Genomic DNA, 57,427 nt, shown 5'->3' on the forward strand with positions numbered 1-57,427 from the left:
ATAACGCGCCCTGATTTATGGGGGGGCAGATTGATTGCAGGAGTTGGAGCGSACAATGACGGTCATTCGCACGGTTGAGGWATTGAAGGCCATTTACGATGGCACAAGCGAGGCATCTATCGCGAAGGTGACAGCCACGCTGACCGCCGAATACCGGCAGATGATCGAGGCTTCGCCATTTCTGGCGCTGGCGACTGTCGGGCCGGAAGGCATGGACTGTTCGCCGCGCGGCGACAAGGGCGGTGTGGTAAGGGTGGCCGACGACAGGACGGTGCTTTTGCCCGACTGGCGCGGCAACAACCGCGTCGATTCGCTTTTGAACATCGTCCGCGATCCACGCGTGGCGCTGATGTTCCTGATCCCGGGCTCGAATACAACGATGCGCATCAACGGCCGCGCTGTCGTTTCGGTCGCACCCGATCTGCTGCAAAGCTTCGAAATGGACGGWAAACACCCGCGCACCGTCATTGTGGTCGAAATCGATGAGGTCTATTTCCAGTGCGCGAGGGCCTTGATGCGTTCGGAACTGTGGAACCCCGACAACTTCGTGGAACCCGCGTCACTGCCCACACCAGGCAGCCTGCTCAAAGCCGCCAAGGCGGAGTTCGATCAGGAGACTTATGACCGCGAATGGGCGGTKCGGGCGGCGAAGACCATGTGGTGACGTGTCTTTTGCCGCAGCAACAGGTGCTCACGTAACAGGGCGTGGGGGCGGAGGGAGCACTGCATTCACTATGCTCCCTAACCGGCGCCATCCTTCTCACGTCCGATAAATCAGCCAGTTCTTGCCGATATAGTTCTTCTGCATGCCGTCCTCGTAAATAACGGAACGGTTCCTGCCGGTTTCCTTGGCGTGGTAAAGTGCCATATCGGCATGTCCGTAAAGTTCGCCCGGATTGTTTGCCTGCGAGGCGGAGGCGAAGCCTATCGAGATCGTCACCGTACCGTAGTCGGCGCCCGATCTTGAATTGCGGAACGGTGTGCTTTCCAGCGACAGGCGGATGCGCTCACAGATCACCATGACTTCTTCCGGCGTGTTGCCATCAAGAATGATGGCGAATTCCTCGCCGCCGCTTCTGGCGACGAAGCCGTCCTTGCGGACATTGGCGCGGATGACGGAGGCGACTGTGGCCAGTATCTTGTCGCCGACCGGGTGGCCGAACGTATCGTTGATCCGCTTGAAATGGTCGATGTCGAGCAGGATGAGCGTCGTATATTGCAGGCCGATGGAGCTGTTGTAGACGGAGGCCAGCCTGTCATCGAAAGCGCGACGGTTGGAAAGGCGCGTCAGCGAATCGGTATTGGCGATGCGCTTGTATTCATCCAGCTCCAGACGCACCTGTTGCATTTCCTCGGCATGGCGGTTGACGTCGTTGAACGCCTTTTCGCCATCGATGATTTTCGAGCCGGTGGCCTCGGCCAGCAGCGAGACCGCATTTTTCAGGATATTGGTGCTCGATACGGTCTTGTCGTCAATGCGCTGACGGGTCTCGCCGAGAATTCTGTTGTAGTTCTCGATGGAGGACTGTTCGCGCCTCAGCGTTCCGAGAAGYGCCTCCAGTTCACGCCGCAGCTTCTCGTGCGCGTCGTCGATCGAGGCRATGGGATTGCCTTCCCCGTACCGCGCGGACARTTCGTCCAGATCCTCCTGCGTCACCCGGTTTCCCAGTGCCGCCAGATCYCTCGTCAGCGCCGGGTTCGAGCCRATATAGGCTTCGTAAAAAAGGCTATAGTTGCGCGGGATCGGCGACACACCCATGCTCCGCATGGCRTAGGCAATCTGCCCGGCGATGTCGGGCCCCGTGGATTTGGGCGTGGATGCCGTGTTCATCAAGAAACTCCAGTGAGTCTGCTTATCGACTATGATTATTATTATGTAGGCCGTTTTGAAAAGCTTAATTTATGGGAAACTAATTTTTGTTCCCTGAAATTTGATCTTCGGCAATTTTTATCTTATTTAGCTGATAATTATAAGTAATTCTCATTTCGAGGAAGTTCCGGAGTTTTTTGATTTCTACTGCTCGTCTTGGTGCCAGCTTCGTATTTATTCTGTCAATCCCGATAGTGATTTTAGGGTGATTTATTTCGGCACAACAACGTAGGGTGATARTCGGGAGATGGTTGAGGCRCGGAGTTTTTCATCTGGCGAGACGCCGCTTATAAGTAACGAACTTCTTCGCGCATGTCCGGATACAGCAACGTTACAGTTTTTATTACGTCGTCTCAACAGGAGTGGCTGCAGTTCGTCTCATTTCTGTGACTACTTGCGGTGGAAATTGCGCAAGATTTTGAAACAATGCGTTGTTTTGTGCGCCGCCGGAATATGTCCCGTCAGGCTCTAAGCCGTATCACCGAGCATTCCGCACCTGCGTCAACTGCCGGCGCATTTGGCGGGCGCACGATCAGGCCGTCTGAATGTGCCAGTATGTTCATCATGGATGAATCCTGTTTGGCATAGGCTTGCGCCACCAGAGCGCCGTTGYCATCGGYGCTGAAACGSGMGCGAAGATAATCCTGCCGGTGATCGTTCGCCTTCAGCGGTGTGGCGGTTCGGGCTGTGGTGACGCGTTGCGGCGGAATGCGGCGGGCGATTCTGTGGAGCAGTGGCTCGAGGAACAGCAGGCCGCAGACGAGGCTCGCGACTGGATTTCCTGGCAGGCCCAGAACCTGCATGGCATCGATGGYGCCCACCATCAGCGGTTTTCCAGGRCGCATGGCAATGCGCCAGAAATCGAGCTGCATGCCTTCGGCCTTAAGCGCCGCCTGAACGAGATCATGGTCGCCGACAGAGGCGCCGCCGAGCGTCACGAGCACATCGGCCTTTGCCGCGACAGCCTTGCCGATGGTGGCGCGGATCAGCGTGTCGTTGTCGGGTATAATCCCGAGATCGAGAACCTCCGCACCGGCTGCCCGCGCAAGTGCGGCGACACCGAAGGTGTTCGAGGCGATGATCTGGGCGGGAAGGGGCGTGCTTCCGGGCGGTAGCAATTCGTCGCCGGTGGCAAGGATGGCGACCAGTGGCTTGCGATAGACGGCAAGCGTTGCGTGATTCATCGCCGCCGCAACGGTGAGATCGGTGAAGCCGAGTTCGCGCCCGGACTTCAAAACCGTGTCGCCCTCGGCAAAATCCTGTCCGCGCGGGCGAATGTGTCGCCCGGCGGTGATGTCGAAAGCGGTGCGGATTTTGCCCTCGCCGAAAAGCTCGGCATCTTCCTGAATGAGAATGGCATCCGCACCCGCTGGCACCGGTGCGCCGGTAAAGATACGCACGGCCTCGCCTTTACCCACCGTGCCCGCGAAAGCGTGGCCTGCGGCAGCCTGGCCTATRACGGTGAGGACTGACCCGATTTGTGGCGCATCGGYACTGCGCAGCGCATAGCCGTCCATGGCCGAGGCATCGAAAGGCGGCTGGGTCAGACGCGCCGCAAGGTCAGCCGCAAGGACGCGGCCATCGCATTCGGCGAGCGGAAGGGTTTCGCTGTCAACCACAGGAACCGCCGCCTCCAGAAGGCGCGTTACGGCCTCATCCACGGGCAGCAGTGGCTTCATTCATGTCTCCTGTCGCCGGAAATCGCCCGACTTGCCGCCGCTCTTTTCGAGAAGGCGGATATTGACGATCTCCATCGCCTTGTCGGCGGCTTTGGCCATGTCGTAAATGGTCAGGCAGGCGATGGACACGGCGGTCAGCGCCTCCATCTCCACGCCSGTCTTKCCGGAGAGCTTCACCATGGCCTCCACCCGCAGGCCGGGCAGGGCAGCGTCTTCGGTAATGTCCACCGCAACCTTGGTCAGCATCAGCGGGTGGCAGAGCGGAATGAGGTTTGCCGTCTGCTTGGCTGCCATGATGCCCGCGAGCCGGGCTGTGCCGATGACGTCACCCTTCTTGGCATTGCCATCGCGGATGAGCGCCAGCGTTTCCGGCTTCATCTTCACAAAGCCTTCGGCAACGGCGATACGGACGGTCTCGGCTTTGTCGCCGACATCGACCATATGTGCCTCGCCGCTCGCATCGATATGGGTGAGCTTTGTCGCCTCGCTCATCGGCGCATCATTCCGCCGCCAGAACGCCGGATTGGCCGGTTAGCAGGGTTTTGGTAGCTGCCGTCACATCGTCCTTGCGCATCAGGCTTTCGCCGACGAGGAAGGTGCTGATGCCGCTCTTTTCGAGGCGCTGGCAATCCTCATAGGTGAAGATGCCACTTTCGCCGACAAGCAGCTTATCGGCGGGCACGAGGCCAGCCAGTTTCTCGCTGGTTTCGAGGCTGACCTCGAAAGTGCGCAGATTGCGGTTATTGATGCCGAGAAGCGGCGAGGCGAGCTTCAGCGCCCGTTCGGTTTCTTCCGCATCATGCACCTCGACCAGCACGTCCATGCCGAGTGAAAAAGCCTCGTCTTCAAGGCGTTTCGCCTCATCGTCGGAAAGAGACGCCATGATGAGCAGGATGCAGTCCGCGCCCCAGGCGCGGGCCTCATGCACCTGATAGGTATCGAACATGAAATCCTTGCGCAGCGCAGGCAGCGTGCAGGCATTGCGGGCAGCCGTCAGAAATTCCGGCGCACCCTGAAAGCTCGGCGTGTCCGTCAGCACGGAAAGACAGGCGGCGCCACCAGCCTCATAGGCGGCGGCCAGTGCCGGCGGATCGAAATCCGGGCGGATCAGCCCCTTGGAGGGGCTGGCCTTCTTGATTTCGGCAATCAGACCGAATTTGCCCTCAGCCTGCTTTGTTCGCAGCGCTTTGTAAAAACCGCGCGGCGCAGTCTGGCCTGCGGCCATCGCCTTGAGATCGGCAAGTGAAACCCTGGCCTTGGCGGCGGCAATTTCCTCGCGCTTGTAGATCTCGATATTTTTCAGAATGTCGCTCATGGTTTCGCTCTCATTCCTTTTAGTGGTCGGCCTGCCCGGAGACTGTTTCATTGGAGACGGCGACCAGGCGGTCGAGCGCTGCTGCCGCCGCGCCGCTGTCGAGCGCTTGGCTCACGGTCGTCATCGCCTCGCCAAGCGTTTCGGCCTTGCCGGCAATGACGAGGGCTGCCGCGGCGTTGCATAGCGATACGTCGCGATAGGCGTTGCGCTTGCCGGACAGAACCTCGCGAAGTGCCGCTGCATTGGCAATGCCGTCGCCACCCTTGAGGTCTGCCATGGAAGCGGGTTCAACACCGAAATCCTTCGGCGTCAGGTCGAAGGTGCGGATCTTGCCGTTTTCAAGCGCSGCCACATGGGTGACGCCTGTCGTCGTGACTTCATCCATGCCGTCGCCATGTACGACCCAGATGCTTTCCGAGCCGAGATCGCGCAGCACTTCGGCAAGCGGCACCAGCCAGMGCGGCGAAAAGACGCCGAGCAATTGGCGCTTCGCGCCCGCCGGGTTGGAAAGCGGGCCGAGCAGGTTGAAGATGGTGCGCGTGCCAAGTTCGACGCGGCTCGGGCCGACATGGCGCATGGCGGAATGGTGCAGCTGCGCGAACATGAAGCCGAGTCCTGCCTCACTGATGCAGCGGGCGATAAGGTCAGGGCCGATATCCAGCTTCACGCCGAGCGCGGACAGCGCATCCGCCGTGCCGGATTTGGAGCTTAGCGCCCGGTTGCCGTGCTTGGCAACGGGAAGGCCGGTGCCGGCAACGATGATCGAGGCGAGCGTCGAGATATTGTAGGTGCCGATGCCGTCACCGCCGGTTCCGACGATGTCGATCGCGTTTTCGGGGGCCGAAACCGGCAGCATGCGCGCGCGCATGGAGGAGACGGCGCCGACAATCTCGTCCACCGTCTCGCCGCGTACGCGCAGTGCCATGAGGAAACCGCCGATCTGCGACGGGGTAGCTTCGCCCGACATCAGAATGTCGAAAGCGGCCCGCGATTCCTCACGGTTCAGGCTTTCCCCGTTTGCGACCTTTGCGATCAGCGGTTTCAGTTCGGCCATCGTTTCCGCCCCCCGGTTAGAAGCCGACCATCGCCTGATCGGCGAGGGCCTGATTGATGGTCACACCGTAGTCGTTCTGCAGGCGGTTGACCATCTGGTCGAGCATGTCATCGCCTGCCGCGCGGGCGATGGCGGCGAACTGCTGATCGTCATTGGCAAGCGCATCGGCAGGCGCGTTTGTGTCGACTGCCGTGACCTTGAAGAGGATGCGGCTGGAACCATCGGCGTCTGCCGCTGTGCCCGTCATGCCTTCAGCGCCGGAGAATACCGCCGTAATCGTCTGGCGACCGAAAATCGCGTCCTCGCTGGTGCGGCGCAGGCCGGATTTCTGCTCGACGGCAAGGCCGAGTTCGCCAGCCACCGCTGCCAGTGTCTCGCCCTTTTCAACGCGTGCCTTCAGCTCGTCGGCCTTGSTGGCAAGCGCYGTGCGCTGCTGCTCTGCCGTCCAGTCGGCCACGACATCGTCGCGCACTTCGGCAAGCGTGCGGTCGCGGGCGGGGATGATCTGATCGACGTCGAACCAGATGTAGCCTTCGCGGCCAAGATTGATCGGCAGGGCTTCGGTGCCGGGTTCGGTCTTGAAGACTTCCTGGGCAAGCTGCGGCGAGGGCAGGTCCTGAATGGCGTCGCCCTTTTCATCAAGACCGGCGGCATCGATGGCGTCGATGGTGACGGGCTTGAGGTTCAGCTGCTTTGCCGCATCGGCAAGCGAGGAGCCGCCGGCACGCAGGTCTTCGTAACGGTCATGCACATTGGTGACTTCTTCGGCTGCAGCAGCGGTGGCGAGGTCCTTGCGGATGTCCTCTTTTGCTTCTTCCAGCGTGCGGGTGGTTTCCGGCTTGATGCCGGTGATGCGCAGGATGACCGGGCCGAAGGACCCTGCCACGACCGGAGACACGCCGCCATCCTTCTGGACGGCGAAAGCAGCATCGGCAATCGACTGGTCGGGGATCGTGTCCTTGGTGAATTCGCCAAGCGTCACGTCGGAGGCGGTCTTGCCCTGATCCTTAACYACCYGATCATAGGTGGTGTTGCCGAGGCGGATCTGCTCCGCGGCGGCTTCTGCCATTTCCTTTTCCGGGAAAGTCAGCTGCTCGACGGTGCGGCGACCGGCGGTGCGGAAGCTGTCCTTGTGGCTGTTGTAATAGTCGGCGATCTGCGCATCCGTCACCGAAGCCTGATCGGCAATGTCCGATGGTTCCAGCTTCACATAGGTGAACTTGCGGAACTCGGGCGCGCGATATTTCGCCTTGTTGGTTTCAAACCAGGGTGCAAGCACGTCGTCGCCCGGCGCCTTGACCGGCGCAATGACGGCGTTGGACAGGATGACGTAATCGACCGAGCGCTGTTCGTTGCGGTATTGCTTGAGTGCGTCCACCAGTACCTGCGGTGCCTTGAAACCATCGGAAACGGCTTCAACGATCTGGCTTCTGACCGCGACCTTGCTGCGTTCCTTGATATAGTCGTCTTCGCGCAGGCCGGAGTTGCGCAGCCGTTCGGTGAACAGGGTGCGATCGAACTGGCCATTAACCGATTTGAATGCCGGGTCTTCTGCGATGAGATTGGCGAGGCGGTCTTCCGAAAGGCCGAGATTCATCTTCGACGCCAGTTCGTCCAGCGAGGCACCCGCCGCAAGCTGGCTGAACACCTGACGGTCGATGCCGAAGGCCTTGGCCTGTTCGGTGGTCAGTCTCGCACCGAACTGGCGGCTGAGATCGGAAACCTGACGCTGATAGGCGAGGCGGAATTCCTGCGGGCTGACCGTCTGGTCGCCGACGGTCATGACCGCATGCGAATTGGAGGTGACGAGTGATGCGGAGACGCCCCAGACGCCAAACGAAACAACAAGCAGGAGAAGCAGCAGCTTGGCTGCCATGGTTCGAGAAGCATTTCTCAGGGAATCGAGCATCGTTATGCAAACCTCACAGGAACGTCATTGCGGTCGCCAGCCGTCCGGCCCGCAACGTATCGGCGTTCCTTAAATCAATCCAATGGGAAATTGAAGGGAATTTGCCTTGGAAAAACGGGGTTTTGAAAACGCTTATGTGATTGGGGCTAGGTTTTTACGCCTTCATCTTCGCCATACTGGCCCTTAAGGCGGCAAAATAAAACCGCCCGGAGCGTCCAGGCGGTTGCGGAGAATCATATTCTGAAAGACGGCTAAGTCTGATGGTTGCGGTCAGAACGCGCGGTTGCGTCTTACCGAGGCCTTGAATTCCTCGTCTTCACGTCGCATCTCGGCGACTGCGGAGATCATCGACGTCACGAACATGATGCTGATCAGGGCAAGAAGCAGAGTCAGGAATGTGAACATGATATCATCTCCGTTGGTAGCGAGGAAATCCTAGTTCCTCATCAGTAATAGGTCATGGACTGGTAGCGGGCGGTCATCTGTGGATAGTCCGGTCCCTGGGCAGCAGGCTTCTGATCATAAAGGCTAAACGTTGTTGCTACCATTGCGATGACCAGTACTGTCCAGGCGGTGCTGATGACGCTGATTTTCGCCGAAGTAGACTGTTTTTCTCTTACAAACATCTGTCTGTTCCTTTGGTTTGATATTAACGCGCCACGTCCAATCATGTTCCGCGTCAACCTTAAAAATCGATTAGCATCGCGCCTGTGAAACTTCCTTGAATGGCTTGTTCATCTGGCGTTCAGGAAACCGGCGACTGGCCTCATTCGAGGAAAAGATACTCGGCTGCGAATGATGCGATGATCGAAAAGACGATCATAAAGGCCAGCATTTTCATTTCTCCGGGGGCTTAACGAGGTGAGGGGCATTTCGGTTTCCCGATGCCGTGTATTTATATAAATGAGCCCTGAAACCGCACTGAACGGCGCATTCATCCGTTGTTCAGACCGCACCGGGAGGGCGTCCGGGTTGTAAAAGTCTTGCGCCGCGCCCATCTCCRTGACAAAAGGCGGCACATAACGCCCACCACTTGAGAGCGATATGACGATTGCCTTTTATCCAGGATCCTTCGATCCGATGACCAACGGACATCTGGATGTGCTTATCCAGGCGCTGAACGTGGCGTCCAAAGTCATCGTTGCCGTCGGCATCCATCCCGGAAAAGCACCGCTGTTCAGCTTCGAGGAGCGGGCGACGCTGATAAGCCGGGCGCTTTCYGAAAGCCTGCCCGGTGAGGCGGCGCGCGTTGAGGTCGTTTCCTTCGACAATCTGGTCGTCGATGCAGCCCGCCAGCATGGCGCGCGCCTTCTTCTGCGCGGCCTGCGTGACGGCACCGATCTCGATTATGAAATGCAGATGGCCGGCATGAACCGCCAGATGGCACCTGATATACAGACCGTGTTCCTGCCGGCGGGTACGTCGTCGCGACCMATTACAGCCACATTGGTCCGGCAGATCGCCGCCATGGGCGGCAATGTGGATGCCTTCGTTCCCAAAGCCGTGCTTGAAGCCCTCAACGCCAAGCTGAAGCGCTGACTTCAGCCTCACATTCCGGAGCCAATCCAATGAAACTCGTTCGATTTGCCTTTGCCGGCGCCCTGTTTGCGGGCGCGCTTGCCGCCAGCACCTTCGCTTCGGCTGCCGAATTCCTGACCGTCCAGCTGAAGGACGGCCCCGTCGTCATCGAACTGATGCCGGAAGTCGCGCCCAAGCACGTGGTGCAGATTGAAGCGCTGGCGAAAAAGGGCGCCTATGACAACGTGGCATTCCACCGCGTCATTGACGGTTTCATGGCGCAGACCGGCGACGTGCAGTACGGCAACATGGAGAAGGGCTTCAACGCCCAGCGTGCCGGCACCGGCGGCTCTGACATGGCCGACATTCCGGCTGAGTTCTCCAAGACACCGTTCACGCGCGGCGTTGTCGGCATGGCCCGTTCCAGCGATCCGAATTCCGCCAATTCGCAGTTCTTCATCATGTTTGCCGACGGTCCGTTCCTGAACGGCCAGTACACCGTGGTCGGCAAGGTCGTGTCCGGCATGGAAGCCGTGGACAAGATCAAGCGCGGCGCCGGCGGCAACGGCGAAGTTTCCAACCCCGACCGGATGATCAAGGTCACCGTCGGCAAGAAGTAAGGTAGGGCAATAGAGCCCGAACAGAGGAGAATAATCATGGCCGAGATCAAGGATCCGGAAAACACCATCATCATGGAAACGACGACCGGCAAGGTCGTGATCCAGCTGCTTCCGGAAGTTGCTCCGGGCCACGTTGCCCGTATCAAGGAACTGGTATCGGAAGGCGCTTACGACGGCGTCGTGTTCCACCGCGTCATCGAAGACTTCATGGCCCAGACGGGCGATGTGAAGTTCGGCAAGAAGGGTTCGGAGAGCTTCAACCCGGCCCGCGCCGGCATGGGCGGCTCCGAGAAGCCTGACCTCAAGGCTGAATTCTCGGCTATTTCCCACGTACGCGGCACCTGCTCGATGGCCCGTTCGCAGAGCCCGAACTCCGCCAACTCGCAGTTCTTCATCTGCTTCACCGATTCGCCTTGGCTGAACAAGCAGTACACCGTATGGGGCCAGGTCATCGAAGGCATGGAAGCCATCGACAAGGTCAAGCGCGGCGAGCCTGTGAAGGACCCCGATTCGATCGTTTCGATGAAGCTTGCTTCGGCGGCCTGATAATAGCGTATRAAGTGTTTACCCGCTCCGCAGGAAACTGCGGGGCGTTTCACATTGATGATGGCGTCAACCTCTCAGACCTCATACTCGCGACAAGCCGAGGATGACTTCGAGTGTAGTCGGAAGCCTTGTCATCACCCACCACCCGCCCCGTGCCATGCAGGGCGGGTTTTGATATTTCGAGAGCCCTTGCAATGCGCGTAGACCTGTTCGATTTCGATCTCCCCGAGGACAATATCGCCCTTCGCCCGGCGAGCCCGCGCGATAGTGCGCGTCTTCTCGTGGTCGATCCGAATGCGAACCACATGGAAGACCGCATCGTATCCGACCTGACTTCCTTCCTGAAGCCCGGCGACGCGTTGGTATTCAACGACACCCGCGTCATTCCAGCCCAGCTTGAAGGCGTGCGGCTGCGCGAAGGTGCGCCTGAAACGGCAGTTTCAGCCACGCTGCACATGCGCGCCGACCAGTCGCGCTGGAAGGCTTTCGCGCGGCCGGGCAAGCGCATCAAGCAGGGGGACCGCATCCGTTTCGGTTACGAGCGCGACAATGCCTGCGGCCTTGCCCATCTGGAGGCCACCGTCGAGGAAAAGGGTGAGGAGGGCGAGATCACGCTGCTGTTCGACGTTTCCGGCCCTGTTCTGGACGAGGCGATCGCCTCCGTCGGCCATATTCCTTTGCCGCCCTATATTGCCGCGAAGCGCCCGGAAGATGCGCAGGACCAGACCGATTACCAGACAATTTATGCCCGCGAGAAGGGCGCCGTTGCCGCACCAACTGCCGGCCTGCATTTCACGCCCGATCTGTTTGCGGCGCTGGACGAAGCCGGCATCGAGCGACATTTCGTGACACTTCACGTTGGGGCAGGCACCTTCCTTCCAGTTAAGGCCGACGATACCGACGATCACAAGATGCATTTCGAGATCGGCCATGTTTCGCAGGAGACTGCGTCAAAGCTCAATGCCGTCAAGGCGCGCGGCGGGCGGATCGTTTCTGTCGGCACCACCTCGCTGCGGCTTATCGAAAGCGCCACTGATGAGAATGGCGTYATTCAGCCATGGTCGGGCGCGACGGGCATCTTCATCACGCCCGGATACMGTTTCCGCGCSGTCGATATTCTGATGACCAATTTCCACCTGCCGAAATCGACGCTGTTCATGCTCGTTTCGGCTTTTTGCGGTCTCGAGACGATGCGTGCCGCTTATGCGCATGCCATCGAAACCGGATACCGTTTTTATTCCTATGGCGATTCAAGCCTGTTGTTCCGGAAGAACTGATGCACGACAAATTCACCTTTACMCTGAAAGCCACGAGCGGCGGCGCCCGCCTTGGCGAAGTCGCCATGCCGCGCGGCGTCATCCGCACACCTGCCTTCATGCCTGTTGGCACTGTCGGTACTGTCAAGGCCATGTATCTCGACCAGGTGCGCGAGCTCGGGGCCGATATCATTCTCGGCAATACCTATCACCTGATGCTGCGGCCCGGCCCGGAGCGCGTGGCAAGGCTTGGCGGGTTGCATGAGCTTATCCGCTGGCCGCATCCGATCCTCACCGACAGCGGTGGCTTCCAGGTCATGTCGCTTTCAGGACTGCGCAAGCTGGACGAGAAGGGTGTGACCTTCAAGAGCCATGTGGACGGTTCGTTGCACCATATGTCGCCGGAACGCTCGATCGAAATTCAGGGCATGCTTGATTCGGACATACAGATGCAGCTCGATGAATGCATCGCGCTGCCGGCCGAGCGCAAGGAAATCGAGCGCGCCATGGAAATGTCGCTGCGCTGGGCGGAGCGTTGCCGCGTCGCCTTCGGTGAACAGCCCGGCAAGGCCATGTTCGGCATTGTGCAGGGCGGCGACCAGCCGGATCTGCGCATTCGCTCCGCCGAAGGGCTGAGGCAGCTTGATCTCAAGGGTTACGCTGTCGGCGGCCTTGCCGTCGGCGAGCCGCAGGATGTGATGCTGGGCATGCTCGACATCACGCTGCCGGTGCTGCCCACCGAAAAGCCGCGTTACCTGATGGGCGTCGGTACGCCTGACGATATTCTGAAATCGGTGGCGCGCGGCATCGACATGTTCGACTGCGTGATGCCGACCCGTTCCGGTCGTCACGGGCTTGCCTTCACCCGTCGCGGCAGGGTCAATATCCGCAATGCCCGCCATGCGGAGGATATGCGGCCGCTCGATGAGCAGTCAAACTGCCCGGCCTCGCGTGATTACTCCCGCGCCTATCTGCATCATCTCACGCGCTCCAACGAGGCGCTGGGCGGCATGCTGCTCTCCTGGCACAATCTTGCCTATTATCAGGAGCTGATGCAGGGTATCCGCAAGTCGATCGAGGAAGGCCGTTTCGCTGATTTTTATGCGGAAACCATAGAGATGTGGGCGCGGGGCGACATAGACCCGATCTGATTTTTCCCGACCCTTACTCCTGTTCGGACGCTTTCCTTGGCACATGCGCCTTACGTTCTTTTCCGGGATGACACGACCGGCACGGTGACAGCCTTCACCGAGCCGGAGGAGATCATCGTCGCGGATGAGCCAGAGGCGTTTTTCGCGGCGCTGAAACGCATGGAGCAGCTGCGCCGCGCCGGGAAATACCTTGCCGGCTATATGTCCTACGAGGCGGGTTTCCTGTTCGAGCCGAAACTTGCGGACTTTGCTGCCGAGCCTCGCAACGTGCCGTTCCTTCGCTTCGGCGTCTTTTCCGGCCCACAGCCGGATGAGGGGCGATTTGCGCGGCCCGAAAGTCTGCCGGATGCCGATGCGTTTCTGTCCGATCCCGCGCCCGCATGGGGCCTTGAAGACTATTGCCAGCGCTTCGAGCGGCTGCACGGGCATCTGCGTCGCGGCGACTGTTATCAGGGCAATCTGACGATGCCCGTTCATGCTCGCTGGAGCGGCGATCCGCTCACGGCCTTCTGGTCGCTGGTCGCGCGCCAGCCGGTTAAATATGGCGCGCTGGTCGATCTCGGTGGACCGGTGATCCTGTCGCGCTCACCGGAACTGTTTTTCTCGGTGGACGGGCAAGGTTTCATTGAAACCCATCCGATGAAGGGAACGACGCCGCGCGGTGCGAATGYGCAAGAGGACCGGGCGATCATCGCGGCRATGCTTGAGGATGAAAAGACGCTTGCCGAAAACCGCATGATCGTCGATCTCCTGCGCAACGATATTTCCCGMATCACCGARGTCGGSAGCCTCCATGTGCCGCGACTGTTCGATATCGAGACCTATCCCACCGTGCACCAGATGGTCAGCCATGTGCGCGCGAAGCTTTTGCCTGAYGTGACGGTGGAGGATATTTTCGCGGCGCTTTTTCCCTGCGGTTCGGTGACCGGCGCGCCGAAAATGTGGGCKATGAAGATYCTGCGCGAACTGGAACAGACGCCGCGCGACGCCTATTGCGGCGCGATCGGCTTCATGTCTCCAGCTGGTGARATGCGCTTTTCGGTGGCGATCCGCACGCTGACCYTGTTCGATGGCGGCCGCGCGATCTTCAATGTCGGCGGCGGCATCGTTTTCGATTCSGATGCCGAGGCGGAATATGATGAGTGTCTGCTGAAATCCAAGTTTGCGGTTGGGAACAGGCTGTTACGGGGGTGATCTCCTTTCCTGTGACAAGCACAGGAATGAGGGAGGTTGGAGGAAGCTCCAATGTCAGCAGCCGGATATGCGTCCGTAAGAAAACCGGCTACGSGTTTCRCKACCACACATCCTCAGCGCSCTATCACCTCAAACGCMCCATTCTCCACCAGCACTTCYTTCGCMGCCGGATGGCTGAGAAAACCCGAAGGGCTGGCGGTGGMGCCATAGGCGCCCGATTGCAGGATTGCCAGGAGATCACCAGCCTTCAGCTTCGGCAGGGCCGCATTGCGGGCCAGSGTGTCGAGCGGTGTGCAGAGCGGGCCGACGATGGTTGCCGTTTCCTCATWGTCTGCCTGCATCATGGCCGGTGCGACGATGGGGTAGTTRCGCTTGACGATCTGGCCGAGATTGCCGGAGGCTGCCAGATGGTGATGCATGCCACCATCCGTCACCACGAAGGTGGTGCCGCGCGAGGTCTTTACCGAATTGACTTCCGCCACATAGATGCCGCCGGGACCGGCGAGGAAGCGGCCGGGTTCGACGATGATATGAGCATTCGCAATCAGCGGATGCGCATGCATCAAGGCCTTGAGRTCGGGAATGGCGGCACTGACCGCTGCAAGATCGAGCGGCGTCTCCCCGGCGAAATAGGGGATGCCGAGRCCGCCGCCGAGATCGATGGTTTCAAGKGGCCTGCCGAGCATTTCGGCCATGCGTGCGGCAAGCAAAATGGAGTGTCTCCATTGGGAGACAAGCATGTCGGCATCGAGGATTTGCGTGCCACCGTAAATATGGACACCGACGAGATTGATATGCCTGATGTCCCTGAACAGCGGCAGGACGTTTTCGAGTTCTTCCTCGTCGAAACCGAAGGCGGTGGCCTTGCCACCCATGCGCATGGCGCCTGCCTGCGCATCCGGCACCGGATTGATGCGGATCGAAGCCTTGACCCGCCTGCCGATGGCTTCGATACGGGCGATTTCCTCGGCGCTCTCGATATGGATTTCGCCGATACCGCTCTCGATCACCTCAAGCAATTCGGCCTGGCGCTTGCCGGGGCCGGCGAAGATGATCTTTTCCGGCGGTATGCCCGCCTTGATGGCGGCGCGATATTCACCGACGGAGGCGATTTCCGCGCCAGCGCCTTCTTCGCGGAAAAGCGAGATGATGGCGGGCAGGGGATTGGCTTTCACCGAATAAAAGATATCAGCAAAACTACTGAGCGCGGTTGCGAGATCGCGATAGGCGCGGCGCATGGCGCTGGCRTCATAGAGGAAGCACGGCGTTCCGGTCTCAGCGACGATATCGCGCACGGCAMGGCCRCCGATGACRAGATCGTTTTCGTCGACTGCGAATTGCGCGGCGGCAAGGGCAGGGCCGTGGCTTTGGGGTTTATCCGTGGGCGCCATTGTCCGTCCGTTCGCGCACTAGCGCGCGGTAATCCACCTTGCCATTGGCCGTCACCGGAAGCCGGTCGACCAGTTCGATGGCGCGCGGAATCATGAAGGGGGCAAGCATTTCGGCGGCTTTTTTGAGAGCTGCCGAAACATCGATATTTTCGTTGGCGGCGGTTGCCACGGCATGCACCTTCTCGCCTGCAAAGGRGTCCGGCAGGCCGATGACGGCGACCTGCTGGAAAAGGCCAGTCGACATCAGGCTTTCCTCCACCTCGGTCGGGCTGATGCGATAGCCTGACGATTTGATCATCGCATCGTTGCGGGCAACGAAACTGAAAAAGCCGTCCTCGTCTTCCACCGCCAGATCGCCGGAATAACACACGGTCTCGCCACCGCGTGCAGCCGGAATGAAAGGGTGAGGGCGCAGCACCTTGGCGGTATCTTCCGACCGGTTCCAGTAACCCAGCGACACGGTCGGGCCGCGATGGACGAGAATGCCGGGCTCACCCGGTTTTGCCCTCTGTCCCTCGGCGGTGACGATGAAGATTTCACATTCCGGGATAGCCTTGCCGATGGAAGTCGGGCGGCGGTCGATTTCATCAGGCGGCAGGAATGTGGATCGGAAGGCTTCGGTCAGGCCATACATCAGATAGATTTTGGTGTCCGGCAGCTTTTCGCGCAACGCCCTCACGGTTTCCTGCGGCACGCGTCCGCCGGAGTTGGTGATGTAACGCAACTGCGGCAGCGGCGTTTTCGCCAGCAACGGCGCGGCCCTCGTCAGGATAGCCCAAACGGTTGGTACGCCGGCAAGCCCGGTAATGGCATGATCGCGCAAGTCCCTGACAATATCATCGCCGAGCCTGAAGGTGGAGATAACAGTGGTCGCACCCTGTTCCACCGCCGTCAGCAACTGGTTCAGGCCATAATCGAAACTGAAGGGCAAAATGGAGAGAAGGCGGTCTTTTCCGGTGATCTCCAGATAGGTGCGCACGATGCGCGCTCCGGCCAGGAGATTACGGTGCGACAGCATCACGCCCTTGGGCGAGCCGGTGGAGCCGGATGTGTAGAGGATCGCTGCAAGGTCCTCGCCAATTGACGGCGAGACTTTGGCAGGCACGGGCGGGCGGCGGTCGATTTGTTCCGCCAGCAGTACAGTGACCTCGGGCAGGTCTTCCACAGCCGCGTTCAGCTCATCCATCATCGTAGCACTGCTGATGACGATTTTTGCGCCGCAATCCGTGACGATGTGGCGGATTTGCTGCGCCTTCAAAAGCGCATTGACCGGCACGAAGACGCAGGAAGCCATGCTCACGCCGAAGATCGACCAGCATTCCTCGATGCCGCGCGGCAGGAAGATGACGACACGGTCGCCGCGCTCCGTTCCGGCCTCCTGCAATGCCGCCGCACAACGTGCGGCCGCTTCGGAAAATTCGCGATAGCTCAGTGATTTTTCTTTGTAGACAAGCGCCTCATCGCCGCTTTCCGCCCGCGCGGTGAGCAGGTGGTGCAGCAGGATGTGGGTTGTCATCTGCGCCGTTCCTGCGTGACGAAGGCAATCAGATCGGCCGGCGTGCTGAGATTTTCCGGGGTGAAATGTTCATCATTGAGAACGATGCCGAAACCTTCGCCGAGAAAGATCATCAGTTCGAGAAAACCGAGCGAATCGATCACGCCGCCTTCGAGCAATTGCGTATCTGCGGAAAACGGTGCATGAGCCGGGAAACGCTGCGAGAGGTAGGAATAGATGGTCTCGGAGACATCGACTTCCCTGGGTTTCGCTGAAAGCATGCTTATTCTCCGCTCGTTCGCGCAGTCGGGACTAGTCTCGGCCGAAGCGCATTTTCTTCTTTTCAGGCAAGGTTTAAGCGCGCGTCTTTTAAGAGCGTCCCAATACCCAGGGTGGCAATAACACYAATTCTGAATATGTTTCGTTAATAAACCGTGGGTTCCATGCTCCCTTTACTTGTATTGGCGAGGATTTGAGTATGGCAAATCCGCCGGCGTCTCGCTTCTCATCGGAAGCCGCCATGGTCAATGCAAGCCGGCCTTTGCCAAGAAGATGGCGGGCAATTGCCGAAATGTGCCTCTGGGCGACTTGCCTGTCCTCGCAATAGATGAGGCGGGCGGAGGGCAGCCTTTTGGTTAYGGTTTTTAAAAACACCAGCGGATAATGGCTTCCGTCCGCCTCCATGACCGCCACGATGCAGCCGAAACGCGCATGATCTTCCAGCATGTCGCGCGTGGCGGCGGACAGCGTGCCCTGCGGCACTTCGGCAAGCGGGCGCAGCCGTGCCCTGGCCGGGCCGAATGCCTTTAAAGGCAGGGGATAGAAAAGCGTGCAATTCGTCACCGTTGTGAACCCCAGTCTCTCGTTCAGCTTGCAGGCTTCTGGAGACGGGGTGAGATCGGTGAAGATGTCTTCTTCGGAGGAYGTCGCCATTTGCAGCATACGCGGTGCAAACCAGCGGCTGGAAGGTTCGACATACCAGCTGGACAGGTTGACGACTGTCCTGCCGGTCTCGGCCAGGCGGCTTCGTATCGTCAGAAGAACGCCAACGGCATCGTCGCCCTTCATCAGCAATTGCCCGATGGGGCCGAGATCCTGCCGCTGATGATGGTCGCTTATAAGGGACACGCCGAGCGCCCAGAAAGCCTCGCTCTTTTCCGGAAAACCTTTCGCCAGAAGTGCAACGGCAGCGACGCGGTTTCCGTTGTCGATCGGTACGGTTTTCAGAGGTCGCTCCCGCTATCTGGCGTCGTTTCGGGCAGGGAGGGATTTTTCAACTCCACCGCGCAATATCGGCATACGACGATAGATTTACCGTCCCGTTAATCGGCACGGCTGTAAGCGGAAAGGTCGGTCAATTCATATGGCAGACGCGCGGTGCGCGCCTGCTATTTTTGTCAGCCGATCAATAGACCACGACGCCGCGGATGCTCTCGCCCTTGTGCATCAGGTCAAAGCCCTTGTTGATGTCTTCGAGCGGCATCGTGTGGGTGATCATCGGATCGATCTGGATCTTGCCTTCCATGTACCAGTCGACGATYTTCGGYACRTCGGTGCGGCCACGCGCGCCGCCGAAGGCCGTGCCCATCCAGTTGCGGCCGGTGACCAGCTGGAACGGACGCGTGGAGATTTCCTGGCCCGCACCGGCAACGCCGATGATGACAGACTTGCCCCAGCCGCGATGCGAAGATTCCAGCGCCTGGCGCATGACCTTGGTATTGCCCGTGCAGTCGAACGTATAATCCGCGCCGCCGATCAGGTCGCCATTGCGCTTCGTCATGTTGACGAGATAGGGCACGATGTCGTCGCCCACTTCCTTCGGGTTGACGAAGTGGGTCATGCCGAACTTCTCGCCCCAGGCCTTGCGGTCATTGTTGATATCGACACCGATGATCATGTCCGCGCCGGCAAGACGCAGGCCTTGCAGAACGTTGAGACCAATGCCGCCGAGACCGAAGACGATTGCTGTCGAGCCGATCTCCACCTTGGCGGTGTTGATGACGGCGCCGATACCTGTCGTCACGCCACAGCCGATATAGCAGACCTTGTCGAAGGGAGCGTCGGGATTGATCTTGGCAAGAGCGATCTCAGGCAGGACGGTGAAGTTCGAGAAAGTCGAGCAGCCCATATAGTGGTGGATCTTGTCCTTGCCGATCGAGAAGCGCGAGGTGCCATCAGGCATCACACCCTGGCCCTGGGTGGCGCGGATGGAGGTGCAGAGATTGGTCTTGCGCGATGTGCAGGAATAGCACTCGCGGCATTCCGGCGTGTAAAGCGGGATGACATGATCGCCCTTCTTGACCGAGGTGACGCCGGGACCGACATCAACGACGATGCCTGCACCCTCATGGCCGAGGATGGCCGGAAACAGACCTTCGGGATCGGCACCGGAGAGGGTAAAATCATCGGTGTGGCAGATACCTGTCGCCTTGACCTCGACCAGCACTTCGCCAGCGCGGGGACCTTCGAGTTGAACGGTCATGACCTCAAGCGGTTTTCCTGCCTGAATGGCAACTGCGGCGCGAACGTCCATATTCTATCTCCTGGCATGGTCTCGTGATTGGAAAGGGCTGTTTTGCCCGAGCTTGGCGGCAGGGGCAAGGTACAAATCCGTCTTGCCGTATTCAAAAGACGGCAATGCCCCTCACACCTGTGAGGAATTTGCGCRYCGTCGCGGGCCTGCCATCAGGGCAATGTTTCGCGTTGTCTTTATATGGTTTACTTCAGCTATTCTAAATTATGAATACGTKATTTAAGTGYATGTTTTTAMATATATTTTTCGGAATAAAGGTGAYYATTAATTTACAAATTTGGTGTTTATACCACACTATAGAATTTCGAATGGAGCATAACCCGCAGTCGGCGCTGTATTTCGGCGGCTGTTATTAGTTTTTGCATCTCTTGCTTGCAAGTGGCTCGGCTCATTTGCCGCGTGCCGCCATGATCGCGGTGCATCAGCCTTTGCTGAGTTTGTTTGCTGCCGCCCCAATATTCCCTCCGGCTGTGGCGTAGTGTCTGTCCGGATGCGTGGAGGGAAACTGGGCGATTTATTTTAAGGCGGGTGATAGCCAATTTCATGAAGCGGCATTTTCAAATGTTGAATTTTAAGACAAAACTGGACGGTCTGGCGGAGATTTTCGGGGCGTTTTTGCACGACCGGAGRGCCAGTTTCGYCATTATGACGGCGTTGCTGTTGCCGGTTTTCCTGCTTTTTTTCGGGTTTCTTTTCGAAGGCGGCCGGGCGTTGGCCTATTATAGCCAGTCGAAGCGGGTGGTTGCACAGGCCTGTGAGCGTTCGACAAAACCGACGCGCACGAACGTACCCCTGGATGAGGTGCGCCGTAAAAACGTGCTCGACACGTTCGACGCACTGATCCGTTCCACCAAACAGGATGTGGTCAGTCGCGATGTTAAAATCGACTGGCTGACGACGGATATAGACGCAAAGTTCAGCTACAAAACCGTGTTCRSTGGCATGTTCGGGGCGGAAAAACTGGACTATCAGCTGTCGTACCGTTGTGGCGGTATACCGCCTTATCCACATGACGGTGAGGTCGTTGTCAACAACACCTTCGAAAAGACGCTGAACGGCACGGAACGTATGCTGAAAAACGGCAGAACCGCCAAAACACCCAACGGCTGCTGGGGTGTTTATACCTATGCTGAACTGGGATGGGATGGCGGTACGGGGCCGGGCATCGAGCTTCAGGACTGGAGCAATGCGGATTGCCGGAAGAACCATGGCTGGCAGGGCTACGGGGATCAGGAAAAGGAGAAGGAGACAAGCGCCGGGATGACATGCACCCCAAAGTCACAGGCTACTCTTCCCAAAGAAAACAACGATTCGAAAAACGGCAGCAAGGCGCAAMCGGATGGCAAGGACGCCTTGAATTCCGAGCAGGRGCAGCAGTGTACTACAGAAGAGAAGAACAACACGCCCTCGATGCGCAACGGCCAAAATGAGCGAATACCGCCAACCCGCTACGCTGTCGAACTTGACAGTCACTGGGAAGGGCAAAAAAGACGCGACGCCAACAGCTCGATCTTCAAATATGTGGAAATGCATCCCGGCAAATACGAAATCTCGGTCTGGTACAACGGGCGAAACCAAAATTACGAAGGCTCGAACGACGTCGATATTTCGCTGCAGGTGTTGCGGCCCCAAATGGGTGTAGAGAAAAAAATTATCCAGATGAGCCAGAAGGCGAATGAAATTCGATGGGAGCGCCGAAGCTACGAGGTCACTGTCGATACTTATTCGCTGTACAAGCTGTCGATCGCCGCCGCTGGAACGAGCGACAGTCTGGGTGGCATCATAACGGCATTCGAGGTCACTTATCTTGACTCGTTTTAAGATATCGCATCGTGACTTCCCCAGTCTCATACGGTCGCTTGCCACGGATATCCGTGCGGCTACCGCCGTTGAGTTCGGTTTGCTTTTGCCGGTCTATCTCCTGCTGATCTTCGGTATCATCGAAGTTAGTCTCGTGCTTTTCTTCAGCCTCAATATGTCGACGGCGGCCACTGCCGGGACTGAATATCTGCGCAAGGCGGCGGCTGGCCGAACGTCCGTCACCGCGGCGGAGTTCAGGCAGGTTATTGCCTCGAATTTCCTGCTCGCGACAACTGAAGATGATCTGAAAATATCGCTCATTGCCATTGCTGATGCCAACCTTGCTACTACACCGGTGACATTTCCGGTCGAGAACAAATTCGAGGCGCCAAGCAAGGCCGCCGGGCAATATCTTCTGGCGCTGGGGTATGACTGGAAATTCATTCTTCCCACCACCCATCTGCTCGTTCCCAGTTCCGGGGGCAAGCCGCAATTGCAAAATCTCTCTCTGGCGATCACCGCGGTTCGGGTGACGGAATGATTGGTAAGAGATTGAAATATCTATCCATCTCGCTGATAAGTTCGCGCTCTGGCGTTGCCGCGGTGGAATTAGCGCTATTGATGCCTTTGCTCATTCTAGTACTGGCGATGGTGATCGAAATCGGGCGTGGCTGGATGAGCTATGACCGTTTCGTAACAGTTGTGGACAATACGGCCCGTTGGTCGGCCCGATTCCCGGAATTTGAGGAGCGCGTCASKACKGGCGTCAAATCCTTTGTCATGGCTGCCGGGCGCCCGCTCGAATCTGAAAAGCTTGATCTGACGCTCAGAAGCGCCAAGCTTGTGGGTGGGGTCGCCGTGACCGAGTTCGCCCCGTACAATTTTTTTGGCAACGCCGAAAACGTGAAGTGGGACAAGATATTGACGCAAGGAAACTTCAAGACCGAAGAAGCGGTAATCGTAATTTCGGGGCGTTACAAATACCGCCCGCTCATTTCGTTGCTGGGCAATACGGATATCGAGTTCGAATACGTGACGGCGGTAAACCCGTATTTCTCCCGACACTACAAATATCAGAAGGRAAAGTCGGACTGGCTTTTCTGGAATGTTCGCTGACGGCATTGGTCAGGGGCTTCACCCTAGCCAATGCCGTGGCGTTTCAGCGATAATGATCGGTGACGGTTTCTAGGATGACCTCGCCCCCGTTCAACCACGTCGCACAATCCCTCAACGCCCGCGCTGCAACGAGCTGGCGTTTCATGATTGTCTTGTCCTTGCCGCGAAAACGTTTCACGCCTTCCGGCTTGACGATGGAGCCTGGCTCCAGTTCTGGGAAGAGGCCGAAATTGATGTTCATCGGCTGGAAGGAACGTTTGCCCGGCTCATCATTCGAGGAAAGATGCCCGCCGGTGATGTGGTTGAGAAGTGAGCCGAGGGCTGTCGTTGCGGGCGGCAGGCTCGGGGTGTCGCCTTTCCGTTCGGCGGCAGCGAAACGGCCGGCCAGAAGTCCGACGGAGGCGCTTTCCACATACCCTTCGCAGCCGGTGATCTGGCCTGCAAAACGCAGGTCAGGCCGGGATTTCAGCTTCAGCGATGGATCGAGCAGGATGGGGGAATCGATATAGGTGTTGCGGTGCAGGCCGCCCAAACGGGCGAATTCCGCATTTTCGAGACCCGGGATCATGCGAAATACATCCGCCTGCGCGCCGTATTTCAGTTTGGTCTGGAAACCCACCATGTTGTAAAGCGTGCCGAGCGCATTGTCCTGGCGAAGCTGGACCACGGCATAGGCCTTGACGGTGGGGTTGTGGGCGTTGGTCAGGCCCATCGGTTTCATAGGCCCGTGGCGCAGCGTCTGGCGGCCGCGTTCAGCCATGATCTCGATTGGCAGGCAGCCGTCGAAATAGGGTGTGCCTTCCCATTCCTTGAAACCCACCGTGTCGCCGGCGATCAGCGCGTCGATGAAGGCGTTGTACTGCTCCTCGTTCATCGGGCAGTTGATGTAGTCCTTGCCCGTGCCGCCGGGGCCAACCTTGTCGTAACGCGACTGGTACCAGCAGATATCCATGTTGATGCTGTCGCGGTGCACAATGGGGGCAATGGCGTCAAAGAATGCCARTGCATCCTCACCCGTCTCGGCCTGAACCGCCGCCGCCAGATCCGGCGAGGTGAGCGGGCCGGTGGCGATGATGCTGCTGCCCCATTCCTTCGGCGGCAGGCCGGAAACCTCTTCGCGCAGGATCGTCACCAGTGGGTGACTTTCGAGCCGGTCYGTTACGGCCTGAGAAAATCCGTCGCGATCGACGGCAAGCGCGCCGCCGGCAGGTACCTGATGCCTGTCGGCGCAGGCCATGATCAACGAGCCGGCAAGCCGCATTTCCGCATGGATGACGCCCACTGCATTGGCGGTCGCATCGTCGGAGCGGAAGGAGTTGGAACAGACCAGTTCCGCCAGCGTATCGCCCTTGTGCGCTTCCGTGCCGCGCACGCCGCGCATTTCGTGCAGGATGACTGGAACGCCGCTTTCAGCGATCTGCCAGGCGGCTTCCGAACCGGCCAGTCCGCCGCCCACGACGTGAATGGGAGAATAGGTCTTGTCTTGCATGCTGGCGCCCATAGGCCGCGTGGGGGCAAAAGCTCCCCTCCGGCGGCTGTCTTTCGAGTGATTGTTCCGCGCGGGTCCCGAAGGACGCGTTTTTCAGGGCGATGCACTACCATGCATGGCTGCGACAGCCAAATGTTTTTGCGGGTGGSACGATTGGGGCGGAGGGAATGTGGTCTCTATGCTTGTAAGCCAAAAATCTCCGGCGAATACCGCCAGAATCAAAAACGGCGCCAGAGGCGCCGCTTTCTTTTACCTGTCGCTCAATCGTCGCGCCCTGGAGGTCGGGCAGCGGGACGATCTTTTACGCCTTAGCGGAACGAACGGGAAGCTACGTTACGGATGTCGTAACGTGTCAGGCCGATGTCGCTCAGGGCCTGGTTGGACAGGCTGCCAAGTTCGTTGATCGTGCGACGGTAGGAGATCCAGTTCTTTGCGATGCGGATAGGGTTCATGATCGTTTCCTCAATCTTTCTTTGATTTCGTCGGCCGGCTCAGTGTTTCTGTGCTCTCGGCTGTTGAGGTTTTATATATAGACATTGAGCCATGTTGTGCAGTGCAGAATTTAGGCGACTGCCATGCATTTGTGCACTATGTCGGCTAAATTTGCGGCTTTGACTACCGYATGAGCAAAATATGAGCGGAAATGCCTGTCTTTCGGGCGGTTTTGAAGGGGTTTGCGGCCATTGGCGGTGATAGACCGGCTTTTTGCTCCCCTCAGCGGTGCGTGAAGGGCGTTGGGGCTCTCAAGACATGCCGGATGCAGCCGCCTAATCGATGCATTTTTCATCTGTTTGTCACGCGCACATGCCCGTGGGGCGGCGCGGCTCGATTCCGAGAGGGTGCCAGAACGAAAAAAAAGGCCGGAGGCGGGAGCCTCTGGCCTTTTGGGAGGGTCGTCTCGCATCCGCCGCTTCAAGCGGCGAAGCGTATTAGATGCCGACGGCGGTGCGTGCGACGCGACGGATGTCCTGACGGCCAATGCCGAGGTCACTCAGTTCGCGGTCGGTCATGCGGCCGAGTTCGGTTACGGTCTGACGATACTTGCGCCAGTTGGTGAGCGAGCGTGTAATGTTCATTGTCATCTTCCTCTTCGTGCTGTCCAGCATTTCCGGCCCGTCTTGGGAGGATTAGGCTCGGGGCTGAACTCGATCTCTGTATGACCATGAATATAATCGGTTTAATAAAAACAAAAACAGACAAAGCAAGATGCCACCTATGCATGGAACGCAAAGCAAGCCGGTAAATGACCCCAATTGCGGCGGYTRCTGCATAATTTGTGACCAATTTGTGTGCTTTTAGTGAACTTGGCGRCATCTGTCGCTACCAAGCCGTGCGGTCCGGCTGAATACCAGGGGTCGGGCAGGGCAGAGGCAAGGATGGGGATGCAAAGGTCGTTAGTATAAGGGATTCGGCTGGAGGCGCGCATTCTCGTAAAATGACGGGCGGCGTGTCCTATATATAATGTCCTGTAGCCGCATAAATGTTGCGCGTTTTTCCTGTCGGAACATGTGAAGCCGGACGGGAAAGAGTGAGACGGCGTGCGCAGCTTTGCGGCCCCTCGTGTCATCGTCTGCGGGCGCGCCGTTCCCTTTCGTGCGGGCACGAAACGACAAGAACGTACCGGCCGGCTTTTGCGGCTGGGGCGGGGACCCAAGAAAAGTCCGGGCGAAACGGGACGCGGCGATAAGGCGTGCTTGACCCTTCCAGAACATTGTGACATACCGCCGCCCAACGTGCGGGTATGGCGGAATTGGTAGACGCATTGGTTTTAGGTACCAACGCTTCGGCGTGGGAGTTCGAGTCTCTCTACCCGCACCACAAGTAAAGCATGGCTGTGCCACGCTTGTGCCAGAGTGCATCCTTAGTGATGCAGGGAGCTTTGGGGTTCATCATCCCCTTCGCGCCCTTGTCTCCGGCGCGAGCGCAATTTTGTCCGGCAGGCGCTTGTGTGAAGAAATAATGGAAGCCACGGCCGGGGAACGACGTTTCCGGCGCAGTGCTCGAAAGTAAACCAACGGCTGTCTGAGCACCGCCGCCATGATGTGAAGGTTTGAGAAAATGCAGGTTATCGAAACGCTGGCTGAAGGCCTGAAGCGCGAACTCAAGGTCGTTATCCCGGCTGCCGACATGAAGGCCCGTCTGGACGAGCGCCTGGTTGACGCCAAGGACAAGGTTCGCATCAACGGTTTCCGTCCCGGCAAGGTGCCGATGGGCCATCTGAAGAAGATGTATGGCAAGTCCATCATGGCCGACCTCGTCAACGAGCTGGTTCGTGAAAAGCCTTCCGAAATCCTTTCCAGCCGCGGTGAGAAGTCTGCAACGCAGCCGGCCATCTCCATGACCGAAGACGAGCAGGAAGCCGAAAAGATCCTTTCGGCTGAAACCGATTTCGAATTCACCGTTGCCTACGAAATCATTCCGGCCATCGAACTGAAGGCCAATGACGGCATCAAGGTTACCCGCGAAGTTGTTGAAGTCTCCGAAGACGAAATCAACGAGCAGATCCTCAAGATCGCTGAGAGCGCCCGTACCTTTGAAGCCAAGAAGGGCAAGGCCGCCGAAGGCGACCGCGTCACCATGAACTATCTCGGCAAGGTTGACGGCGAAGCCTTCGATGGCGGCGCTGCTGAAGACGCTGAACTGGTTCTCGGTTCTGGCCGCTTCATCCCCGGCTTCGAAGACCAGCTCGTTGGCGTCAAGGCCGGCGACGAAAAGACCATCACCGTGACTTTCCCGGCTGACTACCCGGCTGCGAACCTCGCAGGCAAGGAAGCCAACTTCGACATCACCGTCAAGGAAGTTGCTGCTGCCGCTGCTGTTGAAATCAACGACGAACTGGCGGAAAAGCTCGGTCTCGAATCGGCTGAAAAGCTGAAGGAAATCGTTCGCGGCCAGATCGAAAGCCAGTACGGCAACGTAACCCGCCAGAAGGTCAAGCGTCAGATTCTCGACCAGCTCGACGAAATGTACAAGTTCGACACGCCGGCTGGCCTCGTCGATGCCGAATTCGACAACATCTGGCGCCAGATCAACACCGATCTTGCCCAGTCCGGCAAGACCTTCGCTGACGAAGACACCACGGAAGAAGAAGCCCGCGAAGAATATCGCAAGCTTGCTGAACGCCGCGTTCGTCTCGGTCTCGTTCTCTCCGAAATCGGCGAAAAGGCCGGCGTCGAAGTGACCGAAGAAGAAATGCAGCGCGCGCTGTTCCAGCAGCTGCAGCAGTTCCCCGGCCAGCAGAAGGAAATCCTCGATTTCTTCCGCAACACCCCCGGCGCTTCCGCTTCGCTGCGCGCTCCGATCTTCGAAGAAAAGGTCATCGACAAGCTGCTCACGGAAATCTCGGTAACGGACAAGACCGTTTCCAAGGAAGAGCTTCTGGCTGACGACGGCGAAGAAGCAACGGAAACCAAGAAGAAGGCGCCTGCCAAGAAAAAGGCTGCTGCCAAGGCTGACGACGCCGCTGAAGGCGAAGAAGCCGCTCCGAAGAAGAAGGCTCCGGCCAAGAAGAAGGCCACTGAGGCCGACGCYGAATAATCTTGGCTGGCGAAAGCTGAATGAATGGAAGGGCCGTGGCGAAAGCTGCGGCCTTTTTTTGTTTCGTCTGCGCGATGCGGTCCATCCGCCTTGCGCGGTGGTCAGCGGGCCCAAACCGCGCCGCTGACCGATCTCGCCTGTTAAAATTGCTCCCGGCTATCGCTTCTGGGATCATTATTCACCTGATGAGGCGCATATAGATCGCTACGGGCTTTTCGCCGCCATGGTCGTGCGGGATTTTCACGATCGATAGCAATGTCTGCTATTGCGATAGCCGGTAAACCGTTCATCGGGCATTGCGCCACCCAACGGCCATCCGGTGCGGCGATTCCCGAGGGAGCAGCTGTACTCTGAGCCGTCAGGGTGGAATAGCTGGCCCAATAGGTGTTGCTCACGGCATGCCCCAATATTTCGGCTGCAAATGCCGGGGCATTGGACGGGCCATCACCTGCGGTGGAAAACAGCACGCAATCGACGTTCAGCTTCTCGTATTCCATGAATATTTCTGGGTAGTGCGCCTCCATGCCGAGCGCGCAACCAAAACGGAAGCCATCGATTTCAAACGTCACCGGTACAGTTCCCGGCGAGTACATGAACGAGATTTTGGTGTTCGACAGCAGGCGCTCATCGTAGCGAGTTATAAGCTTCCCGCGATCGGAGATGACGTACAGGCTGTTATACGGTCGATGTGGCGGAGTAAGCTGATGGACGGAACCGAGAATCGTCCAAAGCTTCAGCCTTCGCGCCAGTTTTCTGCTCGCTTCCAGTTCTCTGCGCAGGGTTTCCCATTCAAAGCGCGTCCAGTCGGAAGGCCCGATTTCTCTCGGCCCAGTTTCGGACATGATGCGTTTATTGGGCCAGCACGTTGCCCCTTCCGGGAAATGGATGAGACGGGCGCCGGCCTTATGGGCATCGCACATGAGGCGACGCATTTCTTGCCCGGCTGCTTTCAGTGCCGAAACCATACGAGGGTCGTCGACCAGCGACGTTTGCGCGACAGCCATTCGTAAAGAAGGGCTAACTGGCATGTCGGGAGTTCGGCGGATATGCTTGAGCGCCGCCGTATAGGACTCGCCGGTTTTCGCTGCACGAGCTCTTACGCGGCGTTTGAAATTATTATTTTGCGTCATGATCAGGCCTTTCACGTCCCGGACGCGATTCCCCAGCAACCCGCCCGAAACGATCGGACCAAGACAGTAGCCTGAGACAACGACAGTCCCTTTGCCTCCGTTCAAGACCATGCTGGGGAAGGTCTGGGAGGTTAGGCGCAGGCTTCGCCTTTTTGTCACTATCAGTGGGAAAACGTTGAGTCGTCAAGCTACCGCAATTTCGCGTTACATGAACCGGAGAATTCGACACTCCGACATCTTCACGTCTTTCTCGACTATTATCTTCAGAAGGCATGACAGGGCGTTGGGCAGTCGCGGCGATGGGCAGAAGAAATTATTTGATCGAGGGTGTCTCCGGGGCTGGTAAAACCTCGGTTGCAACGGAACTTCAGCAACGCGGCTTTCATGTGATTCACGGCGACCGTGAACTGGCTTACAAAGGCGACCCCGAAACGGGCGAAACCATGGATGTCGCGCTGTTTCAGGGCGGCGACACAAAAATCGCCTTCCGTCACCGACATCACATCTGGAATGTCGAAAAAGTTCGGCAGCTTGTGGCTGATCAAGAGCACGCCGTCACCTTCTTCTGTGGCGGATCGAGAAATTTTCGACGCTTTGTAGATCTGTTCGATGAGGTCTTCATTCTGGATGTCGATGCAGCGACCTTACAAAGACGGCTGGCTGCCAGGCCCGAGGATGAGTTCGGTGGCAATCTGGCCGAAAGACAATTTGTCCTGCAACTCCACGCAACGAAAGAAGACCTTCCAGTCGGTGCATCTGCCATTGATTCATCGAGGTCTTTGGGAGTGGTGGTGGATGATATTCTGGCTCGTTGCGTTGTTCCGAAGGCAGGAAATTAACACGCTACGCTTCCCGTCACCTTCGTTTCGATCACAATGCGGTGCAGCATGATTTTTTGCTGCATCTGCTCTTGTTCATCTCCCGTTCATCTGGCACCCTGCGCAGCATGATTTGTCTTGGCTGCCGGTGCAGCCGTCAAGGAAACATGGGCCGCCAACGCGCGGCTGTCATCGCTGCCAAAACCTTTGGCCTTAAGCTTTTACCGTGCCTGCCGGGTTCACCCGGTGCGCCCTTAATTTGCCAGGGGACAAGATATGTCGCCACGAACGGGCTTCGCCCTGTTGTTTTCTCTGTTCGCCGCGATTGGCACCAACGCCCATGCCGATGAGGCTGGTTTGATCTGGAAGCCGGTCAAGAATTCCGATCGTTCCTATACGGCGCGTATCGGTGCGAAGCTGCCGGTCGAGACGCCGATCCGGGCGGGGCTGGAAATGGGCATGAATGCCTCCAGGACGGGGCAGGTGGTGGATACGCCAGTAAGGTTGTGGGGCAATGTAACGCTGCTGGCGGAACAGTTGCCCGGCGTGTCGCTTGCCCGTGATGTCGGTGTCCTCTTCAACGCGTTGACGGGGTCGAGCAGCGTTTCCATGACGTCGCGACAGAAACGCATCGTTACGCCGGAACTGGATATCGAGGCCAACCGAAATTTCACGGTGCGTTATGACGGCACGGCGCAGCAATGGAACGGCCTGGACGTATCGCAGTCGCTACGCCTTTCCCGCTCGGAAACCGGCACGGCTTTCGTGCTGACGGGGGCAAGCCGCAACAGCTTCAACGAGTTCAGCAGCGGCGTCGCCGTGGAGCAGAAGACCGGCGATCACCTGACAGTGCGCGGAACGCTCGATCAGGGATATGCGGATCATTTTCGGCCGGGTGTGAGTGCGCGGTATAGTATTCGGTGGTGAGGGGCGTCACCGGTTATCGTATGGATGAGCAGAAGGTGATAGACGTTCTTGCGTCGCATTCGGCGTCATCCTTGGGCTAGTCCCATGGTCTAATCACGTCGCATAAAGTCGCGACGTTGCAGAGGCTCGGGACAGGCCCGAGCATGACGGAGGAGAGGTTTGCGCACATTGCAAACGATCTCCACCCCGCAACAGCCAACCTCAATCCTTCTTCAGCTCACCCATGCGGTTCCACGCGTCGAGACCGGCAATCTTGTAGGCCTCGGCAAGCGTGGGGTAGTTGAAGGTGTTCTCGACAAAATATTCCACCGTACCCTTCAGGTTCAGCACCGCCTGGCCGATATGCACCAGTTCGGTGGCACCTTCGCCGACGATGTGGACGCCGAGCAGACGGCGGGTTTTCAGCGAGAAGATCATCTTCAGCAACCCGCTGTCGAGACCCATGATATGGCCGCGTGAGGTTTCGCGGAAATGGGCGATGCCGCATTCATAGGGAATGTGGCGTTCAGTGACTTCTTCTTCCGTCAGGCCGCAGGTGGAGATTTCCGGAACGGCATAGATGCCGTAAGGGAAGAACTGCGGCGGTTCACCGGCCGGTGCACCGACCGCGTGGCGGGCGGCGATACGGCCCTGTTCCATCGAGGTGGAGGCGAGGCTCGGAAAACCGATGATATCGCCGGCGGCGTAAATGTTCGGCACTGTTGTCTGGAAGGTCTCGGGATTGACCTTCAGGCGGCCGCGGCTGTCGGCTTCCAGCCCACAGGCGGAAAGATTGAGCGTATCGGTTGCGCCGACGCGTCCGGCGGCGAACAAAACCGTCTCGGCTTTAAGGACGCGGCCGTTGCTGAGCGAAACGAGGCACTTGCCGCTGTCGTCGCGCTCCACCTTTTCCGCTTTCTGGCCGAAGATCAGCTTCATGTTACGGTCGCGCAACTGATAGGTGAAGTCCTCGACGATTTCCTTGTCGATGAATTCCAGCATGGTTTCGCGCGGTTCAACTACCGTTACCTGCKTGTCGAGCGCACTGAAGATCGTGGCATATTCGATGCCGATGACGCCCGCGCCGACAACGACCATGGAGCGCGGCAGTTCCTTGATCTCGAGTATCTCGTCCGAATCGAGCACTGCCGCGCCGTCGAAGGGAATATGCGGTGGCCGGTAGGGCCGCGTGCCGATGGCGAGCAGAATGGAAGCGCCGGTGACGTTCATGACTTCACCGTCGTTCTTCACCACCTTCACCGTGTTGGCATCGACGAAGCTTGCCGTGCCGCGAATGTGCTGCACGCGGTTGCGGGCGAACTGGTGTTCCAGCACCTCGACCTCGTGGTCGAGCGTGATCAGCAGGCGGCGGCGCAGATCGTCCGCGTCGATCTCCTGCTTGACGCGGTAGGAGCGGCCATAAAAACCGCGTTCGCGCCAGCCGGTGAGATTGAGCGCGGTTTCGCGCAATGTCTTGGAAGGGATGGTACCTGTGTGCACCGAAACGCCGCCGACGCGGCTGCCCTTCTCGATGACCAGAACCCTCTTTTCGAGCTTGGCGGCCTGGATGGCGGCGCGTCTTCCCGCCGGACCGCTGCCGATAACAATCAGATCGAACTGGTACATGAAAACCCCGGAACAGAATGTATTGCAATGACCGGATGTCGCATCCGGGATGGCGCTGCCGCGAAATGGTCGTGATGCCATTTTGACCAGGGGAAGTGATTCCCTTGTCAGCCTTGCACACAAGAGTGCAATGCAACAAACGCCTGCGTCAATCTGTAGCGCAATAATCTGACGGATTCGTAACCGTTTTGCCCGCTTGTCGTTTTGCGACGCAAAGATGCGCCTTTGCGCCCGGCACGGCCTTCGCCGTCGGGTTTTCGTAGTTTCAGACGGGTTGTGCCCGGTCACGCGCTGATTGGGGYTGGAKTGKACGGATGCTTGCGCAACCGGGCATTCCAGAAAGCCGTATTTCGCAAGAGGCAGTGCACGGCCTTTTGCGAAATGGTCCTGTCACCATGAACGTGCCACCGTTCCCACCACCAGGACCGTCCTTCGGTTTACGCCACGTCTGGCGTCTACCCGGCAGGACTGCATTCAAGATAACAGGGTAAGGCGGGGCGGGGAAAAGCGGGGATGGATTTTCGCGCGCCGGTTCTTTTTCGTCAGTCTTCTTTCCGGGTCACATGGCGGTGAAGGGCAGCGAGGTCCTGCCTGAGTGCTGCCAGTTCGGCCAGTACCTTCACGTCGATCTTTTCGTGCAGAGACAGCACCTCAAGCTCGGCTTTCAGGTTYACCTCATAATCCTTGGCGGCCTCGAAACGGTCACGAGCGGCCTGCCGGTTCTGCGACATCATGATGATCGGCGCCTGAATGGCCGCGAGCATGGAGAGCAGAAGATTGAGGAAGATGAAGGGGTAGGGGTCGAAGGCCCGCGTCGTCAGCACGATGGTGTTGATGATTGCCCAGAACACCAGGAAAAAGCAGAAGCTGAGGATAAATCCCCAGGAGCCGCCAACCCTTGCAATGCTGTCGGCCAGCCTGTCGCCCAGGTTTGCCCCGGCGGAAAATTCCGCATTGGTGTCGGTCGAGACCAGCTTTTTCTGGTGCGACAGCTCCAGAATACGACGCTCGACCTCGCCGATTTCCCGGGAGGAGCGCTTGAAGTGCGAAACGATATAGTCGGAGATGTCTGACACGGTGCTTCTCGTGGTGCTGATGGTTCGTTACGGCCCTGTCGAGATAAACCCGCATGGCAATGGAATTCAAACGATTTCCGCTGCCATGCCGTTTAGACATCCAGCCCCATCAGACGGAGGGTGTAGCGTCATTTACCCAGTTGAAGCCGGGGAAGAAGCGCTCTCGGCCATATTGCTCGCCGAACATCATGTCGAATTGCAGCAGGCGATAATTGCGCACCACGTCCGGAATGGAATTGGGTGAAATCGACCAGTCGGGCAGGGCCTTGCCATCCGTTGCCACCAGCATATGCCGGTCGACGACGGAAAACGCATCCTGCACTTCACCCAAAGTCCCCGTATAGAAGGGGTCTGAGAAACCGGCTGTTTTCAATACGTGATAGGGCAGCAGCGCCGGGCTGATGGTGCCGATATTCTTGCGCACGCCCGTCTTCGAGGACCAGACGACGAGCGGCGTCTCGTGTTCCTTTTTCATGATTTCCAGCGGCGCGCGGCGGCTGGCTACCATGCCCGGCATGTAGCCGCTTTCCACGAATGTCTGGCCAAGCGGCGGCAGGTGATCGCCGAAGAGCACGATGATGGTTTCGCGCTCGCGCTTTTTTGCCCAGCGCATCAGCTTCAGAAGGGCGTCGTCGGCCTCCGCCACGCCCTGCGCATAGGTACCAAGCGCCTGCGATGCGGAAGCGGAAAGATCGCCCTCTACGCCGATGGTGTCGCTGGCATAACGGCCCGCCTCGTAAGGTCCGTGTCCCTGCAGGGTGACGGCGAAGAGGAAGAGCGGGTTGCGCGCATCGTCCGCGGCCACCATGATCTGGTCCATCAGCGCGTCGTCGGAGGCGAAGTTGCCGCGCTTTTCCATGGGCGGCAATGTCTCTTCCGAGCGGAACTCCTCGAAGCCGAAATTCCTGTAGACTTCCTTGCGGTTCCAGAACCATTCCTGAAACGGATGCATGGCGATGGCCGAATACCCTTCGCCACGGAAGAAGCTGGCAAGCGAGGGCACCGGGCGGCGGATATATTGCTGGTAAGGAATGCTGCCATAGGGCAGGAAGGCGTTGGAAAAGCCGGTCAGCGCCTCGAATTCCACATTCGCCGTCATGCCGCCGAATTCCGGCGAGAACACGTTGCCGGATTGCTTGGCGCGGATGTTGGGCATCGGATCGGCAGAGAGCTTCACGTTTTCAAGCCGTGTCGGATCCCACAGCGATTCGCTCATCAACATGATGACATCAGGGTAATCGCCCGTGTTGGCGGCAAAGGCGGCGGGTTCCGAGGTCAGGTCTGCGATGCTGTTTTCGCCGTAACCCTGCGGCGCCGAGACGTTGGCCATGGGAATATTGAAGGCAAAGGCCATCAGGAAACCGTTATGGCGGTAATTCTCCTGTTGATCCCACATCATGGGGATGATGTTGAGACGATCGCGCACCCACGAATAATGCGAATAGTCCATGAGCGARGCGAGGCCGGCCAGAAGCGGCAGCGCCAGCACAAGACCTGCGGCGCGYTCGCGCCAACTCAAGCCCGGCGAATAACGCCGCGCCAGCAGCCACAGGGTGGAAAGGGCCGCAACCGTGGCGCAAAGGCCAAGGCCGACCAGCACGGCCGTCAGCGGCTGGGCTTTCAGCATGGTGGGCAGAAGCTCGAGGATCTGCCGGCCGAACAGCAGGTCGGAGGGATAAAGCGGATCGGAGAGATAGGTCTGTTTCTGCGCGGAAATAAGCCCTGTCAGCGCGCAAAGCGGCGCAACGGCGATGAGCGACAGGTAACGGCGGCCGAGGATGGAATCCAGCGCTACGAGCAGCAGCAGCACGGCGGCGATGGTGGTCATGCCGGGGCGGGCGGATGAGGTGAGGAAGGTGCCGACATCAACTAGCGAACCGCGGGCGATCCATTCCAGCGCGACGACAAGCACGACCGACGAAAATGTCAGATTGGCAAGCGTGTAGGCCTTACCCGAAAGCTTGGAAAGGCTCCGCGTCCATGCAGGCGAAAAGACAAAATCAGCCTTTTCGGAAGCCGTTGTTTTTGGCGCCGAATTTCTCAAACTCATACTCCGGTATTACGAGGCGACACCGCGCAATTCGGGGAGGTGAATCGGGGCGTCGCAAAACTGTCATGTAACTGTCACATAAGCGCGATGAACGCGACATGAACTTTGCGGAGTGTGGCCGGTGCGGTGATAACCTTAGCGTGAATGCCKGTTGCGGCTTCATCCTATCAAGGTGGTGCGGCATGCAATTGCCGCGTTGCGGAGCGGGCACGGGCGCGGTATTGAAAAGCCATGAGCGACAGACACGACATCAAAAACCATCTTCGAATTGCCGTCGGGCAGTTCAATCCGACTGTTGGCGACGTGGCGGGCAATCTCGCCAGGGCGCGTGAAGCACGGGCCGATGCGGCGACGCAGGGTGCCGATCTCCTGCTTCTGACCGAGCTGTTCATATCCGGCTATCCGCCGGAAGACCTGGTATTGAAGCCGGCTTTTCTGAAAGCGTGCCTGAAGGCCGTGGAAGAACTGGCGGCGGAAACCGCCGATGGCGGGCCGGGCGTCGTCATCGGTTTTCCGCGTCAGGGTGAAACGGGCCGGCACAATTCGGTTGCGCTTCTGGATGGCGGCAGGATCATCGCGCTGCGTGACAAGATTGACCTGCCGAATTACGGCGAGTTCGATGAAAAACGTGTTTTCGCCGAAGGTTCGATCTCCGGTCCCTATAATTTCCGCGGTGTCAGGATCGGCATTCCGATCTGCGAGGAAATCTGGAACGATATGGGTGTGTGCGAAACGCTTGCCGAAAGCGGGGCGGAAATCCTGCTGGTGCCGAATGGTTCGCCCTATTATCGCGGCAAGCTGGATGTGCGCCATCAGGTGGCGCTGAAGCAGGTAATCGAAAGCGGCTTGCCGCTGGTCTTCGCCAATCAGCTTGGCGGGCAGGACGAGCTGGTTTTCGACGGCGCGAGCTTCGGTTTCAATGCCGACAAGACCCTTGCCTTCCAGATGAGCCAGTTCGAGGCGACCCTTGCCGTTACCGATTGGAAACGCACCGCAGAAGGCTGGCGCTGTGAGAGCGGTCCTTTCTCGAAAATCCCTGAAGGCGAGGAGGCGGATTACCGCGCCTGCATGCTGGGCTTTCGCGATTACGTCAACAAGAACGGCTTCAAGAGCGTGGTTCTCGGCCTTTCCGGCGGTATCGATTCGGCGATCTGCGCTGCGCTTGCTGTTGATGCGCTGGGCGAAGAGCGGGTGCGCTGCATCATGCTGCCCTATCGTTACACCTCCGAGGATTCGCTGAAGGACGCAGCCGATTGCGCCAGGGCGCTCGGCTGCCGTTACGATATCGTGCCCATTGCCGAACCGGTGGATGGGTTCCTGTCGTCGCTTTCGGAWATGTTCGAAGGCACGGAAGAAGGCATTACCGAAGAAAACCTGCAGAGCCGTACACGCGGCACCATTCTCATGGCCGTTTCCAACAAGTTCGGCTCGATGGTGGTGACAACAGGCAACAAGTCGGAAATGTCGGTGGGGTATGCGACGCTTTATGGCGACATGAATGGCGGTTTCAATCCCATCAAGGACCTCTACAAGATGCAGGTCTACGCCATCTCCAGCTGGCGCAATTCCCATGTGCCGCCGGGCGCGCTCGGGCCATCCGGCGAAGTGATCCCCACCAATATCATCTCCAAGGCGCCATCCGCCGAATTGCGACCCAACCAGACAGACCAGGATTCGCTGCCGCCCTATCCGGTGCTGGACGATATTCTGGAGTGCCTGGTGGAAAAGGAAATGTCGGTCGAGGAAATCCTCGCGCGTGGCCATGATATCGCGACGGTGCACCGGATCGAGCATCTGCTCTATCTCGCCGAATACAAACGCCGCCAATCCGCGCCCGGGGTGAAGATCACCAAGAAGAACTTCGGCCGYGATCGCCGTTATCCGATTACCAACCGTTTCAGGGACAGGTAGTCGAAGGAGGGCATGGGGGAGCTTGCTGGACCCCGAATCTAGTTCGGGGTGACGGAGTGCGGATGCTGCGGCTTCGCCATATATCGATGGCGAAGAAGCATCCTTTTCCTCCAACGGCGCGGACACGCCGCGCCGTCTCCCTATCTCGTTAAATAACCTGCCCCACATCGATGCGGTTACCATCCGGGTCTTCGAAAACGAAGGCCCGCAGGCCATAATCCTTGTCCTGCAGACTTTTGATGATGCGAAGCCCGTGGCTTTTGCAAAGCGCGTGCAGCGCGCCGGCGTCGCTGACCAGCATATGCGCCACATTGAAGGGGGCCGGTTTGTGCGTCGACTGCAATGTCAGGTGCAACTCGGCATTACCTTGTTTCAGGATCATGAAACCGACAGGGTTGCCGTTTTCGAAGGTCTTTTCGAAGCCCAGCACACGGACATAAAAGTCATGGGCCTTCTCGATATTCTTGACAGGAAGCATTGCGGCGATCCGACCGAAGCGGATGCCGTGATCGGCGATGGTGTTCATCGCGGAACCTCGGATCTGGGAGAAACGGGCAGGGGWGCGGGCGGTGCCGGAACGCTGCTGTTTTTTCCTATTTGAATTTGCAGGGCGGTGCCTGCGGCAATAGGATCATAATCACGGCGGTGGCGGATGCAAACGGAATGTTTGTGCCATTCAACGCTCCACGCCAGACGATCGACAGGCCCGGGAGGCAGCATGCGCAGTTCCATCGAAATCTTCAACATCCGCACTCGGCAGATGCGGGTGGTCTGGCAGACGCCGGAGCTGTTCGAGGCTCCGAACTGGTCGCCGGACGGGAAATACCTGCTTCTGAACTGCGACGGTCTGCTTTATCGCCTGTCACTTGCCGGCGACCCTTCGCCGGAAAAGGTCGATACCGGCTTTGCGACAATCTGCAACAATGACCACGGCATTTCGCCTGACGGTTCGCTTTATGCCATTTCCGACAAGGTGGAGTTCGGCAAGGGTGCCATCTATCTGGTGCCTTCGACGGGCGGAACGCCGCGTCTGATGACTAAGAACCTTCCGTCCTACTGGCACGGCTGGTCGCCGGACGGGAAAGGTTTCGCCTATTGCGGCATTCGCGATCAGGTTTTCGATATTTATTCCATGGACATAGACAGCGGTGTTGAGACACGCCTTACCCATGGTGAGGGCCGCAATGACGGGCCGGATTATTCGCCGGATGGAGAATGGATCTATTTCAACTCCAGCCGCACCGGACAGATGCAGATCTGGCGCGTGCGGGTGGATGGCTCGGCCGTCGAGCGTATCACCGACAGCGCCTATGGCGACTGGTTCCCGCATCCGTCTCCCAGCGGTGACAAGGTCGTCTTCGTCTCCTACGACGCCGATGTCTTCGACCATCCGCGCGACCTCAACGTGCGCGTGCGGCTGATGGATATGGATGGCGGCAATGCCGAAACGCTGTTTGACCTTTTCGGCGGGCAGGGAACGATGAATTCSCCCAACTGGTCACCGGACGGGGATGAGTTCGCTTATGTGCGGTATTTTCCCGTTGGGTGATGCGGTAGGGGGTGCTTCAGCCGGCGCGCGTCKGCGCGGCGGCTGAAGGCCGCAATACGCAGGTGAGGTGGCCACGGTCACATTGCCGCATCGCTGCGCAAGATACTTGTATTTGCAATCTTTGTTGCTCATAAGCTTCTTCGTCAGGTGCCTGCCCTTTASGGCGGGAGAATCGGGAATCCGGTGCAAGACCGGAACGTGCCCAGCGCTGTGAGGCGGATGCCCTTTTTCTTGATGCCACTGAATCCATTCGGGAAGGCGAAAGTGGGCGGATGAAGCCGAGTCAGAAGACCGGCCTGACAGGATAGACCAGACCGCGTGGACGGCGGCAGGTTGTTGCAGCAGCGCGTCGTGCAAGTGAAAACCGGAGCCGGTTTTCGTGGCGGCGCGCCAGCATTGTTGGGGATAGACGATGCCGCCCGATCCACTCGCGACCAGTTCGCTCGACGCAAATGCATTCGATCACGCGCTTTCGCCCGCCTACCCGTTTTCCGAGGGGGAGCGAGAGGCGATCTACCGTGCCATCGAAACCCGCCGTGATGTGCGCGACCAGTTCCTTCCGGATCCATTGCCGGAAGATGTGGTCGAGCGCTTGCTGAAGGCGGCGCATTCCGCGCCATCAGTCGGTTTCATGCAGCCGTGGAATTTCACGCTCGTCACTGACGGTGCGGTCAGGCAGGCAGCCTGGGTTGCCTTCAGCCGCGCCAATGGCGAGGCGGCGGCGATGTTCGAGGGGGAGCAGCAGGCGCTTTACCGCAGCCTCAAGCTTGAGGGCATCCGCAAGGCGCCGCTCAGCATCTGCGTCACCTGCGATCCGACGCGTGGCGGCAAGGTGGTGCTGGGCCGTACCCACAATCCGCGCACCGATGTCTATTCCACCGTCTGCGCCATCCAGAACCTCTGGCTTGCAGCGCGCGCCGAAGGCATCGGCGTCGGCTGGGTCAGCATTTTCCACGATAGCGACATTCGCACCATTCTCGAGATTCCCGACCACATCGAGATCGTCGCCTGGCTATGCCTCGGCCGCGTCGATACACTTTATACCGAGCCGGAACTGGCGGTGAAGGGGTGGCGCCAGCGCGTGCCGCTGGAGGAGCTGGTGTTTCGCAATCGCTGGGGTGGACGGTAAAGAGAAGACGCGACCGTCTTGTGAGTGAGACAGAGCGTTGCCAACTCCATACCGTGTGCCTGATGGGAGCTATTGCTGCGGCTGAATGCCCTTCAGCGCCGGGTTCTTCAGGTCGATCCGGCCTGTCTGGTCGGGCAGGAATTTAGGGCCGATGACGCGGACCCTGCTGTTGTTCGGGTCATAGTCGCGTTCCGGAACCGGTTGTTCCGGCGGCTTTGCGGCCTGCTGCAGTTCGGTGGGTTTTTTGGAGGTGTCACCTTGCGGTGATGGAATGGTCGTGATGCTTGAATAGGGTTTCTCAGCTTCCGGCCGCGCAGCCTCCTGCTGCTTCATCTCCTCGTGATAGGCGGCCATGTTGCAGGCGCAGCCTGGGGCTTTGGTTGAGGCATTTCGATAGGCAAAGGCGGTCGGCAGGTCCTTATAGGGCTTTCCTGTTTCAGCCGAGACCATGTCAGCCGTTTCCTGCTCCGTCATGGAGTGGAAATAAAGCTCCGTCTGCGTACCCGGACACATTTTCTGGCATTGTTCGGCCTGCGCACGGAAATCGAGCGGCGWGGCATTGGAAGCGATGGGGAARAACGAGCCGTCGCAGGTGCGCACGCACAGCGTCCTGAGCCCGCCTTCMGCAGCGGCATTGGGGTAGGGCGAAAGCCCYGCCTGTCCCGGCGGATTGCTCTGTTCGCCGAAGGCGTCGGGGTAACGTGTCACATCGGGTGCCGTCGGCTGGCGCGCTTCCGTTTCCGGAATGGCGCTGCAGCCATTGGCGTCGAGTGCGGCGAGAATGCGCTGGCGTCTGATGTCGCYATCATCGCTGCCCTGGGCCGCCATGGCATAGTCGCGGTCACGGATGATGGCATCGCGTTCGCTCTGCGCATCCGCCATCGCGTCGCTGATCTCTGCGCAGAGTTCGGCATTCGGGCTGCCATAAACGGTGACGCTTGCGGATGAACAGCCGTAACGGCGCAGATCGTTCCTGATCCTGCGGATCTCGATGTTCTGGCGGGTGAGCGCATTGGCGTAACGCCGTACCTCGGCGGTGTTGCCGATGACACGCGGCGGTTCGCGCAGCTGCGCATAAAGCGTATCGCAGACCTGATCCGCGAAAGCAGCGGCCGGGGCGATGAAAACAAGGGGAAGCAGGAGGCCGATAATGCTGCGGCGCCGGGTCAATGGTGCGATCCGTTCGATGTCCCCGGCCGGTGGCGAGGGTGTTATGCTTCGGGAAATCCGTGTTTCAGGAAGATAACATAAGCTGTTGCCGCAATGCGGCAACAGCATGTTCAAAACTGCGTTAATACGCCTTCATCACACCGAAGGGTGCGATGCCTGCACGACGGCAAAGGCCGCCATGTTGACAACGCCGCGCGAGGTGACGCTGGGCGACAGGATATGGGCGGGAAGAGCCGTGCCAAGCAGGATGGGGCCGACATGCAGGCCCTCCGTCAGCGTGCGGGTGACGCCGAGCGTGATGTTTGCGGCATCGAGGTTCGGGAAGACCAGCAGGTTCGCTTCGCCGGTCAGCACGCTGTTGGGCATGGCGCGCTTGCGCAGCGCTTCCGAAAGTGCCGAGCCGCCCTGCATTTCGCCGTCCACTTCCAGTTCGGGTGCCGCTGCCTGCACGATCTTCAGGGCGCGGCGCATCTTGCGGGCGCTTTCCGAATCGCGCGACCCGAAATTGGAGTGGCTGGCGAGCGCGATCTTCGGCGTGATGCCGAAGCGGCGGATTTCCCTTGCCGCGAGAATGGCCATTTCGGCCACTTCTTCGGAGGTCGGATCGTTGTTGACGAAGGTGTCGGTGAGGAACAGCGCGCCCTGCTGGGTGATGAGCAGGCTGAGGCCTGCGAAAGAGCGAACGCTTTCCTGCTTGCCGATGATCTGGTTCACGTCGCGCAGGTGCCGGTCGTAGCGGCCTTCCAGACCGCAGATCAGCGCATCCGCCTCACCACGCTTCACCGACAGCGCGCCGATGACCGTGGAGTTGGTGCGCACGATGGTGCGGGCCGCCTCCGGGTTGATGCCGGCGCGGCCGACCAGGGCGAAATAATCATCGACGTAGTCGCGGTAACGCGGATCGTCTTCGGGATTGACCACCGCAAAATCGGTATTCGGGCGGATACGCAGGCCGAAGCGCTTCAGGCGCGTTTCGATGATCTGCGGGCGACCGATGAGGATCGGGATGCCGGTGCCTTCTTCCAGAAGCACCTGTGCGGCGCGCAGCACGCGCTCGTCTTCGCCTTCAGCAAAGATGATGCGCTTCTTTTCGGCAACCTTGGCGGCGTTGAAGACCGGTTTCATGATGAAGCCGGAACGCCAGACGAAGCGGTTGAGCTGGTCGAGATAGGCTTCGAAATCGCTGATTGGCCGGGCGGCGACGCCGCTTGCGGCGGCAGCACGGGCAACGGCCGGTGCGATGCGCAGGATGAGACGCGGATCGAAAGGCGAGGGAATGAGGTAGTTCGGGCCGAAGATCGGCGTTTCGCCGCTATAGGCCTTGGCGGCGACTTCCGAGACTTCCTCGCGGGCAAGCTCGGCGATGGCCTGCACGGCGGCCATCTTCATTTCCTCGTTGATCGTGGTTGCGCCGCAATCCAGCGCGCCGCGGAAGATATAGGGGAAGCACAGCACGTTGTTGACCTGGTTCGGGAAATCCGAACGGCCGGTGCAGATCATCGCATCCGGGCGGGCAGCACGGGCCACTTCCGGCATGATTTCCGGATTGGGGTTGGCAAGCGCCAGGATCAGCGGATTTTCCGCCATGCGCTCCAGAAGTTCCGGCTTCAGCACGCCTGCCGCCGAAAGACCGAGGAAGACATCGGCGCCGTCGATCGAGTCGGCCAGAACCCGCTTGTCGGTCTTCTGCGCGTAGACTTCCTTCCACTCGTCCATCAGCGAGTTGCGGCCGTCATAAACGAGGCCCTCGATATCGTGGACCCAGATGTTTTCTTTCTTTGCGCCCATGGCGACAAGCAGATTGAGGCAGGCAAGGGCTGCCGCACCGGCGCCTGACGCAACGATCTTGACGCTCGAAAGCGATTTTCCGGCCAGTTCCAGCGCGTTGGTGACGGCGGCGGCGACGATGATCGCCGTGCCGTGCTGATCGTCGTGGAAGACGGGTATGTTCATCTTCTCGCGCAGCTGGCGCTCCACCTCGAAACATTCGGGCGCCTTGATGTCTTCAAGGTTGATGCCGCCGAAGGTGGGTTCCAGCGCTGCGATGGTGGAGACCATGTCGTTGATGCCGGGCGCATCGATCTCGATATCGAAAACGTCGATGCCGGCGAATTTCTTGAAGAGGACAGCCTTGCCCTCCATAACAGGCTTGGACGCAAGCGGGCCGATATTTCCAAGGCCAAGCACTGCCGTACCGTTGGAAATCACTGCAACGAGATTGGCGCGGGCGGTATATTCCGCTGCCATTTCCGGATTTTCATGGATGGCGAGGCAGGGGGCGGCGACACCCGGCGAGTAGGCAAGCGCCAGATCGCGCTGGTTGCCAAGGGGCTTGGTGGCCTGGATTTCCAGCTTGCCGGGGCGCGGGTAGCGGTGGAAAAAGAGCGCCTGTTCCTCGATGTCGGCCTTTGCCGTGTTGGCGGGCGTGTTGTTCTTATCGTGAGAGGTCATGTCTTCCACCGTCATGTCTGGTTCAATTCCGGCCCTCTGAATACAACAAACTTTCCCGTGGTACAGCCGTTATTTGCCGCCCCCTTATGCAAATGCGGGCATGGCTTATTCGCGTTTTCGTGATGCCATCAGTCATATTCCATACAAAAACCGGCCATTGTCATGTTGCTGCAACACGAGTCTGGTTCTGAGAGGGAAGAAAGCCGCAGGGACGCAACCGAACAAGGGGATTAAATCCGTGGCCGGTCAAATTGAAACCAGACAGTTCAGAACGCTTTTCATTTCGGATGTCCATCTCGGTTCCAAGGCGGCCAAGACGGATTTTTTGCTCGACTTCCTGAAACATCACGAGGCCGATACGATCATCCTGGTCGGTGACATCATCGACGGCTGGCGCCTGCGCCGCAGCTGGTACTGGCCGCAGGGCTGCAACGACGTGGTGCAGAAGTTGTTGCGCAAGGCCCGCAAGGGAACGCGCATCGTTTACATTCCCGGCAACCACGATGAATTTCTGCGCGAGTTTCCGGGCATGCATTTCGGCGGTATCGAAGTGGCCGAGCGCATGATCCACGAGGCGGCAGACGGCAAGAAATACCTCATCATCCATGGCGACGAGTTCGATGTGGTGGTGCGCAATGCCCGCCTTCTCGCCTATCTCGGAGACTGGGCCTATGACGCGGCGATTGCGATCAACATCGTCCTTGCTGCGGTGCGCCGCCGCATCGGCCTGCCTTACTGGTCGTTCTCGGCCTGGGCKAAATTGCAGGTCAAACACGCCGTCAACTTCATCGGCGAGTTCCAGCGCGTAGTGGCCGACGAGGCGCGCCGCAACAATGTGGATGGTGTGATCTGTGGCCATATCCACCACGCCGTGATGGAAGACATGGACGGCATCCGCTACATCAACACCGGCGACTGGGTGGAAAGCTGCACGGCGATTGCCGAAAATGCCGATGGCACTTTCGAGCTGATCACCTGGATGCAGACGAGCGATGTCCCTTCGCAGACATCGGACGAGATGGAGCCGGTGGATATTCCAGGTCTGATTGGCAAGCACGCGGCCTGATTGGGGTTGGTTCAACAGGCAGGGCKATCCCTAAGCGCGGGATGGTTCAGCTCCMTGTTGTCATCCTTGGGCTTGTCCCAAGGATCTGCAACCGATAGATTTCGCGCGACGTGGATAGATCCTCGGGACAAGCCCGAGGATGACGTCGAGTGTGAGGCAAGGCTGGTCATACAGTTTACGTGATACTGCAAAGACTATTGCGATGTGCGGCGTAGTGCTTTCACACGAAACCCGAACGACGGCTCTTATCCCCACAACTCCGGCTGCGGCGGATAAACCAGCGAACCCTCGTAAACGAGGCCCGGCTGTCGGTCCTGCCTGAGAATCAGCGGGCCGTCGAGATCGGAGAAGGCGGCTCCCTGGGCGGCCAGAACGGCGGGGGCCATGCCGAGCGAGGTGCCGAGCATGCAGCCGACCATGATGATGAAGCCTAGCCGCTCCGCCTCTGCCTTCATGACAAGTGCTTCCGTGAGACCGCCAGTCTTGTCCAGCTTGATGTTGATCGCATCGTAACGGTCGCGCAGGTCGGCGAGGTCYTTGGTGGAATGCACGCTTTCATCGGCGCAGATGGGGACCGGGTGGTCGATGCGGGCCAGAATGGCGTCCTTGCCGGCGGGAAGCGGCTGTTCGATGAGCGCGATGTTCAGTTCCGCTGCGAGTTTCAGATAATATTCGATATTATCGTCGTTCCAGCCCTCATTGGCGTCGATGATGATGCGCGCGTCAGGTGCTGCGGTGCGCACGGCCCGCAGGCGCGCCTCGTCATCCGCCGTTCCTGTCTTGATCTTCAGCAGCGGGCGGCCAGCGTTTTCCGCTGTTTTAGCCGCCATGATCTCGGGATCGGCAAGCGAGATGGTATAGGCGGTAACGAGCGGTTTTGCCGCGTGTCCGAGACTATGTTCGGCAGCASTTTTGCMACTCATCTTGGCTTCGAGGTCCCATAGTGCGCAATCCACTGCATTGCGRGCGGCGCCGGGTTTCATCACCTGCTGCAATTCATGCCGTGTCAGGCCGCCSGCAATYTGCTCAGCCATCGCTTCGATATCGGCGATAACGCCTTCGATGCTTTCGCCATAACGCGGGTAGGGCACACATTCACCTCTGCCGGTAAAGGAACCATCGCGGATGGTGCACGTTACGACATCCGCATGTGTGCGAGTGCCGCGTGAAATAGTGAAGCTGCCAGCAACGGCGAAACGTTCTGTTGTGGCTTGAAGGTAACGGGGCATGTTTTTTCACTTCCTGACAGGCGTTAAAAGACACATGACGCCAAATTTATCGCGAATTGTCGGCTGTCACTGTGGCTTGCCGAAGGCCAAACCGTTATGAAACCTTTAAGAATCTCGTGACGGCTGCACTCGCTCGGAGCATTATGCAAGAACAGGATATACGGCAACAGGCGAACCCGGCCGCAATCACCGAAGACGGCGCCGTCTCCGGCGGCGGCCAGCGGTATGCCTTGAGCGGTTCCTGGCGCAACAGCAATCTTTCCGGAATTTTTGCAAGCCTCGAAAACATCGAGAAAAGCGGCCCTGCCGGTCCGGTGGAGATCGATCTTTCCTCGGTGGAGGCAATCGACACGACCGGCGCCTGGGTCATCCGGCGATTGCGCGAAGATATGGAAGCGAAGGGCGTTTCCGTCACGCTTACCGGAAACGAGCGAATCGAGGATCTGATCGGCCAATTGCCGGATAAAGCGGCGATGGAGGGTGAGCCTGCCGCCAAGGTGGGACTTGCCGAACGCTTCTTCTCGCCGATCGGACAAGCTGTCGTCCAGAATGGTGCGGATTTCCTCGCGGGCATGTATATTCTGGGTTCTGCCGTGCGCGGCGCGCAGATGAAGCTCGGGCGCGGCCGTGGCGTCTCGCCGGCGGCCATCGTCAACCAGATCGACCATATGGGCGTGCGCGCCGTGCCGATCATCATGCTGATGTCGTTTTTGATCGGCGCCATCATCGCCCAGCAGGGCGCCTTCCAGCTGCGTTATTTCGGCGCGGAAGTTTTCGTCGTCGATCTCGTCGGGATTCTGCAATTGCGAGAAATCGGCGTGCTTCTGACCGCAATCATGATCGCCGGTCGCTCCGGCAGTGCGATCACGGCGGAAATCGGCTCGATGAAGATGCGCGAAGAAATCGACGCGCTGAAGGTGATCGGTCTCAACCCCGTTGGCGTGCTGGTGTTTCCGCGTCTCGTGGCGCTGACAATCGCACTGCCGCTTCTGACCATCCTTGCCAATTTCGCCGCACTTTTCGGCGCCGCCATCGTCACGCTTCTCTATTCCGGCATCACCTTCGAAGTGTTTCTGTCGCGTCTGCATGGCGCGGTCGAGGAATCGACCATCGCCGCCGGCATGATCAAGGCGCCGTTCATGGCGCTGATCATCGGCATCGTCGCGGCGGTTGAGGGTATGAAGGTCGGCGGTTCKGCGGAATCGCTCGGCAAACACGTCACGTCGTCGGTGGTCAAATCGATCTTCGTCGTCATTCTGGTGGATGGCCTTTTTGCCATCTTCTACGCAGCCATCGATTTTTAAGGAGGGCGCGTTGGAAACTTTGGACCAGAAGCCGCAAGAGACAAAAACTGCAAAGGACGGCCGTGAGACGGTTCTTTCCGTCGAGGGYGTGACTGTCGGTTTCAACGGCAGGAACGTGCTTGAGAATCTCGATCTGGATGTCTATCGCGGTGARATCCTTGGCTTCATCGGCCCATCCGGCGCGGGTAAATCCGTCCTGATGCGTGCGATCTTGAGGCTTCTGCCACGCCAGGCGGGTGCAATCCGCATTCTYGGCACCGATTACGACAAGGCCAGCGAAGACGACCGCATGATGCTCGACCAGCGGCTCGGCGTGCTGTTCCAGCAGGGGGCGCTGTTTTCCGGCCTGACGGTGAAGGAAAACATCCAGCTGCCSATGCGGGAATATCTGGACCTGCCGAAAAAGCTGATGGACGAGCTTGCCTATCTCAAGATCGAGATGGTGGGCCTGAAGCCCGATGCGGGCGACAAATACCCGTCGGAGCTTTCCGGCGGCATGATCAAGCGTGCGGCGCTTGCGCGCGCGCTGTCGCTCGATCCCGACCTTGTCTTCCTCGATGAGCCGACATCCGGCCTCGATCCCATCGGGGCGGCGGAATTTGATATGCTGATCGCGCGCTTGCGCGATTCGCTCGGTTTGACCGTGTATATGGTGACGCACGACCTCGACAGCCTGTTCTCCGTCTGCGACCGCATTGCGGTGCTCGGGCAGAAGAAGGTGCTGGTGGAAGGGACCTTGCAGGACATGTTCGCCTGTGACGACCCCTGGGTGCAGTCCTATTTCCGTGGCAAACGGGCGCGCTCTGTCGTTCTTCCGGACGACAGACACGAAAATCCGGTGGAGTAACAAGAAGCATGGAAACCAAGGCGAACTACACCATAGTCGGAATTTTCACGCTGATCGTGATCGCCGCCGCATTCGGCTTCGTTTACTGGATGGCGGAATTCGGCCGGGGTGGACCGACGGCCCAGCTCGTGGTGCGTATTCCCGGCTCGGCAAACGGCCTTTCCGTCGGCTCTCCGGTACGCTTCAACGGCATTCCTGTCGGCACGGTGCGCGGTCTTGCGATCGACCGTGACGATCCGGCCTATTCCATCGCCTTTACCGAAGTGCAGGCGGACGCGCCGGTTTTCCCGTCCACCCGCGCCGTGCTTGAAATTCAGGGCCTGACGGGCGCTGCCTATATCGAGCTYTCCGGCGGCAACAAGGATGGTGAGCGCATTCTGCAGAAATCSGTSGARAGCGGCGTTCCCGCCGAGCTGACGGCCGATCTTTCCAGCGTCACCAACCTTCTTGCCACCGCCGACAAGATCCTGAAACGCGCCGATGGCGCCATCGGCGAATTGCAGGGTTTCGTGCAGGATGCCCGTGGGCCGCTGACGCAGACGGTGCGTAACGCCGAGAAATTCTCCGATGCGCTGGCCGCAAATTCCGATGGTATCAAGAGTTTCATCGCCAGCCTCAGTTCGCTTTCCACCACCGTCCAATCGGTCTCGGTACGCCTGGACGGCACGCTGACTGCTGTCGAAGATCTGGTGAAGGCGGTGGATGCCGGCAAGATCGATTCCATCCTGTCTAATGTCGACAAGGTGACGAAGGACGTCGCTTCCGCTTCGAGCGATATTCAGGGYATCATGGAAACGGTGCAGAGCACGGCGCGCAACTTCGAGGCGGCGAGCACGGAAGTGCAGACGGTGGTGAAGCGCGCGGATGAGCTTTTGGCGTCGGTCGATCCCGCAAAGGTCAGCACCGTGGTGGGTGATGTTTCCGCAGCGACTGCCGATGCGCGCGATGCCGTGGCGAACTTCAAGCGGATTGCCGACGATGTCGGCGCGCGCCGGGCCGATATCGACCAGGCGGTCTCCGATTTCACCGACATGGGCCGCAAGCTGAACCTTGCCTCAAGCCGTGTCGATGGCATTCTTGCCAAGGTGGACGGCATGCTTGGAACCGACGATGCCAATTCGCTGTTTGCAAAGGCGCGCGAGACTTTGACCTCGTTCAAGGCCGTRGCCGACAATCTCAATGCCCGAATCGGGCCGATTGCMGACAATYTCACGCGCTTCTCCAGTTCGGGCCTGAAGGATTTCCAGGCGCTTATCGGCAGYACGCGGCAGACGGTCGACAATCTCAACAATGCGATCACCAATATCGACCGCGATCCGCAGCGGTTGATTTTCGGCGGCGAAACCGTGAAACAATATGACGGCAGAACAAGGCGCTAAAAGGGGTATGGGCCAATGACACGATTGATGAACGGCCATAAGCGCCGTGCCCTGCTTCTGGTTCCGCTGCTTGCGGTTGCGGTGGCGGGCTGTGCGGGAACCCCATCGAACGATACGTTCGACCTTTCCGTCTCTTCGGCGACTGTGACGCAGGGGCCGTCGCTCAAAGGCCGGCAATTGCTGATCGCCGATCCGACGGCGCTGAAAGCGCTTGATAGCGAAAACATCGTGGTGCGCCTTTCCGGCTCGGAAGTGCAATATCTCGGCAATTCGCAATGGAGCGACCGCCTGCCGCGCATGGTGCAATCCAAGCTGGTGCAAGCATTCGAGGATACCGGCAAGCTCGGTGGCGTCGGCCGGCCGGGGCAGGGGCTGGCGATCGATTACCAGGTGGTCAGCGATATTCGTACCTTCGAAATCGATACGGCAAAAAACACCGCCGATATCGAGATTTCGGTGAAGCTCTTGAACGATCGCAACGGCACGGTAAAGGCGCAGGAAGTATTCCGCGCCAGCGCACGCGTCAGCGGTTCCGGAAATGCCAATTTCGTCAAAGCGCTGGACCAGGCTTTCGCCGCCGCCACCCGCGAAATCGTGGCCTGGACGCTGAAGTCGCTCTAAGTCTGACGACGGTCATTTCCGCTACAAGAGATTGCTCTATGTTGCGGGTGAGGCCTGTTGGTGACGGCCTTGCATTCAATGTTTCCGATCCGCGGGTCCGTCATGCGATTTCTGGTGTTGCTTTGCCTTTCCCTTGTTTCCGCCATGTGCGGAACGGGCACCGTTCTGGCAGCCGGTCTTCGGTTGATCGAGATTACCTCGGCAGGCGGAAAGCCTTCCATGAGGGCGGCGGTGTGGTCGCCCTGCGCGGCGACTCCGGTGGAGACCCGCATCGGCCCCTTCGCTCTGCAAGCGGTGCGTGATTGCCCWGTTGTCRATGGGCAATATCCGCTCGTCATCATCTCCCACGGTTTCGGCGGTACGTATTTCAGCCATCGGGATACCGCGGCGGCGCTGGCGGATGCCGGYTTCATCGTCGCGGCGATMAATCATCCCGGCGATAACGCCATTGACATGAAGCGGGCAGGCGATCTTTCCGCGCTGACCGAGCGACCGGCCGATATCGTTCGCCTGCTCGACCATATGCTGGCGAACTGGAACGATGCCCGTTTTATCGATGCCGGAAGGATCGGGGTGTTCGGATTTTCGCGCGGCGGTTATACGGCGCTGGTACTTGCCGGCGGCGTTCCGGATTTTCCAAATACCGGATTGCCGTGCCCTGATGGGCAGGCGGCGGTGTGTGCTCAGATGCTGGAAAGGTCTGCTTCGCCTGAGGACAGGGTCTACGATGCGCGGGTGAAGGCTGTGGTTGTTGCAGACCCCCTCAACGCCTTTCCAGGGCGGGCCGATCTGCGAGATATCAAAATCCCCGTTCAGCTCTGGAGTTCAGAGCGCGGCGGCGACGGTGTGGCGCCGGAGGATATTTTAGGGCTGCGCGACGACCTRCCGGCAAAACCGGACTATCAGACGGTGAAAGGGGCAGGGCATTTTTCATTCATAACACCTTGCCCCGCCGAGATGGAAAAAGCCCTGGCCGAGATATGCGGCGATATTTCGGGGTTTGACCGGGCGGAGTTTCATCGTCGACTGAACAGCGAAGTCATCCGCTTTTTCACGGCTTCGCTACGCTGACGCACACGCCGGTGCCGCCGTCGATCAGACGGCGTCCTGCGACCGCCATTCCGGCAGCGGGAAAAGCCGGTCGTAGCCCCAGTTGAAGACGAAGGCATAGACTACGTAGAACAGCGCAAAGGAGATATCCATCACCAGCGCCTGGGCAAGGCTGATGCTGAGATACCAGGCGATGAAGGGCATCAGCACGATCAGCAGACCCAGTTCGAACAGCAGGGCATGGGCGACGCGGATAGCAGGCGTCTTCAGCGTCGTGCCTTTCAGGCGCTGCATGGCATGGTCGAAGCCGAGATTGTAAAGATAGTTCCAGGCGGTGGCGAGCGTGGCGCTGACGAGGCCGACAACGCCGATATCTTCCATGGGCATGTGAAATACGAATGCACCCAGCGGCACGACCAGCAGAAGGCCGATGATTTCGAAGCTGAGAGCGTGGCGGATACGATCGGGCAGGGAACGCAATTTATTCTCCGGTATGTGACCGGGCCGTCCCGCATGCTGTCGCCATAATGGCCGAGGTCGTCCTCTCGCAAAGCCATATAGCGGTTTCGGGCAAAATTTCAAGCCTTGGGTCATGGTTGGGTTTGGGAGCGCTCTTCTCAGCGGGAGCGGGATGAGGTGGCGAGGCCGGAGTTATGCGGCGAGACTTCGCCTTCATGCGACTATTCGTGCCACCATCTCACCGGCGTGGAGACGAAGCACGCGGCGGCACCTTATCTTTTCAATTGTCCGCCGTTTCGCCGCTGCGGAACAAGACCGCTGTTTTTTCGTTATCGCTCATGGAAGGAGGCGTGCCATGCAGCATAATTCTCCAGATGGACGAACGATAAAGGCCGCCAACGCGGCACAGGCCACAACTTACAAGCCTAGCCTCATTTCCCTGAAGGGAAGTTATGTGGCGATGATATTCCGCAGGCCGCTTTGCCAAAATCCGCTGGATTTGCGGAAAAAATAAAGCGGCACGCCTCACCCATTGCCACCGATGACGACTGCCGCAATGACAGAGAGCTTTAGATGTCTCTAAAGTGTGATTTTCAATCCGGACCGTCTCCCCTTAGATTGGGAGATCGCCACGAAAGCGAAGGGAGAATGACATGAAATCAGTTCTCATTATCGCCGCTGTACTTGGTTTTTCCGCCAGTGCAGCGTTGGCGGAGTGCGCAGGTCATGAAAAGATCAACGCTTCCGTTCCTGCTGTCGACCGTGAATTCAAAACTGCAAGCATCGTTCCGCCGACGGATCCGGTGGACAAGCCCATCGTCATACTGAAAAAGACCGATCGCCTTCCSGCGGCAACGGTWGCGACGACTGGCGAACCCGAAGCTGCAATGCAACGCATGCAATAAGACAAGACAATGATCGGTTCATTCTGAAAATCCCGTGTGTGAGGTAATCCGCACGGGATTTGCTTTTTGCCATCTAGCTGTCGAGTTTCAGCGACAATTGCTTCGGGCCTTCATTCTTTTTCAGCACGTAGAGCGGCCGGGCGATGATGACTTCCGTTCGCCGCTGCAATTCCCGTCGTCTCTCGAGCGCGCGCTCGCGCATATCGCGGGAGCGAGCGACCACGGACAGGGCATTTTCTATGGTTGCGTCTGCTGCGTTCATCGCTGACCTCCATAATGTTCACTTTATGTTCTCATTATCGGTCGCTTATGTCAACACTGTGGCAGCGATACTTAAAGGGCAGCTGAAATGCCCTGGAGATGGTCTGTGACGGGGACACTACGGGCTGCGTTGAGGGGGGAAGGGGTCGCCTGGAGCGTTTGTCCCTCGCGCTTGYGACGGAGCATCGAAGGCCSKTGCGGGCGCGAYKGGGGATACTCCGGCCTGCTCAATCAATTTTCGGGATGCTTTGGCAATCATGCCGGGTGCTGATCAGCTCCGGCGGGCGGGAGGCTGTCAGGACAGGGGGCGTTGATCGGGTACGGTGAGGCCTGGAAGCAGGTCACTCAGATGTTCACTGGCGAGCGCGACAATGGCAAGCGCGGCTTGCTGGCGGTTCCAGCCAGCGTCTTCCGCTTTTTCGATCAGCCCTTGAATGGAGGGCTCCAGCGCGAACTGGCACTCGGCCTGATAGTCCATAGTATCGATAGAAAGCGATGGAGAATTAATTGCGGCCCGCATCGTTTGGTCTCCCTGTTTTCCGCCATGCACGTCGTTAAGCGACGCGCAAATCGGAAACATGCACATTCAGAGGCCTATGATATCGGGCAGGCCCGTATATCAATGGCAGCGAATCCCCCAGCAGGCGGGACGTTAACGGCAAGTCTCGATGGCTGTCAACGAACGTCCGGTAGCGGCGGCGCCGTCTTACCTATTTCAGAGCCTTCCGTTCCGGAAAGGTTTTCGTCTCCAGACTAGCAATGCCATGACATAAAGCGCAAAAAGCACGAACCATGTGACGGGCAGCACCATGAAAAGCGCCGCATAGGCACAACTTCCCTCGAAACAGGAACCGAGAAATCCGGAATCGGCAAGCGTCCCCGACAATAGAAACGCACATACGCCGCTTCCGACTGCGCCGAGGGCGAAAAGCAATATGTTGACGATCAATCTCATCACGACAATCATAGGCATGATTAAGACCGCTTTGCGGAGCGGGTGGCACTGCCGCGCTGATATTTCGTCGTTTCAGTAGATGTGTTGCAAAACCGGCGTTGCCGGAGCGGCTGRTTTTTTTGAAGGCCGCTTGTTGGTGCAGGCCCCGCCATGATCGGGCAGGGCCRTTATTGCCGGATTATTACTCGGTGATGGTATAYTCGCCGAGTTCGCACAGGTTCTGCGTATCCTCGAGGTCTTCCAGCTCATCGCCCTGGAATTCGAAACGCATGTCGTATTTGCACACGCGGCGGCCATCGGCGATGGTGATCTCCATCGTTTCGCCCGGACCAAGCGCCTTCTTTCCGAAAACGTCGTCTTCCCAGTCATCGACGCCGACCGGCGAGGTGTAGAAGGCATTGAGAACGGAGTTCGTTCCGTTCTTCAGCGAAAAGACGAGGTCGTCCGCCTGCGCCGCACCCGCAACMGTCARCGTAGCYSCGAAAAACACCGCCGTTACCCATTTTGATKTCATRATATCCCCCTTTTGCGCCATCGTTCTGGCTKGGCAATGCATACAACCAAACCAGTGGCTTGCAATGCAAACTGCGGGTTTTGGTTAAATTGCGAAGGGTTCGTTATGGGTAACTTTTCGAGATATCCAGTCTATTTTAAATATTACAAATATATATAAATAAATATTTCGAATTTTTGCCTTTATTTGTGATTTTATTTTTATGAAACAAATATATTATTTTTCTATTTCGAAACTATTTTTTTTATTTTCAATTGTTTTTCATTTATTTTGAGTTTTATTTTGATGTATTTATGATTTTTCTGTGTGTATCGTGGACTTTATTATTTTTTATGTATCGATTGCTGAATCAGCGAAGAGTTTTTACTGACAAAAATATTTTTTCTAAAATGACGTTAATTGGTGGATGGGCCAGGCTGATCGCTTTCCGACAGAGGATAATGGATTTGATCAAGCGTTCGTTTTATTCTTCTGCGGCCTCAAGCTGCCGGGTATCGTGGCACTGGCCACCCTGTACGCGGGTTTTCTGACGCAGGCTTTGRGCCAGTCGCGGGTCTGCAACGATCCTGCTCCGGTCAGCAACCTCAAAGAAATGTTCGATGCGATTTACGCATGCTGGGTGCCGCCGGAAGACACGGAGGGGCTTGTCGTGACGCTTCAGTTCATTCTGCATAAGGATGGGCAGATAAGGGGCAAGGTGGTCGTCACAGCCGCGCGCCCGCAGGAAGACAGTCCAAGACGGCAAGCCTTTATCGATTCCGCCATCGACGCGGTGARGCGGGCAGCGCCTGTTCCTTTCACCGAGGAATTCGCAAGCCGTATTACCGGACGGCCCTTGGGGCCACGTTTTATCGGGACAAAAATCATACCCGAAACGAAGTTGTAGGTTTTCTTGGGAGTTAAGTCCGCTGTCGCGGCCGCATGTTTAGGCGCGCCGAATGCGAACTGTTTTTTCAGTCCCCAGCGCCGAAGGCGATGCTTTAACTTAGCACCGCAACGTCTTGTCATTTTTGAAGAATTTGGTGGGTGATGTAGGGCTCGAACCTACGACCCGCTGATTAAGAGTTATATTGAAATCCAATAAATACTGAGAAAACAATATTAGCGGTTTCCAATCTATCCGAAACACACCCGAGATAAACCGAGAACGTTTGGTGAATTGGGAACCGCAATTAGCTATTTATCACCACTGTTTCGGAAGGCCAAGGGCTCAATTTCTTTCCATCGGTCTTCCATGAGCTTCATGGCATCTTTTGCCAAGCTCCGAAGCGCAACCTCGCGCCCGTAATGCTGCACCATCTGCGTCGACATATTGCAGATCGCGCCAACCTGGCTTTCGGTGCAGCCAACCTCCAGCAGATTAATCACCGCATTCTTTCGCAACCCGTGGAACACGATCCTGTTTTCCCGGAACCTCTTGAACTCGTCTTTGTTCATGAGCTTTTGCCATTCGGTTCGGAAACCATCGGCCGTCTTATATGAGGAAGTTCGAGAACCGGCGTGCAGCATTATGCTGTCCGACTTTGGCGCTCTTTCCATCCATTTCCGGTATTCGGAGTGGATCGGTATCCAGACGGAGTTCTTCGTCTTCTGCGCTCTAACTTCCATTGTCGTGTCGCCGGACTTCGGCTTTTTCATCTTGATGACGTCGCTCTGTCTCTGGCCGGTGAAAAAGGCTGACAGGCAGATGAGTTTGAGATGGAAAGGTGCGTGTTCGAACATAATCTCGAAGGCCCAGTTCGGCCACGGCACCCATGGTTCGCCGCCGGGAATCTTCTCGGTGTGTTCAATCACGTTGGTCGTGCAGTAGCCTCTGGGGACGCCCCAAGACATCAGGCGGGACAGGAAGGCCCTGAACTGGTTGGCGGTCGCTGGCGTCTCTCCTAGCTCGTCTATGGCCTCCTGAGCGTCAACTGTCGTGAGGTCGGAGGGCAGCATGTCGCCCCACGTCTCAACGATCATCGTGCCCGATGCCTTATACCCGCGCTGGGTGGACGGAGCCAATTCGGTCCAAGTGGGGTTCGTCTCGCTCTGGAAAGATTCCACCAGAGATTTGAAGTCCTTCACGCCCTCGCGGCCGCGGCGCACTCGTGATGAGAATGCTTTTTCAGCCTTTCCCCAAAACTCCTCGCTCTTGATGTCGGGGAGGCGGGTCCCGTCGAGGATGAAGCCTTTGCCATCTCGCTCCATGCTCTCGCAGATCGAAAGGCGCAGAGAAAAATCCCGGTCAAGCGGATCAGGCAGGGCAATGGAAGGCCATGCTTCCTTCGTGTTTCGCGACCGGGTGTAGAAGGTGTAGACCGTGGTCGAGCCATCCTTGCGGCGCTTGGTCACCCGGTGCACGTGCTTAGGCAGTTCCACTGTGCCGCTTTTCCCTGATCTTTTCACGGAACCGTGCTCCAAACGTCGATATGTGTTGGCCATCAAGGCCCATGGCTTTATCGAGATCTTCTCGATACCAGAACTTCCGGCGCGTGCTGTCAACAACTCTCGGAGACGGGTATGTTGACCCGACGCGCTCCAGGAAGTCCTCGACGTGCTTTTCCCCGCAATAACCGGCCGCGACTTCTGCAGTCATTCTCACTGGCCAGCTACCAGACGGGATTGAGGATGGTCGTCTCGTCATCCCTCGCTCCTTTCAAGCGCCGCTCGGGCCAGAGACCGAAGATGTGCAGCAGAGCGACGATGCGTTGACCGCTGGTCGTCGCAATATTCGTTAGCGCGACAGGATTCTGAAGAGCCGACGCGCTTGAGGTATTCATCGTTTTGCGCAATCTGCGCCGTGTACCGCGCGACTTCGGAATCGTGCCACAGCGCAGCCTCCTCCAGCGCCTCCGCCCTTGCCTCCCGCTCGCGCTTCTCTGCTTCGGATAGGAGTTGGCGGAGGCGGGTGATTTCAGCAGCGGCATCTTTCGCAAGTGACGTACTTGACCAGCCCGTATTGTACTGAACAAAACAAACCTTGTTCAGCAGGTCGACAACATCAGTGACACGCGTCATCTGTTCACTCATTGGTCAGCCCTCCTGCTTTGCGGGTGCTTCTGGATCGAAGCCGGGAAGCGGGCCGCGTCCATGACGGGTCGAGCGTTTGGCGCGAATGCGGGCTATCGTTTCTGGGCGTTGAAGCTTTTCCAGATCAGCCTCGGCGCATTCCGAAAGGTCATATCCTGCGACAACGCAGAGCGATGCAAGCGTCAACATGGCGGCCCCGATCTCTTTGGCAGGTTCGCCCTTGGCTCGACTCCATGTGTAGCGCACAAGCTCGATAGCATCTTCCTCTGTCATCCCGAACGCTTGAACCGTCTCTCCTGCTTCTTCCCAGAACCGGGCGCGGCGCTCTTCAACATCTGTGGGGTCGTCGTGAAATAAGGCGCGGTGTGCGGCTTCAACACGCTGCTGAAACCCCGTCACGTCCTGCACCTGTGCGGCGAGGGCGGAGCGAATGCGGGCATCATAGTCGGCTTGTGCGGCGGCTTTGGCTTCCGGTATGGTAGCACCAGAAATTCTACCGGGTCCGCCCTCAAGAGATACGCAGGCCATCCCATTTA

General features: G+C 58.4%; 57 protein-coding genes, 1 tRNA gene and 1 riboswitch (2 of these 59 running past the window's edge). Of the genes, 26 read left to right on the top strand and 32 right to left on the bottom strand.

Annotated elements, in window-relative coordinates; all coding sequences use genetic code 11:
* Both AB4Z23_RS11805 and AB4Z23_RS11810 read left to right on the top strand, forming a co-directional pair.
* On the top strand, nt 1-4 hold the 3' portion of the coding sequence (locus AB4Z23_RS11805) for a monovalent cation:proton antiporter-2 (CPA2) family protein (protein WP_019566167.1). 1,808 nt of this gene lie to the left of the window's left edge; the window shows 4 of its 1,812 coding nt (coding positions 1,809-1,812); its start codon lies off the left edge, out of view; its stop codon occupies nt 2-4.
* A gap of 51 nt (nt 5-55) precedes the next feature.
* Nucleotides 56-664, top strand: coding sequence for a pyridoxamine 5'-phosphate oxidase family protein (locus tag AB4Z23_RS11810; protein ID WP_441360146.1), 609 nt, complete (start codon nt 56-58; stop codon nt 662-664).
* A gap of 96 nt (nt 665-760) precedes the next feature.
* On the opposite strand, the gene AB4Z23_RS11815 is transcribed toward AB4Z23_RS11810, so the two are convergent.
* From AB4Z23_RS11815 to AB4Z23_RS11850, 8 genes are all read right to left on the bottom strand, one after another.
* Nucleotides 761-1,831 (bottom strand): GGDEF domain-containing protein, encoded by a 1,071-nt coding sequence (locus AB4Z23_RS11815; protein WP_065687305.1) that lies wholly within the window; start codon nt 1,829-1,831, stop codon nt 761-763.
* 500 nt (nt 1,832-2,331) lie between these two features.
* Entirely contained in the window at nt 2,332-3,549 is a 1,218-nt protein-coding gene (locus tag AB4Z23_RS11820) for a molybdopterin molybdotransferase MoeA (RefSeq protein ID WP_441360147.1), read from the bottom strand.
* Nucleotides 3,550-4,041 carry a cyclic pyranopterin monophosphate synthase MoaC gene (gene moaC, locus AB4Z23_RS11825; protein WP_111804522.1) on the bottom strand — a complete coding sequence of 164 codons (492 nt, stop codon included), beginning with the start codon at nt 4,039-4,041 and terminating at the stop codon, nt 3,550-3,552. It abuts the gene before it with no gap.
* A gap of 7 nt (nt 4,042-4,048) precedes the next feature.
* A complete protein-coding gene (gene trpC / locus AB4Z23_RS11830; protein ID WP_111796362.1) occupies nt 4,049-4,864 on the bottom strand; it encodes an indole-3-glycerol phosphate synthase TrpC in 816 nt (271 codons plus the stop codon).
* A 19-nt stretch (nt 4,865-4,883) separates the two neighbouring features.
* The gene (trpD, locus tag AB4Z23_RS11835) at nt 4,884-5,918 is read right to left on the bottom strand and encodes an anthranilate phosphoribosyltransferase (RefSeq protein WP_441360148.1); all 1,035 of its coding nucleotides are present in this window, start codon (nt 5,916-5,918) and stop codon (nt 4,884-4,886) included.
* A 16-nt stretch (nt 5,919-5,934) separates the two neighbouring features.
* A complete protein-coding gene (locus tag AB4Z23_RS11840) occupies nt 5,935-7,827 on the bottom strand; it encodes a peptidyl-prolyl cis-trans isomerase (protein ID WP_441360149.1) in 1,893 nt (630 codons plus the stop codon).
* 270 nt (nt 7,828-8,097) lie between these two features.
* A complete protein-coding gene (locus tag AB4Z23_RS11845; protein WP_003515556.1) occupies nt 8,098-8,232 on the bottom strand; it encodes a hypothetical protein in 135 nt (44 codons plus the stop codon).
* Nucleotides 8,233-8,273: 41 nt separating this feature from the next.
* Nucleotides 8,274-8,453 (bottom strand): hypothetical protein, encoded by a 180-nt coding sequence (locus AB4Z23_RS11850; protein WP_003515553.1) that lies wholly within the window; start codon nt 8,451-8,453, stop codon nt 8,274-8,276.
* Nucleotides 8,454-8,871: 418 nt separating this feature from the next.
* Here AB4Z23_RS11850 and coaD point away from each other — a divergent pair, with 418 nt between their 5' ends.
* From coaD to AB4Z23_RS11880, 6 genes are all read left to right on the top strand, one after another.
* Nucleotides 8,872-9,366: a pantetheine-phosphate adenylyltransferase gene (coaD, locus tag AB4Z23_RS11855; RefSeq protein ID WP_003515552.1), complete on the top strand. Its 495-nt coding sequence runs from the start codon at nt 8,872-8,874 to the stop codon at nt 9,364-9,366.
* Nucleotides 9,367-9,395: 29 nt separating this feature from the next.
* Complete coding sequence (locus AB4Z23_RS11860; protein ID WP_441360150.1) at nt 9,396-9,965, top strand: peptidylprolyl isomerase; 570 nt, start codon at nt 9,396-9,398, stop codon at nt 9,963-9,965.
* A gap of 36 nt (nt 9,966-10,001) precedes the next feature.
* Nucleotides 10,002-10,511 (top strand): peptidylprolyl isomerase, encoded by a 510-nt coding sequence (locus AB4Z23_RS11865; RefSeq protein WP_003515547.1) that lies wholly within the window; start codon nt 10,002-10,004, stop codon nt 10,509-10,511.
* Nucleotides 10,512-10,705: 194 nt separating this feature from the next.
* Nucleotides 10,706-11,788: a tRNA preQ1(34) S-adenosylmethionine ribosyltransferase-isomerase QueA gene (gene queA, locus AB4Z23_RS11870; RefSeq protein WP_441360151.1), complete on the top strand. Its 1,083-nt coding sequence runs from the start codon at nt 10,706-10,708 to the stop codon at nt 11,786-11,788.
* Complete coding sequence (tgt, locus tag AB4Z23_RS11875) at nt 11,788-12,918, top strand: tRNA guanosine(34) transglycosylase Tgt (RefSeq protein WP_141193760.1); 1,131 nt, start codon at nt 11,788-11,790, stop codon at nt 12,916-12,918. Before queA ends, tgt begins: the two co-directional genes overlap by 1 nt.
* Before the next feature lie 36 nt (nt 12,919-12,954).
* Nucleotides 12,955-14,112, top strand: a complete 1,158-nt coding sequence (locus tag AB4Z23_RS11880; protein WP_441360152.1) for an aminodeoxychorismate synthase component I — start codon at nt 12,955-12,957, stop codon at nt 14,110-14,112.
* Between the two features lie 113 nt (nt 14,113-14,225).
* Here AB4Z23_RS11880 and AB4Z23_RS11885 read toward each other — a convergent pair whose 3' ends face one another.
* From AB4Z23_RS11885 to AB4Z23_RS11905, 5 genes are all read right to left on the bottom strand, one after another.
* Entirely contained in the window at nt 14,226-15,503 is a 1,278-nt protein-coding gene (locus AB4Z23_RS11885; protein WP_441360153.1) for a type III PLP-dependent enzyme, read from the bottom strand.
* Entirely contained in the window at nt 15,487-17,019 is a 1,533-nt protein-coding gene (locus tag AB4Z23_RS11890; RefSeq protein ID WP_441360154.1) for an AMP-binding protein, read from the bottom strand. Before AB4Z23_RS11890 ends, AB4Z23_RS11885 begins: the two co-directional genes overlap by 17 nt.
* Entirely contained in the window at nt 17,016-17,279 is a 264-nt protein-coding gene (locus tag AB4Z23_RS11895) for an acyl carrier protein (protein WP_003515534.1), read from the bottom strand. The genes AB4Z23_RS11890 and AB4Z23_RS11895 overlap by 4 nt, the downstream gene beginning before the upstream one ends.
* An 88-nt stretch (nt 17,280-17,367) precedes the next feature.
* Nucleotides 17,368-18,126 (bottom strand): hypothetical protein, encoded by a 759-nt coding sequence (locus AB4Z23_RS11900; RefSeq protein WP_441360155.1) that lies wholly within the window; start codon nt 18,124-18,126, stop codon nt 17,368-17,370.
* A 277-nt stretch (nt 18,127-18,403) separates the two neighbouring features.
* Entirely contained in the window at nt 18,404-19,531 is a 1,128-nt protein-coding gene (locus tag AB4Z23_RS11905) for an S-(hydroxymethyl)glutathione dehydrogenase/class III alcohol dehydrogenase (protein ID WP_013636254.1), read from the bottom strand.
* A gap of 543 nt (nt 19,532-20,074) precedes the next feature.
* Here AB4Z23_RS11905 and AB4Z23_RS11910 point away from each other — a divergent pair.
* The 3 genes from AB4Z23_RS11910 to AB4Z23_RS11920 are packed head-to-tail and all read left to right on the top strand — an operon-like array spanning nt 20,075 to nt 22,447.
* Nucleotides 20,075-21,352, top strand: coding sequence for a pilus assembly protein (locus tag AB4Z23_RS11910; protein ID WP_441360156.1), 1,278 nt, complete (start codon nt 20,075-20,077; stop codon nt 21,350-21,352).
* The gene (locus AB4Z23_RS11915; RefSeq protein ID WP_003515522.1) at nt 21,339-21,872 is read left to right on the top strand and encodes a TadE/TadG family type IV pilus assembly protein; all 534 of its coding nucleotides are present in this window, start codon (nt 21,339-21,341) and stop codon (nt 21,870-21,872) included. Before AB4Z23_RS11910 ends, AB4Z23_RS11915 begins: the two co-directional genes overlap by 14 nt.
* The gene (locus AB4Z23_RS11920; RefSeq protein WP_441360157.1) at nt 21,869-22,447 is read left to right on the top strand and encodes a TadE/TadG family type IV pilus assembly protein; all 579 of its coding nucleotides are present in this window, start codon (nt 21,869-21,871) and stop codon (nt 22,445-22,447) included. The genes AB4Z23_RS11915 and AB4Z23_RS11920 overlap by 4 nt, the downstream gene beginning before the upstream one ends.
* Nucleotides 22,448-22,490: 43 nt before the next feature.
* Here AB4Z23_RS11920 and trmFO read toward each other — a convergent pair whose 3' ends face one another.
* The 3 genes from trmFO to AB4Z23_RS11935 form a co-directional block, all read right to left on the bottom strand.
* Nucleotides 22,491-23,948 (bottom strand): methylenetetrahydrofolate--tRNA-(uracil(54)-C(5))-methyltransferase (FADH(2)-oxidizing) TrmFO, encoded by a 1,458-nt coding sequence (trmFO, locus tag AB4Z23_RS11925; protein ID WP_421476636.1) that lies wholly within the window; start codon nt 23,946-23,948, stop codon nt 22,491-22,493.
* Nucleotides 23,949-24,244: 296 nt separating this feature from the next.
* Nucleotides 24,245-24,388 carry a DUF1127 domain-containing protein gene (locus AB4Z23_RS11930; RefSeq protein WP_003515516.1) on the bottom strand — a complete coding sequence of 48 codons (144 nt, stop codon included), beginning with the start codon at nt 24,386-24,388 and terminating at the stop codon, nt 24,245-24,247.
* 477 nt (nt 24,389-24,865) lie between these two features.
* Nucleotides 24,866-25,012, bottom strand: coding sequence for a DUF1127 domain-containing protein (locus AB4Z23_RS11935; RefSeq protein WP_013636249.1), 147 nt, complete (start codon nt 25,010-25,012; stop codon nt 24,866-24,868).
* Between the two features lie 659 nt (nt 25,013-25,671).
* On the opposite strand from AB4Z23_RS11935, the gene AB4Z23_RS11940 reads away from it, so the two are divergent.
* A tRNA-Leu gene (locus tag AB4Z23_RS11940) sits at nt 25,672-25,754 on the top strand.
* A 240-nt stretch (nt 25,755-25,994) separates the two neighbouring features.
* Nucleotides 25,995-27,473 (top strand): trigger factor, encoded by a 1,479-nt coding sequence (tig, locus tag AB4Z23_RS11945; RefSeq protein ID WP_003515514.1) that lies wholly within the window; start codon nt 25,995-25,997, stop codon nt 27,471-27,473.
* Nucleotides 27,474-27,613: 140 nt separating this feature from the next.
* Here the strand turns inward: tig and AB4Z23_RS11950 are convergent, their stop codons facing one another.
* Nucleotides 27,614-28,603, bottom strand: coding sequence for a carbon-nitrogen hydrolase family protein (locus AB4Z23_RS11950; RefSeq protein WP_421476798.1), 990 nt, complete (start codon nt 28,601-28,603; stop codon nt 27,614-27,616).
* A 299-nt stretch (nt 28,604-28,902) separates the two neighbouring features.
* On the opposite strand from AB4Z23_RS11950, the gene AB4Z23_RS11955 reads away from it, so the two are divergent.
* Both AB4Z23_RS11955 and AB4Z23_RS11960 read left to right on the top strand, forming a co-directional pair.
* Nucleotides 28,903-29,442 (top strand): AAA family ATPase, encoded by a 540-nt coding sequence (locus AB4Z23_RS11955; protein WP_112674304.1) that lies wholly within the window; start codon nt 28,903-28,905, stop codon nt 29,440-29,442.
* Nucleotides 29,443-29,697: 255 nt separating this feature from the next.
* Nucleotides 29,698-30,348, top strand: coding sequence for a hypothetical protein (locus tag AB4Z23_RS11960; protein WP_441360158.1), 651 nt, complete (start codon nt 29,698-29,700; stop codon nt 30,346-30,348).
* Nucleotides 30,349-30,549: 201 nt separating this feature from the next.
* Here the strand turns inward: AB4Z23_RS11960 and sthA are convergent, their stop codons facing one another.
* From sthA to AB4Z23_RS11975, 3 genes are all read right to left on the bottom strand, one after another.
* Nucleotides 30,550-31,953, bottom strand: coding sequence for a Si-specific NAD(P)(+) transhydrogenase (gene sthA, locus AB4Z23_RS11965; RefSeq protein WP_441360159.1), 1,404 nt, complete (start codon nt 31,951-31,953; stop codon nt 30,550-30,552).
* Between the two features lie 542 nt (nt 31,954-32,495).
* On the bottom strand, nt 32,496-33,029 hold the full coding sequence (locus tag AB4Z23_RS11970) for a DUF1003 domain-containing protein (protein WP_003515504.1): 534 nt from the start codon (nt 33,027-33,029) through the stop codon (nt 32,496-32,498).
* A 109-nt stretch (nt 33,030-33,138) separates the two neighbouring features.
* Complete coding sequence (locus AB4Z23_RS11975) at nt 33,139-35,079, bottom strand: LTA synthase family protein (protein WP_065658598.1); 1,941 nt, start codon at nt 35,077-35,079, stop codon at nt 33,139-33,141.
* A 231-nt stretch (nt 35,080-35,310) separates the two neighbouring features.
* Here AB4Z23_RS11975 and AB4Z23_RS11980 point away from each other — a divergent pair, with 231 nt between their 5' ends.
* Complete coding sequence (locus tag AB4Z23_RS11980; RefSeq protein WP_441360160.1) at nt 35,311-36,990, top strand: NAD+ synthase; 1,680 nt, start codon at nt 35,311-35,313, stop codon at nt 36,988-36,990.
* A gap of 148 nt (nt 36,991-37,138) precedes the next feature.
* Here AB4Z23_RS11980 and AB4Z23_RS11985 read toward each other — a convergent pair whose 3' ends face one another.
* Complete coding sequence (locus AB4Z23_RS11985) at nt 37,139-37,516, bottom strand: VOC family protein (RefSeq protein WP_065660897.1); 378 nt, start codon at nt 37,514-37,516, stop codon at nt 37,139-37,141.
* A 192-nt stretch (nt 37,517-37,708) separates the two neighbouring features.
* Between AB4Z23_RS11985 and AB4Z23_RS11990 the strand changes: the two genes are divergently transcribed.
* Nucleotides 37,709-38,539, top strand: coding sequence for a TolB family protein (locus AB4Z23_RS11990; RefSeq protein ID WP_441360161.1), 831 nt, complete (start codon nt 37,709-37,711; stop codon nt 38,537-38,539).
* Between the two features lie 128 nt (nt 38,540-38,667).
* Nucleotides 38,668-38,853, top strand: a riboswitch (cobalamin riboswitch).
* Between the two features lie 98 nt (nt 38,854-38,951).
* The gene (gene bluB, locus AB4Z23_RS11995; protein ID WP_421476641.1) at nt 38,952-39,668 is read left to right on the top strand and encodes a 5,6-dimethylbenzimidazole synthase; all 717 of its coding nucleotides are present in this window, start codon (nt 38,952-38,954) and stop codon (nt 39,666-39,668) included.
* A gap of 69 nt (nt 39,669-39,737) precedes the next feature.
* On the opposite strand, the gene AB4Z23_RS12000 is transcribed toward bluB, so the two are convergent.
* Nucleotides 39,738-40,838 (bottom strand): DUF2865 domain-containing protein, encoded by a 1,101-nt coding sequence (locus AB4Z23_RS12000; RefSeq protein ID WP_441360162.1) that lies wholly within the window; start codon nt 40,836-40,838, stop codon nt 39,738-39,740.
* A gap of 135 nt (nt 40,839-40,973) precedes the next feature.
* Nucleotides 40,974-43,289 (bottom strand): NADP-dependent malic enzyme, encoded by a 2,316-nt coding sequence (locus AB4Z23_RS12005; protein ID WP_421476643.1) that lies wholly within the window; start codon nt 43,287-43,289, stop codon nt 40,974-40,976.
* A 229-nt stretch (nt 43,290-43,518) separates the two neighbouring features.
* Here AB4Z23_RS12005 and AB4Z23_RS12010 point away from each other — a divergent pair, with 229 nt between their 5' ends.
* Nucleotides 43,519-44,355: a UDP-2,3-diacylglucosamine diphosphatase gene (locus tag AB4Z23_RS12010; RefSeq protein WP_025593573.1), complete on the top strand. Its 837-nt coding sequence runs from the start codon at nt 43,519-43,521 to the stop codon at nt 44,353-44,355.
* A 245-nt stretch (nt 44,356-44,600) separates the two neighbouring features.
* Here AB4Z23_RS12010 and dgcA read toward each other — a convergent pair whose 3' ends face one another.
* Nucleotides 44,601-45,584 carry an N-acetyl-D-Glu racemase DgcA gene (gene dgcA / locus AB4Z23_RS12015; protein ID WP_441360163.1) on the bottom strand — a complete coding sequence of 328 codons (984 nt, stop codon included), beginning with the start codon at nt 45,582-45,584 and terminating at the stop codon, nt 44,601-44,603.
* A gap of 143 nt (nt 45,585-45,727) precedes the next feature.
* Here dgcA and AB4Z23_RS12020 point away from each other — a divergent pair, with 143 nt between their 5' ends.
* From AB4Z23_RS12020 to AB4Z23_RS12040, 5 genes are all read left to right on the top strand, one after another.
* A complete protein-coding gene (locus tag AB4Z23_RS12020; RefSeq protein WP_421476647.1) occupies nt 45,728-46,888 on the top strand; it encodes an ABC transporter permease in 1,161 nt (386 codons plus the stop codon).
* 10 nt (nt 46,889-46,898) lie between these two features.
* Nucleotides 46,899-47,735 (top strand): ABC transporter ATP-binding protein, encoded by an 837-nt coding sequence (locus tag AB4Z23_RS12025; protein ID WP_003515481.1) that lies wholly within the window; start codon nt 46,899-46,901, stop codon nt 47,733-47,735.
* A gap of 8 nt (nt 47,736-47,743) precedes the next feature.
* Entirely contained in the window at nt 47,744-49,114 is a 1,371-nt protein-coding gene (locus AB4Z23_RS12030) for an MlaD family protein (protein ID WP_441360164.1), read from the top strand.
* A 15-nt stretch (nt 49,115-49,129) separates the two neighbouring features.
* Nucleotides 49,130-49,735: an ABC-type transport auxiliary lipoprotein family protein gene (locus AB4Z23_RS12035; protein WP_013636236.1), complete on the top strand. Its 606-nt coding sequence runs from the start codon at nt 49,130-49,132 to the stop codon at nt 49,733-49,735.
* 102 nt (nt 49,736-49,837) lie between these two features.
* A complete protein-coding gene (locus tag AB4Z23_RS12040) occupies nt 49,838-50,806 on the top strand; it encodes an alpha/beta hydrolase family protein (RefSeq protein ID WP_441360165.1) in 969 nt (322 codons plus the stop codon).
* 24 nt (nt 50,807-50,830) lie between these two features.
* On the opposite strand, the gene AB4Z23_RS12045 is transcribed toward AB4Z23_RS12040, so the two are convergent.
* Nucleotides 50,831-51,265, bottom strand: coding sequence for a PACE efflux transporter (locus AB4Z23_RS12045; RefSeq protein ID WP_019566196.1), 435 nt, complete (start codon nt 51,263-51,265; stop codon nt 50,831-50,833).
* Between the two features lie 632 nt (nt 51,266-51,897).
* Between AB4Z23_RS12045 and AB4Z23_RS12050 the strand changes: the two genes are divergently transcribed.
* Nucleotides 51,898-52,149: a hypothetical protein gene (locus AB4Z23_RS12050; RefSeq protein ID WP_003515471.1), complete on the top strand. Its 252-nt coding sequence runs from the start codon at nt 51,898-51,900 to the stop codon at nt 52,147-52,149.
* A 73-nt stretch (nt 52,150-52,222) separates the two neighbouring features.
* Here the strand turns inward: AB4Z23_RS12050 and AB4Z23_RS12055 are convergent, their stop codons facing one another.
* The 4 genes from AB4Z23_RS12055 to AB4Z23_RS12070 all read right to left on the bottom strand — a co-directional run bounded on the left by AB4Z23_RS12055 (nt 52,223) and on the right by AB4Z23_RS12070 (nt 53,879).
* Entirely contained in the window at nt 52,223-52,411 is a 189-nt protein-coding gene (locus AB4Z23_RS12055) for a hypothetical protein (protein WP_003515469.1), read from the bottom strand.
* A gap of 294 nt (nt 52,412-52,705) precedes the next feature.
* Nucleotides 52,706-52,930, bottom strand: a complete 225-nt coding sequence (locus AB4Z23_RS12060) for a hypothetical protein (RefSeq protein WP_003515467.1) — start codon at nt 52,928-52,930, stop codon at nt 52,706-52,708.
* A 195-nt stretch (nt 52,931-53,125) separates the two neighbouring features.
* Nucleotides 53,126-53,377 (bottom strand): hypothetical protein, encoded by a 252-nt coding sequence (locus AB4Z23_RS12065; RefSeq protein ID WP_003515464.1) that lies wholly within the window; start codon nt 53,375-53,377, stop codon nt 53,126-53,128.
* Nucleotides 53,378-53,546: 169 nt separating this feature from the next.
* Complete coding sequence (locus tag AB4Z23_RS12070; protein WP_441360166.1) at nt 53,547-53,879, bottom strand: hypothetical protein; 333 nt, start codon at nt 53,877-53,879, stop codon at nt 53,547-53,549.
* A 406-nt stretch (nt 53,880-54,285) separates the two neighbouring features.
* Between AB4Z23_RS12070 and AB4Z23_RS12075 the strand changes: the two genes are divergently transcribed.
* Nucleotides 54,286-54,765, top strand: a complete 480-nt coding sequence (locus AB4Z23_RS12075) for a hypothetical protein (RefSeq protein ID WP_441360167.1) — start codon at nt 54,286-54,288, stop codon at nt 54,763-54,765.
* A gap of 290 nt (nt 54,766-55,055) precedes the next feature.
* Here AB4Z23_RS12075 and AB4Z23_RS12080 read toward each other — a convergent pair whose 3' ends face one another.
* The 3 genes from AB4Z23_RS12080 to AB4Z23_RS12090 all read right to left on the bottom strand — a co-directional run.
* Nucleotides 55,056-56,363 carry a tyrosine-type recombinase/integrase gene (locus AB4Z23_RS12080; RefSeq protein ID WP_441360168.1) on the bottom strand — a complete coding sequence of 436 codons (1,308 nt, stop codon included), beginning with the start codon at nt 56,361-56,363 and terminating at the stop codon, nt 55,056-55,058.
* 138 nt (nt 56,364-56,501) lie between these two features.
* Nucleotides 56,502-56,891 carry a hypothetical protein gene (locus tag AB4Z23_RS12085; protein ID WP_441360169.1) on the bottom strand — a complete coding sequence of 130 codons (390 nt, stop codon included), beginning with the start codon at nt 56,889-56,891 and terminating at the stop codon, nt 56,502-56,504.
* 3 nt (nt 56,892-56,894) lie between these two features.
* A protein-coding gene (locus AB4Z23_RS12090; protein WP_441360170.1) for a hypothetical protein crosses the window boundary here: on the bottom strand, nt 56,895-57,427 show its 3' portion. The gene runs 394 nt beyond the window's last position; the window shows 533 of its 927 coding nt (coding positions 395-927); its start codon lies off the right edge, out of view; the stop codon is at nt 56,895-56,897.

This window comes from Agrobacterium sp. MCAB5 (assembly GCF_052114365.1).
GTDB lineage: Bacteria > Pseudomonadota > Alphaproteobacteria > Rhizobiales > Rhizobiaceae > Agrobacterium > Agrobacterium tumefaciens.

What these genes read in the sequence shown, in the direction of transcription:
- AB4Z23_RS11860 (WP_441360150.1), top strand. Translation starts at nt 9,396, where the DNA reads ATGAAACTCGTTCGATTTGCCTTTGCCGGCGCCCTGTTTGCGGGCGCG.
- AB4Z23_RS11895 (WP_003515534.1), bottom strand. Translation starts at nt 17,279, where the DNA reads ATGCTTTCAGCGAAACCCAGGGAAGTCGATGTCTCCGAGACCATCTAT.
- AB4Z23_RS11950 (WP_421476798.1), bottom strand. Translation starts at nt 28,603, where the DNA reads ATGACGCAAAATAATAATTTCAAACGCCGCGTAAGAGCTCGTGCAGCG.
- AB4Z23_RS12065 (WP_003515464.1), bottom strand. Translation starts at nt 53,377, where the DNA reads ATGATTGTCGTGATGAGATTGATCGTCAACATATTGCTTTTCGCCCTC.
- AB4Z23_RS12060 (WP_003515467.1), bottom strand. Translation starts at nt 52,930, where the DNA reads ATGCGGGCCGCAATTAATTCTCCATCGCTTTCTATCGATACTATGGAC.
- AB4Z23_RS11960 (WP_441360158.1), top strand. Translation starts at nt 29,698, where the DNA reads ATGTCGCCACGAACGGGCTTCGCCCTGTTGTTTTCTCTGTTCGCCGCG.
- AB4Z23_RS11845 (WP_003515556.1), bottom strand. Translation starts at nt 8,232, where the DNA reads ATGTTCACATTCCTGACTCTGCTTCTTGCCCTGATCAGCATCATGTTC.
- AB4Z23_RS12035 (WP_013636236.1), top strand. Translation starts at nt 49,130, where the DNA reads ATGACACGATTGATGAACGGCCATAAGCGCCGTGCCCTGCTTCTGGTT.
- AB4Z23_RS11955 (WP_112674304.1), top strand. Translation starts at nt 28,903, where the DNA reads ATGGGCAGAAGAAATTATTTGATCGAGGGTGTCTCCGGGGCTGGTAAA.
- AB4Z23_RS11935 (WP_013636249.1), bottom strand. Translation starts at nt 25,012, where the DNA reads ATGAACATTACACGCTCGCTCACCAACTGGCGCAAGTATCGTCAGACC.
- AB4Z23_RS12005 (WP_421476643.1), bottom strand. Translation starts at nt 43,289, where the DNA reads ATGACCTCTCACGATAAGAACAACACGCCCGCCAACACGGCAAAGGCC.
- AB4Z23_RS11985 (WP_065660897.1), bottom strand. Translation starts at nt 37,516, where the DNA reads ATGAACACCATCGCCGATCACGGCATCCGCTTCGGTCGGATCGCCGCA.
- AB4Z23_RS11930 (WP_003515516.1), bottom strand. Translation starts at nt 24,388, where the DNA reads ATGAACCCTATCCGCATCGCAAAGAACTGGATCTCCTACCGTCGCACG.
- trpC (WP_111796362.1), bottom strand. Translation starts at nt 4,864, where the DNA reads ATGAGCGACATTCTGAAAAATATCGAGATCTACAAGCGCGAGGAAATT.
- AB4Z23_RS11865 (WP_003515547.1), top strand. Translation starts at nt 10,002, where the DNA reads ATGGCCGAGATCAAGGATCCGGAAAACACCATCATCATGGAAACGACG.
- AB4Z23_RS12085 (WP_441360169.1), bottom strand. Translation starts at nt 56,891, where the DNA reads ATGAGTGAACAGATGACGCGTGTCACTGATGTTGTCGACCTGCTGAAC.
- bluB (WP_421476641.1), top strand. Translation starts at nt 38,952, where the DNA reads ATGCCGCCCGATCCACTCGCGACCAGTTCGCTCGACGCAAATGCATTC.
- AB4Z23_RS12055 (WP_003515469.1), bottom strand. Translation starts at nt 52,411, where the DNA reads ATGAACGCAGCAGACGCAACCATAGAAAATGCCCTGTCCGTGGTCGCT.
- AB4Z23_RS11850 (WP_003515553.1), bottom strand. Translation starts at nt 8,453, where the DNA reads ATGTTTGTAAGAGAAAAACAGTCTACTTCGGCGAAAATCAGCGTCATC.